This is a genomic window from Pseudoalteromonas sp. MTN2-4, assembly GCF_042848605.1.
GTDB lineage: Bacteria > Pseudomonadota > Gammaproteobacteria > Enterobacterales > Alteromonadaceae > Pseudoalteromonas.
In genome coordinates, this window is sequence record NZ_BTGK01000004.1 from 230687 (window position 1) to 288357 (window position 57671).

General features: G+C 41.0%; 56 protein-coding genes, 1 other RNA gene and 1 pseudogene (2 of these 58 running past the window's edge). 44 read left to right on the forward strand and 14 right to left on the reverse strand.

Going from position 1 to position 57671, the window contains the following annotated elements; translation table 11 throughout:
* The 3 genes from ACGHEH_RS12110 to ACGHEH_RS12120 form a co-directional block, all read right to left on the reverse strand.
* Window positions 1–2513, reverse strand: the 5' portion of a protein-coding gene (locus ACGHEH_RS12110) for a TonB-dependent receptor domain-containing protein (protein WP_390445670.1). It extends 445 nt beyond the left edge of the window; the window shows 2513 of its 2958 coding nt (coding positions 1–2513); it begins with the start codon at window positions 2511–2513; its stop codon lies beyond the left edge, outside the window.
* 263 nt (window positions 2514–2776) lie between these two features.
* Window positions 2777–3976, reverse strand: a complete 1200-nt coding sequence (locus tag ACGHEH_RS12115) for a hypothetical protein (RefSeq protein ID WP_390445673.1) — start codon at window positions 3974–3976, stop codon at window positions 2777–2779.
* 76 nt (window positions 3977–4052) lie between these two features.
* Complete coding sequence (locus ACGHEH_RS12120; RefSeq protein ID WP_390445675.1) at window positions 4053–5678, reverse strand: trypsin-like serine protease; 1626 nt, start codon at window positions 5676–5678, stop codon at window positions 4053–4055.
* 627 nt (window positions 5679–6305) lie between these two features.
* Between ACGHEH_RS12120 and ACGHEH_RS12125 the strand changes: the two genes are divergently transcribed.
* Window positions 6306–7163 carry a hypothetical protein gene (locus ACGHEH_RS12125; protein ID WP_390445678.1) on the forward strand — a complete coding sequence of 286 codons (858 nt, stop codon included), beginning with the start codon at window positions 6306–6308 and terminating at the stop codon, window positions 7161–7163.
* Here the strand turns inward: ACGHEH_RS12125 and ACGHEH_RS12130 are convergent.
* On the reverse strand, window positions 7160–8326 hold the full coding sequence (locus ACGHEH_RS12130; RefSeq protein ID WP_390445681.1) for a tyrosine-type recombinase/integrase: 1167 nt from the start codon (window positions 8324–8326) through the stop codon (window positions 7160–7162). The two genes, ACGHEH_RS12125 and ACGHEH_RS12130, sit on opposite strands and share 4 nt — an antisense overlap.
* Window positions 8327–8636: 310 nt before the next feature.
* On the opposite strand from ACGHEH_RS12130, the gene ACGHEH_RS12135 reads away from it, so the two are divergent.
* The 4 genes from ACGHEH_RS12135 to ACGHEH_RS12150 are packed head-to-tail and all read left to right on the forward strand — an operon-like array spanning window position 8637 to window position 9965.
* On the forward strand, window positions 8637–8885 hold the full coding sequence (locus ACGHEH_RS12135) for a hypothetical protein (RefSeq protein ID WP_390445684.1): 249 nt from the start codon (window positions 8637–8639) through the stop codon (window positions 8883–8885).
* 27 nt (window positions 8886–8912) lie between these two features.
* Complete coding sequence (locus ACGHEH_RS12140) at window positions 8913–9482, forward strand: hypothetical protein (RefSeq protein ID WP_390445687.1); 570 nt, start codon at window positions 8913–8915, stop codon at window positions 9480–9482.
* Complete coding sequence (locus tag ACGHEH_RS12145) at window positions 9482–9793, forward strand: hypothetical protein (RefSeq protein WP_390445689.1); 312 nt, start codon at window positions 9482–9484, stop codon at window positions 9791–9793. Before ACGHEH_RS12140 ends, ACGHEH_RS12145 begins: the two co-directional genes overlap by 1 nt.
* A 25-nt stretch (window positions 9794–9818) precedes the next feature.
* Window positions 9819–9965, forward strand: a complete 147-nt coding sequence (locus ACGHEH_RS12150) for a hypothetical protein (protein ID WP_390445692.1) — start codon at window positions 9819–9821, stop codon at window positions 9963–9965.
* A gap of 24 nt (window positions 9966–9989) precedes the next feature.
* On the opposite strand, the gene ACGHEH_RS12155 is transcribed toward ACGHEH_RS12150, so the two are convergent.
* Window positions 9990–10361 (reverse strand): helix-turn-helix domain-containing protein, encoded by a 372-nt coding sequence (locus ACGHEH_RS12155; protein WP_390445694.1) that lies wholly within the window; start codon window positions 10359–10361, stop codon window positions 9990–9992.
* Between the two features lie 150 nt (window positions 10362–10511).
* Between ACGHEH_RS12155 and ACGHEH_RS12160 the strand changes: the two genes are divergently transcribed.
* Genes ACGHEH_RS12160 through ACGHEH_RS12195 form a run of 8 tightly spaced genes read left to right on the forward strand, consistent with a single transcriptional unit; the run spans window position 10512 to window position 15099 of the window.
* Complete coding sequence (locus ACGHEH_RS12160; protein ID WP_390445697.1) at window positions 10512–10730, forward strand: hypothetical protein; 219 nt, start codon at window positions 10512–10514, stop codon at window positions 10728–10730.
* Window position 10731: 1 nt separating this feature from the next.
* Window positions 10732–10962 (forward strand): hypothetical protein, encoded by a 231-nt coding sequence (locus ACGHEH_RS12165; protein WP_390445699.1) that lies wholly within the window; start codon window positions 10732–10734, stop codon window positions 10960–10962.
* Complete coding sequence (locus ACGHEH_RS12170) at window positions 10959–11156, forward strand: hypothetical protein (RefSeq protein WP_390445702.1); 198 nt, start codon at window positions 10959–10961, stop codon at window positions 11154–11156. The genes ACGHEH_RS12165 and ACGHEH_RS12170 overlap by 4 nt, the downstream gene beginning before the upstream one ends.
* Complete coding sequence (locus ACGHEH_RS12175) at window positions 11149–13101, forward strand: replication endonuclease (protein ID WP_390445704.1); 1953 nt, start codon at window positions 11149–11151, stop codon at window positions 13099–13101. Before ACGHEH_RS12170 ends, ACGHEH_RS12175 begins: the two co-directional genes overlap by 8 nt.
* A 3-nt stretch (window positions 13102–13104) precedes the next feature.
* Window positions 13105–13335, forward strand: coding sequence for a hypothetical protein (locus ACGHEH_RS12180; protein WP_390445707.1), 231 nt, complete (start codon window positions 13105–13107; stop codon window positions 13333–13335).
* 4 nt (window positions 13336–13339) lie between these two features.
* Window positions 13340–13888, forward strand: coding sequence for a hypothetical protein (locus ACGHEH_RS12185; protein WP_390445710.1), 549 nt, complete (start codon window positions 13340–13342; stop codon window positions 13886–13888).
* Between the two features lie 22 nt (window positions 13889–13910).
* On the forward strand, window positions 13911–14450 hold the full coding sequence (locus ACGHEH_RS12190) for a hypothetical protein (RefSeq protein ID WP_390445713.1): 540 nt from the start codon (window positions 13911–13913) through the stop codon (window positions 14448–14450).
* Window positions 14431–15099 (forward strand): hypothetical protein, encoded by a 669-nt coding sequence (locus ACGHEH_RS12195; protein ID WP_390445715.1) that lies wholly within the window; start codon window positions 14431–14433, stop codon window positions 15097–15099. Before ACGHEH_RS12190 ends, ACGHEH_RS12195 begins: the two co-directional genes overlap by 20 nt.
* A gap of 24 nt (window positions 15100–15123) precedes the next feature.
* On the opposite strand, the gene ACGHEH_RS12200 is transcribed toward ACGHEH_RS12195, so the two are convergent.
* Both ACGHEH_RS12200 and ACGHEH_RS12205 read right to left on the reverse strand, forming a co-directional pair.
* A complete protein-coding gene (locus tag ACGHEH_RS12200; RefSeq protein ID WP_390445718.1) occupies window positions 15124–15918 on the reverse strand; it encodes a DUF2971 domain-containing protein in 795 nt (264 codons plus the stop codon).
* Between the two features lie 96 nt (window positions 15919–16014).
* Window positions 16015–16992 (reverse strand): DUF2971 domain-containing protein, encoded by a 978-nt coding sequence (locus ACGHEH_RS12205; RefSeq protein ID WP_390445721.1) that lies wholly within the window; start codon window positions 16990–16992, stop codon window positions 16015–16017.
* Window positions 16993–17565: 573 nt separating this feature from the next.
* Here ACGHEH_RS12205 and ACGHEH_RS12210 point away from each other — a divergent pair.
* The 14 genes from ACGHEH_RS12210 to ACGHEH_RS12275 all read left to right on the forward strand — a co-directional run bounded on the left by ACGHEH_RS12210 (window position 17566) and on the right by ACGHEH_RS12275 (window position 24828).
* Window positions 17566–18402, forward strand: a complete 837-nt coding sequence (locus tag ACGHEH_RS12210; RefSeq protein WP_390445723.1) for a major capsid protein P2 — start codon at window positions 17566–17568, stop codon at window positions 18400–18402.
* A 10-nt stretch (window positions 18403–18412) separates the two neighbouring features.
* Window positions 18413–18682 carry a hypothetical protein gene (locus ACGHEH_RS12215; protein WP_390445726.1) on the forward strand — a complete coding sequence of 90 codons (270 nt, stop codon included), beginning with the start codon at window positions 18413–18415 and terminating at the stop codon, window positions 18680–18682.
* Between the two features lie 2 nt (window positions 18683–18684).
* Window positions 18685–18837, forward strand: a complete 153-nt coding sequence (locus ACGHEH_RS12220) for a hypothetical protein (RefSeq protein ID WP_165385472.1) — start codon at window positions 18685–18687, stop codon at window positions 18835–18837.
* Window positions 18834–19031, forward strand: a complete 198-nt coding sequence (locus ACGHEH_RS12225) for a hypothetical protein (RefSeq protein ID WP_390445729.1) — start codon at window positions 18834–18836, stop codon at window positions 19029–19031. The genes ACGHEH_RS12220 and ACGHEH_RS12225 overlap by 4 nt, the downstream gene beginning before the upstream one ends.
* Window positions 19018–19395: a hypothetical protein gene (locus tag ACGHEH_RS12230; RefSeq protein WP_390445731.1), complete on the forward strand. Its 378-nt coding sequence runs from the start codon at window positions 19018–19020 to the stop codon at window positions 19393–19395. The genes ACGHEH_RS12225 and ACGHEH_RS12230 overlap by 14 nt, the downstream gene beginning before the upstream one ends.
* Entirely contained in the window at window positions 19385–20935 is a 1551-nt protein-coding gene (locus tag ACGHEH_RS12235) for a hypothetical protein (RefSeq protein ID WP_390445734.1), read from the forward strand. Before ACGHEH_RS12230 ends, ACGHEH_RS12235 begins: the two co-directional genes overlap by 11 nt.
* On the forward strand, window positions 20935–21552 hold the full coding sequence (locus ACGHEH_RS12240; RefSeq protein ID WP_390445736.1) for a hypothetical protein: 618 nt from the start codon (window positions 20935–20937) through the stop codon (window positions 21550–21552). The genes ACGHEH_RS12235 and ACGHEH_RS12240 overlap by 1 nt, the downstream gene beginning before the upstream one ends.
* Window positions 21549–21938 (forward strand): hypothetical protein, encoded by a 390-nt coding sequence (locus ACGHEH_RS12245; protein WP_390445739.1) that lies wholly within the window; start codon window positions 21549–21551, stop codon window positions 21936–21938. The genes ACGHEH_RS12240 and ACGHEH_RS12245 overlap by 4 nt, the downstream gene beginning before the upstream one ends.
* A complete protein-coding gene (locus tag ACGHEH_RS12250; RefSeq protein WP_390445742.1) occupies window positions 21935–22849 on the forward strand; it encodes a hypothetical protein in 915 nt (304 codons plus the stop codon). Before ACGHEH_RS12245 ends, ACGHEH_RS12250 begins: the two co-directional genes overlap by 4 nt.
* A 2-nt stretch (window positions 22850–22851) precedes the next feature.
* Window positions 22852–23121, forward strand: a complete 270-nt coding sequence (locus ACGHEH_RS12255) for a hypothetical protein (RefSeq protein WP_390445745.1) — start codon at window positions 22852–22854, stop codon at window positions 23119–23121.
* A gap of 57 nt (window positions 23122–23178) precedes the next feature.
* Window positions 23179–23586 carry a hypothetical protein gene (locus ACGHEH_RS12260; RefSeq protein WP_390445748.1) on the forward strand — a complete coding sequence of 136 codons (408 nt, stop codon included), beginning with the start codon at window positions 23179–23181 and terminating at the stop codon, window positions 23584–23586.
* 109 nt (window positions 23587–23695) lie between these two features.
* Entirely contained in the window at window positions 23696–23860 is a 165-nt protein-coding gene (locus ACGHEH_RS12265) for a hypothetical protein (RefSeq protein WP_390445750.1), read from the forward strand.
* Window positions 23841–23999, forward strand: coding sequence for a hypothetical protein (locus ACGHEH_RS12270; protein WP_390445753.1), 159 nt, complete (start codon window positions 23841–23843; stop codon window positions 23997–23999). Before ACGHEH_RS12265 ends, ACGHEH_RS12270 begins: the two co-directional genes overlap by 20 nt.
* A 109-nt stretch (window positions 24000–24108) precedes the next feature.
* Window positions 24109–24828, forward strand: coding sequence for an abortive infection system antitoxin AbiGi family protein (locus ACGHEH_RS12275; protein WP_390445755.1), 720 nt, complete (start codon window positions 24109–24111; stop codon window positions 24826–24828).
* 131 nt (window positions 24829–24959) lie between these two features.
* On the opposite strand, the gene ssrA is transcribed toward ACGHEH_RS12275, so the two are convergent.
* Window positions 24960–25316: a transfer-messenger RNA gene (gene ssrA / locus ACGHEH_RS12280) on the reverse strand.
* 277 nt (window positions 25317–25593) lie between these two features.
* On the opposite strand from ssrA, the pseudogene ACGHEH_RS12285 reads away from it, so the two are divergent.
* The 5 genes and pseudogenes from ACGHEH_RS12285 to gap all read left to right on the forward strand — a co-directional run bounded on the left by ACGHEH_RS12285 (window position 25594) and on the right by gap (window position 33037).
* A pseudogene (locus ACGHEH_RS12285) lies at window positions 25594–27083 on the forward strand (DUF3360 family protein).
* Between the two features lie 407 nt (window positions 27084–27490).
* Window positions 27491–29122: a DUF342 domain-containing protein gene (locus tag ACGHEH_RS12290; RefSeq protein ID WP_390445758.1), complete on the forward strand. Its 1632-nt coding sequence runs from the start codon at window positions 27491–27493 to the stop codon at window positions 29120–29122.
* Between the two features lie 395 nt (window positions 29123–29517).
* Complete coding sequence (gene edd, locus ACGHEH_RS12295) at window positions 29518–31371, forward strand: phosphogluconate dehydratase (protein ID WP_390445761.1); 1854 nt, start codon at window positions 29518–29520, stop codon at window positions 31369–31371.
* A 23-nt stretch (window positions 31372–31394) separates the two neighbouring features.
* Window positions 31395–32015: a bifunctional 4-hydroxy-2-oxoglutarate aldolase/2-dehydro-3-deoxy-phosphogluconate aldolase gene (locus ACGHEH_RS12300; RefSeq protein WP_138565960.1), complete on the forward strand. Its 621-nt coding sequence runs from the start codon at window positions 31395–31397 to the stop codon at window positions 32013–32015.
* Window positions 32016–32029: 14 nt separating this feature from the next.
* The gene (gap, locus tag ACGHEH_RS12305; RefSeq protein WP_390445764.1) at window positions 32030–33037 is read left to right on the forward strand and encodes a type I glyceraldehyde-3-phosphate dehydrogenase; all 1008 of its coding nucleotides are present in this window, start codon (window positions 32030–32032) and stop codon (window positions 33035–33037) included.
* Between the two features lie 173 nt (window positions 33038–33210).
* Here gap and rnt read toward each other — a convergent pair whose 3' ends face one another.
* Window positions 33211–33870, reverse strand: coding sequence for a ribonuclease T (gene rnt, locus ACGHEH_RS12310; RefSeq protein WP_390445767.1), 660 nt, complete (start codon window positions 33868–33870; stop codon window positions 33211–33213).
* 209 nt (window positions 33871–34079) lie between these two features.
* Between rnt and ACGHEH_RS12315 the strand changes: the two genes are divergently transcribed.
* On the forward strand, window positions 34080–34922 hold the full coding sequence (locus ACGHEH_RS12315) for an OmpA family protein (RefSeq protein ID WP_390446024.1): 843 nt from the start codon (window positions 34080–34082) through the stop codon (window positions 34920–34922).
* Between the two features lie 56 nt (window positions 34923–34978).
* Here the strand turns inward: ACGHEH_RS12315 and mnmC are convergent, their stop codons facing one another.
* Window positions 34979–36958: a bifunctional tRNA (5-methylaminomethyl-2-thiouridine)(34)-methyltransferase MnmD/FAD-dependent 5-carboxymethylaminomethyl-2-thiouridine(34) oxidoreductase MnmC gene (gene mnmC / locus ACGHEH_RS12320; RefSeq protein ID WP_390445769.1), complete on the reverse strand. Its 1980-nt coding sequence runs from the start codon at window positions 36956–36958 to the stop codon at window positions 34979–34981.
* 178 nt (window positions 36959–37136) lie between these two features.
* Between mnmC and fabB the strand changes: the two genes are divergently transcribed.
* A complete protein-coding gene (fabB, locus tag ACGHEH_RS12325; protein WP_390445771.1) occupies window positions 37137–38351 on the forward strand; it encodes a beta-ketoacyl-ACP synthase I in 1215 nt (404 codons plus the stop codon).
* A gap of 132 nt (window positions 38352–38483) precedes the next feature.
* Here fabB and metG read toward each other — a convergent pair whose 3' ends face one another.
* Window positions 38484–40511, reverse strand: a complete 2028-nt coding sequence (gene metG, locus ACGHEH_RS12330; RefSeq protein ID WP_390445773.1) for a methionine--tRNA ligase — start codon at window positions 40509–40511, stop codon at window positions 38484–38486.
* Window positions 40512–40681: 170 nt separating this feature from the next.
* Between metG and apbC the strand changes: the two genes are divergently transcribed.
* The 3 genes from apbC (at window position 40682) to ACGHEH_RS12345 (ending at window position 44925) form a co-directional block, all read left to right on the forward strand.
* Window positions 40682–41755 (forward strand): iron-sulfur cluster carrier protein ApbC, encoded by a 1074-nt coding sequence (gene apbC / locus ACGHEH_RS12335; RefSeq protein ID WP_390446026.1) that lies wholly within the window; start codon window positions 40682–40684, stop codon window positions 41753–41755.
* Between the two features lie 3 nt (window positions 41756–41758).
* On the forward strand, window positions 41759–42352 hold the full coding sequence (gene dcd / locus ACGHEH_RS12340; protein WP_390445775.1) for a dCTP deaminase: 594 nt from the start codon (window positions 41759–41761) through the stop codon (window positions 42350–42352).
* 104 nt (window positions 42353–42456) lie between these two features.
* The gene (locus tag ACGHEH_RS12345) at window positions 42457–44925 is read left to right on the forward strand and encodes a putative bifunctional diguanylate cyclase/phosphodiesterase (protein WP_390445777.1); all 2469 of its coding nucleotides are present in this window, start codon (window positions 42457–42459) and stop codon (window positions 44923–44925) included.
* Here the strand turns inward: ACGHEH_RS12345 and ACGHEH_RS12350 are convergent.
* A complete protein-coding gene (locus tag ACGHEH_RS12350; protein WP_390445780.1) occupies window positions 44894–45670 on the reverse strand; it encodes a CLCA_X family protein in 777 nt (258 codons plus the stop codon). The two genes, ACGHEH_RS12345 and ACGHEH_RS12350, sit on opposite strands and share 32 nt — an antisense overlap.
* 2 nt (window positions 45671–45672) lie before the next feature.
* Window positions 45673–46272, reverse strand: coding sequence for a tRNA-uridine aminocarboxypropyltransferase (locus tag ACGHEH_RS12355; RefSeq protein WP_390445782.1), 600 nt, complete (start codon window positions 46270–46272; stop codon window positions 45673–45675).
* A 113-nt stretch (window positions 46273–46385) separates the two neighbouring features.
* Between ACGHEH_RS12355 and ACGHEH_RS12360 the strand changes: the two genes are divergently transcribed.
* Both ACGHEH_RS12360 and ACGHEH_RS12365 read left to right on the forward strand, forming a co-directional pair.
* Window positions 46386–46733, forward strand: a complete 348-nt coding sequence (locus ACGHEH_RS12360; RefSeq protein ID WP_390445784.1) for an Hpt domain-containing protein — start codon at window positions 46386–46388, stop codon at window positions 46731–46733.
* An 82-nt stretch (window positions 46734–46815) separates the two neighbouring features.
* Window positions 46816–48030, forward strand: a complete 1215-nt coding sequence (locus ACGHEH_RS12365; RefSeq protein ID WP_390445787.1) for a pyridoxal phosphate-dependent aminotransferase — start codon at window positions 46816–46818, stop codon at window positions 48028–48030.
* Window positions 48031–48084: 54 nt separating this feature from the next.
* On the opposite strand, the gene ACGHEH_RS12370 is transcribed toward ACGHEH_RS12365, so the two are convergent.
* Window positions 48085–49119, reverse strand: coding sequence for a LacI family DNA-binding transcriptional regulator (locus ACGHEH_RS12370; protein WP_390445789.1), 1035 nt, complete (start codon window positions 49117–49119; stop codon window positions 48085–48087).
* Window positions 49120–49411: 292 nt separating this feature from the next.
* Here ACGHEH_RS12370 and pgi point away from each other — a divergent pair, with 292 nt between their 5' ends.
* From pgi to ACGHEH_RS12395, 5 genes are all read left to right on the forward strand, one after another.
* On the forward strand, window positions 49412–51052 hold the full coding sequence (gene pgi / locus ACGHEH_RS12375) for a glucose-6-phosphate isomerase (RefSeq protein WP_390445792.1): 1641 nt from the start codon (window positions 49412–49414) through the stop codon (window positions 51050–51052).
* Between the two features lie 271 nt (window positions 51053–51323).
* Complete coding sequence (gene zwf, locus ACGHEH_RS12380) at window positions 51324–52796, forward strand: glucose-6-phosphate dehydrogenase (RefSeq protein WP_390445795.1); 1473 nt, start codon at window positions 51324–51326, stop codon at window positions 52794–52796.
* Window positions 52796–53503, forward strand: a complete 708-nt coding sequence (pgl, locus tag ACGHEH_RS12385; RefSeq protein ID WP_390445798.1) for a 6-phosphogluconolactonase — start codon at window positions 52796–52798, stop codon at window positions 53501–53503. The genes zwf and pgl overlap by 1 nt, the downstream gene beginning before the upstream one ends.
* A 651-nt stretch (window positions 53504–54154) precedes the next feature.
* Window positions 54155–56800 carry a TonB-dependent receptor gene (locus tag ACGHEH_RS12390; RefSeq protein WP_390445801.1) on the forward strand — a complete coding sequence of 882 codons (2646 nt, stop codon included), beginning with the start codon at window positions 54155–54157 and terminating at the stop codon, window positions 56798–56800.
* Between the two features lie 130 nt (window positions 56801–56930).
* Window positions 56931–57671 carry the 5' portion of a tryptophan halogenase family protein gene (locus tag ACGHEH_RS12395; RefSeq protein WP_390445804.1) on the forward strand. The gene runs 783 nt beyond the window's last position, so 741 of the gene's 1524 nt are visible here — the first part of the coding sequence; its start codon is at window positions 56931–56933; its stop codon lies off the right edge, out of view.

Consider the following 57671-nt stretch of genomic DNA (forward strand, 5'->3'; position numbering starts at 1 on the left):
AAACGTAGTGCGGTTTCTAAATCAACGCCTTTTGCTGAGAAACGAGCTGCGTTTACGGCATTAACGCCAACAAATAAAATGTTGCCGTTTTCAGCGCGTTTCACCTTGCTACAAAATGCGTCATCAAGCTGGCTGCCATCAACACAGTTTGACAATATATCGCTGCCATCGATTTGCGTGATGGCATCTGTGATTTCAATATCCCAGTAATCAACAGCAATATTTAGGTTAGCATTTGGCGAATAAGTTAAACCTAGCGTGAAAGTATCAGCCGTTTCTGGTTTGAGTTCTGTATTACCGGTAGTGTGTGTTAGCACAGTACCGAATGACGCGTTTGAGGTAAATTCAGCATCTAAGCCTAACAACTCACAGTTTGCTTTACGATTTGCAGCAACAGCGGGCTCTGCATCTAAATTATCTTTGTGACATGGGTCGACTAAACGGGCTGCACCTGAAGAAGCCGGCGCAAACAGTTCTTGAATGTTCGGAGCACGTACTGCGCGAGAATAACTAGCACGAGAGCCTATATCATAACCAAACTGCCAGTTTAGAGACGCTTTATAGGTGCTATCACCACCAGTGATACTGTGATCGGCATAGCGTGCAGCCACTTCTAGATCAAGCGATTCAATTAAGGGTAAGTCTGCCAATAAAGGCACGCTGACTTCACCAAAAATTTCTTTTACGTTATAGCTACCTTCTACAGTACTAAAAAAGCTATTAGTAGCAGGGGTTTGACCTGTTGTTGTACCTACTAGACCAAGACCTACGCCATTTTCATCACGTCCTTGAGTGAGTGGATCAGGATCAGAAAGCGAGCGCTCGTTTCGGTATTCAAGACCTGCTGCAAATGCAATAGGCCCCAAATCGGTATCGACTAAGTCACCGTGAAACACAAAACTGGCAATGGTTTGCTCCATCTCTTGTTTGTTATGCAGTTTCACACCAGCGTAGTCTAATGCCGCCTGACTGGCTTGTTTGAAGATAGGGTTATACGGTACACAGGTAGGATCGCTGGTATCACGACATATGGCATTTCCACTAGCATCTGTGGTTGCATCTAGTGAGCGGTAGTAGCGCTCATTGAATGTTGTGAGCTCATAAATATCAGCGGTGACTCTGCCGTGTTGCACATAAGTATCAAAATCGTAATCAGCAAATGTTCCTTCAGCACCTAAAGTGATCTGCATGGTTTCACGAATGTTTTCAGAGCTTGATGGTAAACCGACCACTGCTAATGCGGCATCTTGCACATTACGCTCTTGCATTAATCTTTTTAATTCACTTGGTATAAATGGGTTATCTTGCTTTAAGCTGATCAATGGGCCGAAGTTATCATCGTGGAAGATACTTGCCTGGCCAATCGCATAAGACTCAACCTTACCGTATTTGCTATCAAGATATAGGCTGACATCGTCACTCAGATCGTATCTAGAGCCTAAATTCATTAATAGTCTTTCACTAGGCGCAACGGCGTAGTTAGTTTCAGAGATCCTAAATCCATCACCGTTAGAACAAGTAACCGGACCATCACAAAAATCACCATTTTGGAAAGGTCTAAAGTGGCCATCTTCTCGGTCGATGGTAAACGTGTCGTAACCTACATGGCCAAACGGAAATGCAATAGGGTCATTTGCGAATGTGGGTACAGGGATCTGGCTTATAGGGGCATCGCCAAAGAAGTAGTTACTATTAGGTAAGTATATTAAGCCCTCGGCGCTGAGCGCTTGGAAACGTAAATCTTCTACAAATACAGTATCTGAAATACCGTCATCAGGCCCAGTATTTTCAGGGTTTGGTAAAAAAGAGTGGTTTTTATTGGCATAGTCACGCGCCGTAACTGAAAGCGCATCACGGTCTGAATAACTGACGTGAAAAGTAACATTACCCGCGCTATCTGCAAAGTCAGTACCCCAAGTCAGAGAAATATCATTGCTCTTTGCATCATTTTCAGCACTTTGTGCATAAGATGCATCAAGTTCGAATCCAGTGAAGTCCTTCTTCATAATAAAGTTAACAACACCAGTTACCGCGTCAGCACCATAAATAGCAGATGCACCGCCGGTAATAATTTCGACACGCTCAATAAGTGAAGTCGGGATCATAGAAATGTCGACAGCAGAATTACCGGCATCACCCGATACATGACGACGACCATTTACAAGCACCAAGCTTCGTTCAGTACCTAAACCACGTAAGTTTATGAGTTCTTGACCTGCAGACTGAAGGCCTGTGCCATTGCCTGTCGCCGTAGTTGAACCTACACCACTGATCATAGCGGGCAGTTTATGCATTAAGTCGCCAATATTCTTTACACCCGATTGCGCGATTTCTTTTGCATCAATCATGGTTGTTGGTGTTGTCATTTGCGCACTAGTACGCGCAATACGAGAACCTGTAACCTGAATCTTTTCAACTTCGTCTTCATTCACCTGATTGGCAAAAGTGTTACCTGAGAGTAAAAGAGAACTCGCAACGAGTCCTTGCATAATTGCTGATAATCTTAAGTTCATAAGAGAACACCCTGTTGTTGTATTTTATTATTTTATATCTCAAAGTGTATCTGAGATACGATCTAGGCTATCAGCACTTAAAGCATATGTACAATTTTTATTCTCATGTGAGACTAAAGATATGTGAAAGTTTGTGAAATAAGTAAATTGAAATTGTAAATTATATTGTTTTACAATGGGTTACAGGTGTTTTTGGTGCGGGAGAGTAAGCACATTGTGTGCTTACTTAGTGATTTAAAGTGAAAAGTCGCGTTAGAAAAGGTTTACTGGTGTTCGAAATATATACGGTAGGTGCTCGACCAAATAGGAAAATTCACATGGGTTGAGTAACAAATATAGTCTTCAATATCGACTTGCGCGATATCTAATAAATAGCGCAGTTTGTCTTTGTGATCTTGCTGTAATTGAAAGTGCGCTAAATTATCTGTGGTTTGAGAAATTTTGAGTTCAGGAAATTCTGGAAATCGTTCAGTCCACATATCACTTGCTTTTAACTTGCCATCTTCTACCTTTTGATTGTTGTGATAGCAGCCAATATTCACCGTACTACATTTATCAATTTGTTTTTCAATCATCACTATCATGGTCATGGCTTTGGTTGGATTTTTAATTGATAAGCTGGTGGAGCTGCACGGACTATTTTGATTGAGCGGGTTCATCACTTCATCAGGGTTATTAACCACAAAGGTTGCATCGCAGGTGTCGCTTGGGAGTGGGTCAAACACTAAACCGGAATTACTCGGCGAAAATGTACTAAACGCATTTAAAAACCCAGATGTCGAGTACTCTTCAGATACACCAATGGTAAAAAGATTGGTTTCTAATCTACTTTGCTTAGAAATATTTAGTGGTTGAGTAAAATTATCAGGATTAGGGTGAGTATAAAACTGCACAAAAGGCACAGCACCAGCTTCACGTTTAATGCCAGATTTACTAATCAACGCAACCTCTTGTAAAAAAGCAGGGTTTGCTTTGTTCTCTCTGAGAATATAAATACAGAAAACTTCTTCGACGCTGAATCGCAGTAGAGACTTAGCGGCATAATAAAGCTGCGCTTTGTGGTCATCACCGTGGGTGGTATTTTGTGTTTTCTGTTTCGCTGTCGATAGCATGCGTTTGAGTTGGGCATGACTTGAAGCATGTTGGTTGAGGCACTGTTCAAATAAGTCGGTAACTTGTTTTAGCTGCTTCAACAAAGGGGCAGGGATAAGCGGTGTCAACTTTTGCTGCATGAGTACCAAAGCTTGAACACCGGGCAGCTCTACTAATACTTGTAAACCATCACTTGCTTTACAGGCAGTAAAAAAGCGTTGGCTATTAGAGCGGTTATAATCTAAATACCGAGCAAATCCACCAATGGTTTTGGCTTTTTCTGGTAGTTCAGCTTTGATTGCTAAAAAAGTTTTTTGTATACGCTCGCCAAGGCGTGTTAAATCGGCTTTTACTTGTTGACTAAGTCCCATGTCGCAGAAAATATGGTTATATATTTCCTTTAGGTTACACGGGACTTAAAATGATTAAAAGATTTCTTTAATCAGCTTAGCTACATAGACCAATCGTTTTCCAAGGTCCCCAAGGTCCAGAAGAAGCAGGGTTTTCACCTTGTACCCACCATTTAGCCTCGTAAATTACCCCGTTTAAGCTCACTCTTTGACCCTGTAAATACACGGTACTTTCTGACCAAGCCGGTGTGCCTTTACAGGTATCGACATTTTCAGAAACTGAGATAGTTTTGGTTTTTTGAGCGGTTTGGCCTTTGTCATCAGTAACACTTAAAGTTACTGAATAGCTGCCTGCTTGTGCAAAAGTGTGCGACACAACACTACCTTGGTAGCTTTCACCGTTGACAATCCAGCGAGTGCTAACGATTTGACCGTTATCTGTGCTCGTACTGGTGAGTGTTGCTGTTAATTGATCTGTCGCCACTGAGAAGTCAGCAACAGGTGCTGGGTCTTCAACGTTACCATCACATTTTGCACCCCGACGCCACACATTGCTGTATAAGTCTGGCTGAGCACCCTGAGACCACCAAGTAGATTCATATTCATATCCTTTGTAGCTGACCTTGTCGCCTAGTGCATAGCTTTGTGTTGCATTCCAAGGTGCTGCATTACATTCACCATCAACGATAAAGTTAACGACTTTAGATACGCTGCTTGTTTGGCCAATGGTATCTGTTACTGTAAGCGTGACGTTGTAGCTACCTGCAGAAGCGTAGGTAAAGCTTGGGTTTGTTTGAGTTGAACCCGCATTGCCTTGTCCAAACGACCACTGATAACCTGTAATACCTTTATCGTCAGTAGATTTGTTGGTGAAACTTGCAGTTAAAGACGCCGCATCCGTTTGGACCTCAAAATTGGCGACGGGTTTTTTATCTTCACCGTCGATAATTCCTGTTTTTTGTTTGATCCAATTTAAGAAGCTTGTTGTTCTTGTGAAAGCAGTTGCACCTTGACAACCTTGCCCCCAACTTACAGTACCTATGCTGTAAAAGTCATTGCCAACTCTAACAGCATAAGGACCGCCACTGTCTCCATTACATGCAGAACGACCACCTTCACCACCGCCACAAATTACTGAGCTCGGCAAATTGAAACTAAGTTGTGAACTACAGCTTGAATTAGTGATAACGGGTAAATCAGCTTCGCGAAGTACATCACTTGGGCGACCACGATTAGAGGTTAAACCCCAACCCGATACCGTAACGTAATCGCCTGGGCTTGCATATTGTGACTCGATAGCCGCAGTAGGAAGTTTAGCTGGTGTATATTGACTTGGCGCAGGTGAAGCCAGTTTTAAAACTGCGATGTCATAACCAGAGCGGATCCCATTTGCGCCATTCCAGCGTTCATGGTTGATAATCTGAGATACACGTAATGTGACACCATCATTTCGGCTGATTGAGTGCGCACCAACACGCACAGTTAAACTTGATGTTGAAGCATTGTCTAAACAGTGAGCCGCCGTTAAAACCCAATTTGGATCGATTAATGTACCACCACAACCTTGGCGACCATTCATAAGCAGCGCAACTTGATAAGGGCGAGAGTAGGCTGGTGTTTCAACACCACCAACAACAGATGGGTTTATATCTAACTCAGCTGCAGCGTATGCATTCATGCCATACAAACACATGGCAGAGAGTAAAATATTTCTTTTATTCATGATTACATTTCCTTTAATTGCTCAAAATTAAGCCTATCTAGAAATAATCTGAGATATACCTTTGTGCAAATCTAGAATAAAAATAAAACAAGGTTAGACCAGTTGGTTTTGTGTATTCGAAATGGGTATGGGCATGATTTGGTTAAATAATTTGCGTAACAATTTATTTACATTTATTTTGGGGTTATTGATGACCTGTAGAAAACTTTGATGAAAAAATAGGGGTTATTTATGAAATAAAAAAGAGTTGGTTCAGTAAAATGTGGGCATAAAAAAAGACATCCTGAGATGTCTTGATTTATACGTTTGGTGGAGCTGGGGGGATTTGAACCGCCGTACGAGTTTTCATAACTCACTGTTCTAAAACTAAATCAATTTATATGATCATTATGGGGGACTTTTCTGGTGCCATTACGGTATGCTAACTAGCAAATAAATGAGGAAAATATCAAAGAAGAGGTAAGTTGAGTGTAAGAGTTATATTAAATGCGATAAACGAAGAAAAATGGTTAATAACCAAGTTCGTATTCTATGATGAAATACATAAGAATATTAAAGTATAAACTTACCGTTAAAAATATATTTTTTAGCTGAGAGATCAAAAAAACTATTGAGAAAAAATATTTTATGGAAAATAAAAAGTCATCTAAATATAACCAAGGCTTTCTAGGGGAAGAAAAATCCAACTGGCAAATAATAAAAACATTTGCCAGTATTTGTGCAATTTCAGTTTTGACTTATAAAATTGCTGTCACACCTGTAGATTTTAAATTAGATTTTCCGACATTACTTTCACTATTGCTAGCTTTCTTTTCTGTTGGTTTGTCTGCACTTTTTTATTTTAAAGCAACAGAGACTAGCAACAGTTTTTACGATAATACCCATAAATTTACGAGAGAGATTTCAATATTATTATCTAAAATTGAAAGTGGGTTTGGTGAAAGGTTGAAGCACCTTGACGAGAACTACTCGAGTGTAAGAGATTACATACATAATGGTAGTTCAGATTTTGAAGCTACAAATAAAAAGATTTTAGAAGAAATGGAGCTAGTAAAGAGGATTTCTAGAGAAAAAGATCAAATTCTTAAAGAGTTTTTGGATCAAACTCCAATGAAAGAAGAGGAGAAAGAATCTGTAATAAGTTCTTTAACAGAGAAGGATGAGAAAATACGCTCATTGGAGCTTGACATTAAAAACCTCAAAGCAAATGCACTAAAATCATCTATGCAAAATAGCCGACTTTTTTTTAATAGGGGTTTCAAAAAATATGTGTATGAAAATATTATTGTTAATTTAGAATATGAATCTGTGATAAATGAATCGATAGATGATGTAAATGAGCAGTTTGCTGGGTTTGAGCAAAATCTAGCAAGCATGTTCATAGAGGATTTAAAAAGTGCTGGCATCATTACAGATGAGAAAACCGTAACTAGGTTGGGTATACAATTCTTCAGAGAAGTTTTAAGAAATAAAGAGCCGCATTAGCGGCTTTTTTGGTCATGCTCTTTAATGTAATTCCCGTAATGCCTAAATAGCATTTCTGGGCTGTCATGCCCCATTTGTCGGGCAATCCACCATAAGTTTTTGCCTTGGCTGATTAGCATAGTGGCGAATGTGTGGCGGGCTTGGTAAGGGTGGCGGTATCTTACGCCGCTGGCGGTTAATACTGGCAACCATATATTTTTACGAATTTGCGCCGAGCCTGTCAGCTGGCGTTTTTGTTTTGGTTCAATGAAAACAAACTCATTGTTACCAGTTAATTCTTTTTGTGCTTCAAGTGCTGCAATAGCTTCGGGTTGTAGTTCAATCACACGATTACCAGCACGGGTTTTGGTGCCTTTGGTCACAGCCTTTTGTGAGCTTGAATCCCAAATAACGGCTTCACACACTTTTAGTTCTTCATTGATTAAATCTACGTCTACCCATTGCAGTGCGGCGGATTCTGATGGGCGAATGCCTGTATAAAACAGCACAGTAAGTAAATTGAGCTCTAATTCATTTCTGGCGCTCTTGAGTATTGCGCTGATCTCTTTAGGGCGGAATGGGTCAACGTCTTCATGTTTTCCGCGTGTTGTTACTTTATTAATTTTATCCATGTATTGATGGGGCTTTACCGAAGCGCATGGGTTTAACTTCAATGCACCATCGACAACGGCTTCATTCAATGCGGAGTTTAAAACGCTTAGCCTGTTTCGCATTGTTTTAAGCGTAACGCTTGAACCTTTAATGTATTGCTTAATATTTGCGGGTGTAAGCTTAGACGCTTTAATGTCATGCAATGGGGCTAAAGCTCTCTTAGCTTTTAAATAGCCTTCAATGGTAGACACACTTAAACCGCGCTTTTTAGCGTGTTCAATGTATTCATTTAAATAGTCTAAAACGGTAGCGTTTGCAGACGAATTGAGTTTTTTAGCTTTGGGTGAGTCGGGGAAGTATTCAGAATAAACAAAGCGTCCAAGCAATATCATTCGCTCAACTTCCTTTTTAAGGCCAAAAGCATAGTCCCAATCTGTTTTCAGTTCGGGGTTTAATCCTTTGAGTGGTTCGCGGCATCGTTCACCTTGGTAGGTGAACGATATATATAACCGTTCACCACCTTTTAGTTCGCGTGTAAATACGCCTTTGTATTTGTCTGACCTGATGCCCATTTGTTCACTTCTTCTAGATTGATCCAACGTCCTTTGCTGCCTTTTGGTACATTGTAGTGCACCCCTTTAATCCAATGTTTTCGTTTTATCCTCTCGTCGATTGTTGTTTTTTCTTCCCCAAATCTTTCTAAGTAAAGGTGCTGGGGTATCCAGGTCACAGAAAAAGATATGTGATTAAGCATTTTTAATCCCTCAAGTCTAATAAGTTGTTAATTAAGCGCTTCTAACTAAATTAAAAGCTTGTTTACTGTGATATATTAAATTCACCAAAATGATACTGGTTGTATCATTTTGTGCAAGGTGGTACTCTTTGTCAAGTCTGAGTATCTTTTTTGTTTTTGTGATAACTGAGGTATTTATGAAAGGAAATAGTAAAAATCTAGTAGTATTGGGAACAAGCAGCCTTAGGTTGGTTATTGGCGGTATTGGAACAGACCCATTTGACCCAAAGCCACCTAAGAAAACAGAAAAAGAGAAACAGCCAGTGTTTATCGGTAATGAGCCTATCATGATTGGAACAGACCCATTCGACCCAGAAAAACCAAAAGGCGATGGCTAAATTCTTTTAACAATAAGGAGATAAAGAGTGTTTGATAATCCGCAACAGCTCAAAAGTATTTACACAATAGGCTATTACTCAGGGCTGATATCTACAGTTGTGGGCTGCTTAGCGATATACATTAAGACCCAGTGCACTCCAAAAGAGTTACTCGGTAGGCGATATAATCACTACTATCAAGAAGAGATCAGTAGCTTTATTTCATATTTGATGGTGGTTTTGGTCTACTTAGCAAATAATGCCGTGATGTATTTTTCTGAGGGTTTGCATACAGCAATTGACCATTGGGCTACATCAGCATTTATTGTTTATATGTTTAAAGTGTTGTTTGAGTTGCTTCTGGTTGTCGGCATTGTTATTTCTCATAAGAAATCATCAATACAACACTCTTTGCTAACTAGAATTATCTGTTTGGGTTCTATTTTCTTGGCTTTCTGGCACTTCTTAAGAGCCTTTGACTATATTGTTTTTGAGACACGTTTGTTAGATAATTGTTACTCAATGGTTGTGGTTGCGGTAACTGTGGTTGTTTCAGGATTTATGGTTGCTTACGCATTTCTATACGCAAAAACAAAAGCAAAGGAGAAGTATGCTTAATGACATGGGTTGCGTTCATAACGTTTGCTGCAGTGACAATTTGTTGCGGTATAGCGATATCTTTCTATTTTAAATTTTCTAAAAAAGCTTATGTAAATCAACCAAACGAAGCGCGTTTTGTTAGGTTGAGTTATCAATATCGTGATGCGATGCGGGAGAAAAACATCGATACGCGATTAGCGAAGTTAGAAGCATTTGAGTCTGACTTACTTGATGCGATTGAAGAGCATGAAGAAATGGAGTCATTGAACAAAGACAGTAACGTGAGTTACATCAATACTTCTAAGTCTGTTTTTAAAAAGGTTGTTTAATTAAGCCTGATGTATAAGGAATATTATGTTTGTAATTGAAAAGAATGATTTAAAGAAAATAAGTGGCGGGACAAATGGTAGTGGGTTAGACCCTAAAGTAAAGCCATCGGGGTTTTCTAAAGTTTTTACGGGTGGTAATGGCGTGATTCCTCCAAGTAAAAAGAAAGATTAAAAAAAGGAGCATTTGCTCCTTTTTTTATGCTTCTTTTTGTTCATCTAAGCCGTTGGCTTCATCTTCAAAGGAGGACATTAAAAGCTTTTTGATTGATGATACTTCGGCTTTGTACTCAACAAGTCCAACTTGGGCTAACCTTGGTAGCCAAATATCTAACACTTTCTCTAAGTCATCAACACTTACTGAGCCGCTACTATCAGGGAAGTAGTTAATGCGCATTTCTAGTTTTTGTGACAACGCTTCTAACTGGTCAACATTAATTGCTGATCTTCCTGAGAAATAATGACCAACAGCACCTCTGGTGGTAACTCCAAATACATCTAATAAGTCACTTTGAGTAATCCCTAACTCTTTCATTCGCTTTTTAGCAATCGACGCCCAATACGGTTCCATTTCTTTGAAATCTCTCAATAAGAAAACTATCTCTAGGATACTGTGCGTATCTAAAACTATCAAATTTTTATTATCACTGCTTGACGAAAAATAAAACTAAAGATACTCTCAGTATCTAATGTATACACGAGGTATCTTTGAGGTGTTTTTATGGATCTTAAGCAGTGGTATTCAAGTTTGAATAAAACAGAAAAAGGAAAAGCCAAAACTGCTCTTTCCCAAGTTATCGAGGGAAGCGTACACACAGCGCGTTCTTATTTGGTTGGTGCAAGGCCAATTCCTTTTAAGCATGCAATCGACATTTGCAGAATGACAGACGGTAAAGTCACATTGACTGAACTGGCTCAAAGTGAAAAGGAGCGAGTTTAGTATGAGCAATCAAGTGATCACTTCTCTCATAACTGACCCAGCGCATTGGGACTATCAACTTTCTAAATTGCGTGAGTTCAAAAGCAATATGCGCATTCACATTCAGAAAGCAAAGCAAGCGGAGCAAGTAAAGCCGCAACCTTCACAAAACAATTCAATGTTTCATGGACCTAACTTAAGACGGCAAGCTTTGCGCATGGCGGCTAGAGCTAACCAAAGGGTAGTGCTATGAGTCGCGAAGCATTTATCCAAAAATTAGCTCAACAACAAGCAGATAACGACAACCGTATTATTCCCGATTCTAGCGATTACCTAACAGCGGAATTAATTGCCCAGCAGCATGAGTCTGCACATATCGGGTTCGGTCACGATTCGTTTTACTTGGTTTCGCCTGTAGGCATGGTCGAGGTTGAGTGTCGTGATTAACGAACGTTCTTTACCCATTGCATGGGAATTAGTCGGCGAAGCAAGCGAGCGCAAAATGCAGCCTATCTGCATTACTGCAAAGGCGCCGTTTTGCTTCTCTCAGTTTGGTTTTGACGAAACAGCCGAATACGTAAAAGCGCAATTAGCCAAAATCCCAACTTCTCGATTGCGCCGACTTGCGGCCAAGCAGTATGCAAAGCGTTTTCATTCGACTACAGCCAAGAACCCAGAACGGTCGGCAAATATCTTTTTACGAGAAACGGTTAAGCGGGTAACAGAAGTAATAGCCCGTTCACCGTTAACCGTAACAGAGTTAAATAACAAGAAACGCAGACAAGAAAAGGCCAAGCAATTGGCGTCTATTTGCGACCTAATGAGCATCGTGAATTTTGATATGAGCATGAAACTAGAACAGGCTGAACAGCTTGTTTTTGGTGTTTATATCAAACTGCATGATTTTGCATTAAGCCAAGGTATTAACCCGCCAGCACAAGCCACATTCAACGCGGCTAAATCTGTTTATTCGAGTAAGCAATGGCAGCCTTGCAATACTGATTTACTTGCAACTCGACTAGAGCGAGCGATTAGACGAATGACCAACGATAAATGGTGGTTAGGGCGCTTAAATCGTTTACGCGATATGACTTTAGAGCATTTGAATATAACCATGGGCTTGGTGAATAAGCGTGTTTCACCTTATGCCAGCCGTGATGCAGTAATGGAGTTTAAAAACTCAAAGCGTAAACAGAATGAATGGTTAAAAGCCATGATTATCGAAGCTGAAGACGGCACAGAGTTAAGCCTTGCTGAAGTGTTTAAGTCGTCAGTTGCTAACCCAGAATTAAGACGAATTGAATTAATGGTGCGCGTTCGAGGGTATCAAGAATGGGCAGAGAAACACGGGCTTATTGCCATGTTTTACACGGTAACTGCTCCCTCAAAATATCATGCAAATAGCGCTAAATATGGCAACTACACGCCACGCGATACCCAAGCTTATTTGGTAAACCAATGGGCAAAAGTACGCGCCACATTAGCAAAAGACGATGTTGAATTTTTTGGTTTAAGAGTGGCCGAGCCACATGCCGATGCAACCCCGCATTGGCACATGCTTTTATTCATGCGTAAAAACGACGAACCGCAAATCACAAAAGTGATCAAAAGCTTTGCTTTGCAAGATGACCCGAACGAAAAGGGCGCTGCTAAAAACCGTTTTGATAAAGAGTTTATCGACCCAAGCAAAGGCTCAGCCGTTGGCTATATCGCTAAGTACATTTCAAAGAACATCAACGCCAATCACATTGAGGGCGAAATAGACGAAGAAACAGGCATGCCATTTGAGAGCGAAGATGGTTTAGCCGTTAACGTGCTTACTTGGGCGAGTCGTTGGCGTATTCGCCAGTTTCAGTTTATCGGTGGTGCGCCTGTTGGCTTATGGCGTGAGTTTAGACGCGTGAAAGTTGAATCGGTCGATAAGCTAACCGAACTCACTAAAGAGATATTTGAAAGCGCGGATAATTCCCGCTTTGCTAAATTCATCGAATTACTTGGCGGCGCCTTTACTCGCCGTTCAGAGTTACCCGTTCAACTCGAAAAAGAGCTAAGCGGCATAAACGAGTACGGCGAAGACAAAATTCGTGTAGTGGGCTTTAGAGAGCGCACCAAGTCTTTCATTACTCGCGCCATGCAATGGCGCCTTAAAAAAGCCGAGACATCGGCGTCTCGGAGCACTGGAAATAACTGTAACCAGCCCGCCCATGATTGGCAAATTGGGCATGGTGAAAAGCTAAATCCTATCTGTTTTATACCCATTGAGTTGCGCGACATGGTAATGCGCGGCGCAACTTACCTAGAAACCGACGAAGACAACCAGCGAATAACCCAATTTAAGGTTAAAAACGGTTTTCTCGTTGAAGAAACCTATCAACTCGACCCTGCAGGATGACCCATGGAAACCATTCTTAGTAATTTTAAAAAGTGTATTGAGCTTAAACAGCAATCAGAAAAGCTCGGCAAGCTGCAAATCACCAAAAAGGCCGAACTGGCAGAGCAAGCCGTAGGCGTATCGCTTTCTGTAATTGGCGGCCTGATTGACCAGCAAACCCAAACCAAGCGCGATTTAAACAGTGCCTTAAAACGCTTAAAAGTCGCAGAAGATAAATTGGCAAATTTGGAGTAAATACATGAACACTTACACCGGTAAAACCGAGCCTAAAAACGGCGGCACTGTGCCACTACGCGATAGTAAAAACCCTGTTTTGGGCGTTTTTGTTCACCATTGCGGTAATATTGCGACCGTTCATCAACCTAAAGGTCAAAAATCGCATTTACGATATTTGCATTGTGATACATGCGGGTGCGACCAAGCCAGTGGCGCCGAGTACCAGCAAAGAATACGCGAAAACACCTTTGCAAACCTTGAAGAATTAGCCGCATTTGAAAAACAAGAAATAACGGTTATAGAAACCCCTAAAACCGTTATTGAAGAAACGCCAGAAACCGCGCCAGCCGTGACCGAAACGGTTATTGAACCCTTGCCAGAAATAGCGCCAATCACGGAGCAAACGCCAGAACCCGAAAAAACGGTTTCAGAACCATCAAAAACGGTAGAAAACACCGTTTTTCAACCTAAACCTGATGTGCCAGCACCTAAGCCAAGTAATTCTAAAACTATCGCGTTATTCGCGGGTTTTGGGGCGTTGTTTGGTGGCCTATTAGCACTTGTACGATAAATAAAAACCTTAAGGATAAACGATGACCGATAACACAAACCCAGAAACCCAAGTCGAAGAACTGCAAACAGAACAACTCGACGAAATAGACGAGCAAATGGCCGCAGCCATGCTTAAAGATTTAGCCGAAGCTGATAACGAGCAAGAACTAGATTTTGACCCGACTCAATATGAGGGTTTAGACCCAGAACAAGCCGCCATTCAACAAACAGCCGATATTCTTATGACAGAAGAGGGCTCGGCAGCCATGGCGGCCGATGGTCTAGATATGATTGAAGACATGATCCGAGAACATGTTCACCCCGATTTTGTTATCAAAGACACGTCTAAAAAAATGGGCGCCGCCCGAATGAAACCGCTAATTCAAAAGTACGCGCCAGCCGCAGCGGGGTTACTTGGTAATTACAAAGATGAGATATTAGGCGCCGTTTGGCTAGGTTCGTTTATGTTTAGTTCTGTAAAACAGATTAAGCAGTTAAAAGCGCGCGATGCGCAAGCCAAAAAAGAAACGGAGCAAGTTGAGCAAAACGAGGTGGCAAGCGATGTTGATGCAACCCATTAATTCTAATAATGCGCTGAGTGCTTTGCACTGTTTGTATGTTGGTGGCACTGGCAGCGGTAAGACAACTGCAGTTAAGTTGTTGCCAACAACCAAAGCTACAGACCAAATTTTATTTTGGGACCCACATGAAGACTACAGCGGCAAGTTTAAAGGCCGTATTGTAAGACGTTATAAATCGTTTACTAAATTCTTCAAGGCCGCAATAGCAGGGCGCAAAACTCAAAGCGGTTTTAAGATTGCGTTAACGGTACCAGAAACCCGCGAAAACTTTTTGCGCTTTTGTGAAATCGTCAAAGCGTTGGGTGATGGTAAACACAAAAAACAACTGCATGCGGTGTGTGAAGAAGTCCCCCAAGTCACCGAGTCACTAGGCAAAGAAAAGGGCGCCTATGGCTGGCTGTTAGCCGTAGGCCGTAAATTTGGTATTGTGGTACACTCAGTTGGTCAGCGTGTGGTTGAAATGAGTAAAACCACGCTATCGCAAAGCATCTACAAATGGGTAGGCATGCAAGCGTCTATTAAAGACGCCATGCGAATGGCCGAGGAATGCGATATTCCTTTGAAAGATATTAAAGCACTTAAGAAGCTCGAGTATTTTTACAAGTCCCCAGGTATTGGGAATGTGGAGTTTGGAAAGTTGAGAGTTTAGGAAAAGCCGCGTTATGCGGCTTAGTTAGTTAAGATTGGCTAGTTCTATCTTGTAATCAGAAGTATGAATTTTAGCTAATAGTATCTCTGTGTCTGGATAGTGCTCATCTCTTAGTTTTATAAGCTTAACCCGTTCATCCTTAGGCATCCTTTCACCAATAATAATTTTTTTAAGAGCTTTTTTAGAGTACCTGAAGTTACCAATGCCATTTATTGAAACCATTCTAAACTCTTTCTCATGACTAAATGTTGTATGTTTAGTTGTGAAAATTTCGACTAGTTTTGCATTCACGTATTCGTGCGAAATCTTCGCCATTTGAATATCGATAACGTTTTCTTTATAACGTACAAAGTCTCCAGCAGTTTTAGTATTATTCAGATTGTTAATTGAATCTTTTAATTCAAAATAATCGAACTCAAGGCAAAAACCTCTTCCTCCATCGGCGTACATAGACCAAAAAAATAGCCCCTTAAAAGCATCCTGCTCGTGAGTTAAGGATAAAATGCCAATATTATTTTTATGGTTATCTAGGGAGTTATTAAATGCCTTTCCAGCATGATCTTCAATATACCTCAAGGCCCCGTCGAACTTTTCAGTAATAATATTGACCTGTGTAGTTGCCCTATCGATATCATTATCATTATTTTTTAAAGCAACGTTGATAGCATAGCTTTTTAACTCTTCATCAGTACTTCTTATGAGCTTATATTTACACTCAAATGGATCATTGAATGATTCATAATGAGCGAAGTAGAGTTGGCCATCAGCTAAATTATTTAAACTGAAATCATTAACTTGTCTGAATTTGTATACGTACAATCTATGTCCTTATGCACTTTGATGCTTATGAGTTATGTAGGGTTATCTCTAAATTTTATTGATTTATTGTAAAGGTTGAACTTAATTTCATTAAAACTATCGGTATGTAGATTTTGAAAAGCTGATATGTTCAAACTTTGAAAACTTTGTGTTTATAGGCCTGCTTTCCTCAGTTAAATCTCTTACTTCCTCCAATAAGTGGTCATATTCTTTGGAAAGAAAGTTTTTGAAGTCTTTTGAGTCAATCTTAAGCCGACATTTAGGGCCTATAATCAGTTCCTCAACAGCATCTGGAGAAAATGAGTGCTCAAAATAAGAAATTATGTTGCCATTTACACATCTATACTTTGCTGAGTCAAAGTTCTTAGCTTGGTAAATTAGACGAACTTCTTCTTCCTCAATAAAACTTTCATTTTTAAATATCAGAGGTAAGTTTGATAAGTTCTCAAGTACATACTTTGAGATTTGATTATTTTGCTCTTTTTTAAGAGGTATAGAGTTATTTATTGATAATAAGTTATAGGTATTATCGAGTACTTTATTCTGAAAATCCTTGATAAAATCTTTGCATCTTAGAACTTGCTCGTCGTATTTATATATAACTTCTTCGACGCTTTTTCGTACATCTTGACCAAGATGAAAATCCTGTTTAGGTTGAAGTTTGTTCCTATTGAAACCAATCGCTATACCTTTCCCGTCATCGCCATAACCTCGCCATTGGCTAAGCTTATCTTTGCAATGTGAAAAACAGCAGATATGAGGTGATACATGACTAGAGCTCAACGCTAGTACTAAATTAATCTGGGAGATAATATGTTTATGTATGTCATCAAGTCCCTCTTGAATTTCAATAGAACACTCATTTATTGACTCTGGGTATTTTTCGTATATGTCACTTACTTTTAATGGGATATATTGTTGAGCTTCTTTAAGTGCAGGTAAATGCAAGACGCCCTCATGGGAGTCATTCATTTCAGTAAGGCTACTCACCCATAATGTTTTAGACCGTAATATATTTAAGAAACCTTCAACAGACGTGTAGTGATAAATAATTTCGGAGTTTTCCTTGCTCATAATCAGCTCTTTTTACTTCATTTTTCAGCTAATTTAACCTATTAGGTCCCCCAGACTCAAACACCATTGACCAAAACCGTTTTTTCTCCCTACCTTAAAACCCACATTTGCAGCAACACGAGTCAGCTAAAGACTGAAACACACATTATGAAAATTTACTCACTTGTAGCCTTAGGCTCCGCTATTACTGCTTTTGTCATTGTAAAAATCGCTAAAGGAACAAAGCATGTTCAGGAAGTGGAATCCTAAATTCCTTTTTGGTGGTTACGACCCTGTTATTCGAGACGGTGATTTAGTCGACTTGGAAAAAAAGCGTAAAGAGCGGTTACACACCAAAAGGCAAAAAAAAGCCAAGCGTAGGCTTACAAATAAACGCAGACGCGCTCGCGGTTCGGTCAGTATCGGGGGCAATCTAGGACGATTTAGCAAATACCAAAGGGAACTTTATTAATGACTGCTAAAAACAAAACTTACTTAATCACAGCGGGTATCGCGACAGTAATCGCGGCGGTGGTTGTTTGGGCATCTAATAACGTAGATGCAGTTGAAGATGTAATCGGCTAAGGAGCTGGCATGAGTCTTATTAAATCAGTTCGACCGTCTATGATTCAGCTACCTAGCCCAACGGGTACGGGGTTCGGTGAAGAATGGTCGATTAAATTGCAATCGGGTTTGACCTATCACATGGTCGAGCTTGAAACCAATTTAGTAAACGTCGAAACAATCAAAAAAATCACCATTGATATTGGTGGCGTACCGGTTGTTTCAGTGACTAACAAAATGCTCGATGTGCTTGATAAAGCCTATAAGCGTTATCGCAAAACAGGCCGTTTTGTACTTGACCTATCTAAGTTCGATTATCGTACCCCGCAGGGTATTTACCAAACGCAATTGGTGACAACGTTAAAAGACGATGTGACGTTAAAAATTGAGTTCGGTGAAAAGGGCACAAATGATCCGAATGTACCAACGTTAAGCGCAAAAGCGTACGTGTCGAATACTGACCGTGTAGGTCGTGTTTTCAAACCAACACGCTATGAGCTAGTGCAACACGCAGCCGCAGCGGGCGACCATGAATGGACGATGCCAAACACTGGCTTAAATCGTTTCATTCAGCGTATGGTGTTTGAAGAATCAGAAGTCAAAATCAACAAGATTAAGGTTAAGCGCGGTTCGCGTGTAATCGAAACCTTGACGCGTGAAGACATTGAATATGGCCTTAAGCGCTATGCCGATGTTGACCCGCAAGACGGTTATTTGCTGCTTGATTTTACTTTGTTTGGTTTTGGTTCAAACGGTGCACTACCAAGCGCGGGTATTAGCTTCGAGTTTGAAGTAGACAAAAACGGCGCGATTAAAACGTACGTTGAAGGCTTCGACCAGCTAGTCAACACGCAGCCAGCAATGTAAGGGGGTTGTTATGTGGGCGGATTTATGGGACGACGCTTTAGAAATCGCGGGTGACTTGGGTAATACCGTTGTTAACGCGGTGGTTGAAGTGGAGAAAGAAAAAGCGCGCCAGCCCGAAACCCTAAAGCAAGCAGAGCCAATTAAGGGAAAACGCGTTGACGGGTCAACGGTTGTTGCACAGCCGACTCCGCAAGCGCCAGCGTCATGGATGACACCCCAAAACATGATGATAGGCGGGGGCATTGCCCTTGCCCTCATTCTCGTTTTAACGCGGAGGTAACGATGCCAGTACCTTTATTAGTTTGGCCTGCGGTGGCGGGCGTAACGGGATTTGTTGCGGGTAGTGCTATGGGTGGTTTTGCTAAAAGCTTGGTGCGCTTGGCGGTGGTTGGTGGTATTGCCTATATGGGTTATCACACGGTAATTAAAAAATGATGTTACCGCAAAGCTTCTCAAACACTGGGCAAATGCCTATCAAGGGCGGCGATGCTAAGTCGGGCATTGGTGACAGTGCGTTTACCAATCATGGCAAGTTGGGCGGGCTCAACTACAACAAAGGCATTCCGCAATGGGTTATCTATACCGCTATTGGGTTAGCAGCGTTCTGGGTGATAAGTGGAAAGCGTTAAGCTCACTAAGCCCATTTTAAAAGTGTTGCGGCCAGCACTGCACGGCGCAAAAGGGACAATTAAGCGCGAAATATTGCAGGGAATAAGCAAGCTATACAAACACAAGGATTTGTGGATTGTGACTCGCAAGGAGCAAAGCGAGTTTGTGATAGTTGCGGTAGCTGGTCGCGGGCTTTTATATGCTGTTCCGCATTTAATCCGCTTGGCAGAGCAACATAATTGTACGTCTATCAGGTGGCACACGCGCAACCCCAATGCAATCAAGCATGGGTTTAAGCATTTGCCCGCTGAATTGATAGAAGTAAGAAAAGGACTTTTTCACAATGATGAATATGTTTACAGGTTGGTGCTAAATGGGTGGTAAAAGTAGAAGTACGCAAAAAACCTCTAGCAGCCAACAAACAACCAACATTGTAAATGATGGTCAATTTGCTGGGGCAAGTGGTGTTGACGCGTCTAGAACGGACATTGACTATGAAGTCGATAATTCCGTTCGATATGACCTCGACCAAGACATAGATAATTCGGTTCGAAATGACTATGACCTTGACCAAGATATAGATAACTCAGTTCACTACGATTTAGACCAAGACATCGACAATTCGCAGCATCTCGACCAAGACATTGACAATTCAGTCGAAATGAATGGTGAGTTTGCGGGCGTAACTGGCAATGTAAGTGTGTTAGACGGTGGCGCAATTGAAGCGGGCATGGATGTTGCCCTTGCTGGCATGGATGCCGCAACCGATGCCATGCGTATCGGTGGTGACTTAGGCGAACACGCCTTAAGTGAAATGGGTAATTCAGTCGATGCAATGGCAGGGATTGCCAGTGACTCATTCGACTTTGCACAATCGGGCATGGATAGCATGGCCGATGTATCAGGCCAAGCGCTTGGCGTGTCTGAATATGCACTCGATGAAATGGGCGATTTGTCGGCCGATGCCTTAAGTGAAATGGGCAGTACAACCAATAACGCATTGCAGTTGGCTGAATATGGCATGGGTGAAATGGCGGGTGTAACCAGTGACGCATTTAACCTTGTCGGTGATGTGTCAGAAGTGGCGCTCGAATCAAATACCCAACTATCAGAAAACGCATTGACTGAAATGGGTAATTTGTCGGTTAGCTCTATGGATTTAGCCGAACACGCCATAAGTGAAGCGTCAGACGTAAATCGTGACTTAGCAAACAGCTATCTATCAGCGGTTACCGATGCCAGTGCCAGCAATGCTGATTATATGGCAACGGTTACGAGCGATAACTTAAGCGCAATGGGTGACTTATCAAGCCATGCCATTGACTCAAACAGTGATGTTTCACTTTCAGCACTTGAGAATATGGGCGGTGTTACCAGCGATAACTTAAGTGCAATGGGTGATTTATCGAGTCATGCCATTGATGCAATGAATGGGCTTGCGGGTGAACTTGGTACAGGCAATCAAGCACTCATGAATAACATGGGTGAGCAATTAACCGAGGGCTTTGGTCAAGGTGTTAGCACCATTGCAGCACTGAGCGATAACACAAGCACCACGCTTGCAAATAGCCACCAAGCAAACCTAGAAGTAATTGCCAATCTATCGGGTGATGTTTTGTCGAATAATCAAAACCTCATTAACTCGATGACCAGCAATCTAGGTGATGCACACAGTCAGAACTTAGCGTCATTAGCTGATACACAGCAAAACATTGGTGAGTTTTTGGCTGATGCCACCAAAGACAACATAAACGCCAATAGTGCCGCATTAACCCAAGTGGCCGCGCTGGCAAAATCAACCAGCTTGCAAGGCCAAGATTTAGTGGCCGACTCAGCAAGTAAAATGATTAAGTATGTGTCGATTGCCATGGGTGTTGGTGTCTCTGTTATTGCTGTTGCAATGGTTATGAGAGGGGGCAAATAATGTCTAAATTAGTATTAGCAGCGGGCAGTGTTCGCGCTCTCCAAGTGACAAAACGATGGTTTAACTTGCTCAATGCTACGCACCCGTTTGTCATTCGTTTTGACCAAGAAGAAGTGGTCGGCATGGTTGGCCGTCAATATGATTTTGGTGACATTCAGCGCATTGAAATTCATAACAGCGGTGATGATGAATTGCACCTCGAATATGAGATTGCAAATATTCACATTACCAGCGTAGCAGACGGCAATGTCAAAGTTGTGAATTCAATCAGTGTTGATGAAATCAAACAGCCCGTTGATGCCAAAATCGACCACGAAGTAAAAGTCTTAGCTCGCTCAGAAATCGGGCAAGAAATTAACACGCTTGATGATATCGAGATTCAACCACATTCACGCATACAGGTCATTGGTGCAAGTGAAAGCAGAGCTGAATTAATGGCTAAAAACATAAGCGCGACTTCTTCTGTTGTTCGCTTTGGTGGTTCGCAAGTAAGTAATTCAAACGGTTTGCCTGTTGTGCAAAACGGCACGTTTGTTTTGTCTAACGGTGCGGCCGTTTACGCCTATAACACCAGTGACAGGGTGGCAAAGGTGTCATTGCTTGAGGTGATGCAATGAGTTATCTAGTTGAACCCCAAACAAACGCCAGTATGCTGGCTGAAATCTTAATGCAGATAGACCCAGCGCAACATGATGCGGTCTATCTCATGAATCAAGTATTTGAGAGTCAGGTTGTTAACTCAAAAGCCATTCTAGGCCTGCAAAAACACAGCTTAGATAGTGCCCGAACAGATAACGACTTTAAGGAAGCAATCGCCAAGCTTGCCGAAAAATCTCTACTTCACAAGGTAGAGCTGGGCAACTTATCAGATGCGGTTGTATCACTCGCAAAACTTGGGCTTACAAATGGTTTGTATGCCAAGCAACTACATGGAGCCGTAGAGCAAAACGCGACTACAGGCTTAAAACAGTTACACGCAATTATTAAGGATGATATTAAATGAATGATATCCCACAAATTTCAGAGTTAGTCGAAGTTGGTCATGAGCTAATCGACGACTATCGCGGTGGTGCCGTGGCTCGAATGAAAGCCGAGCATGAGCAAACACTTCAAACGCTAGAAACAGAAAAGCAAACTGCTTTAAGTAAATTCAATGAAGATACTAGTCAGGCAGTGCAAGAAGTTGAATCGCTCAAAACTCAAGTTATGACCGACAACAACCAGCAGCTTGCAGAGTTCAAAGCCAAGTATCAAGGCTCTACGGCTTTGGATTTGCTTACTATGCCAATCAATAAAAATGCTTTCTTGATTGCAGATGAAAGCGGCGACCCTTTGCATGGCTATGGATCTGCAGGTGATATAAATATCTCAGCGGTTCACCCTTACACAAAAGGGTTTGAGGGGCCGTATTTAGAGAACCCGCCAGCGAATGTTGCTACTTCTTTGGAAGCTGCTACAGAGTCGACACCATTTTATTTTGGTCGTCACTTTAAAGGGCCGCGCGTATTCCGTGGTGGCTTATTTGGTGGTTGGGGCGGCTTACCGACTAATAACCACGGCCATTTATTGAAAGTGCATAAACCTGCTGGTGAACAGCACAGCTATTTACACCGTCTATTGATTCCAGTTGATAATCTGAAACGTTCTAAAGTGCGTTTGAGAGGTTATGTTTATATCTCTAAAGGGCCGCTTTCTTTCAATGCTGGTGTGGTTGACTCAAACACTAAAGTTAACGTTCCAAGTGCGGGAGAATGGCACTTTATTGATGAAATTATCAATTCCAGCACTGTCACATTTGGTTATTGCACAATCGTTTTAGGTCATGCGGAGGAATGTGAAATGTATTTTGCAATGCTAAACATTCATGCCGTTCAAGGTGATAGCAACGCAACACTAATTAACAGGGAGTTTTAAACATGGAAGTTAGATATCAAGGTGAGAGCATCAAGTTGCGCTCTGCTCATTCAATTCAGGAAGTTGCTGTGTTGCTAGGTGCGCCCAGCATTGAAAGCATTGAAGTGATTTACACACTCAATGAAATTCATCAACTTAGAGCAAAAGCCTATAAAGCGGAATCAGACTCGCTCTATATGGCTTGGCAATTCGACCAAACGCCAGAAGCTGAGCAAGCTTGGCGCGCTAAGGTTGAAGAAATCAAAGCGCGCTATCCAAAACCAGCGGCTTAAGCCATGTCTAAACCACTCATAGCAGCCGTAGGGCTGCTAATTTTAGGAGTTGTATTCATGGCAACAAATAAACCGCGCAATGTGCGCAACAACAACCCGCTCAACATTCGCGCCAATGGCATCGAGTGGAATGGGGCAGTGGGTGACGATGGCGAGTTTGTGAAGTTTGAATCGCCCGAAATGGGTTTTCGTGCGGCATACAGAACACTGATGACGTACCGCAACAAACACGGCTTAACCACAGTCGAGGGTATCATTAATCGCTGGGCACCAAGTTCAGAGAACCACACAGAAAGCTATATTGATTTTATTCATTCACGCTTAGGTACGAGTCGAGCATGGTTTTTTGATGATGAAATCCCACTCGATAAATACCCGCAGCTAATTTTAGCTATGGCTGATTTTGAGGGCGCAAAGGGCGCATTCAACCTCACTCAAGTTCAGCGAGGTATCGCACTTGCTTAATACAAAATGGATGATCACCACAGTCGCGGGTGCAGTGCTTGGCGCATTTGTGGTGTATCAAATTAAAAAACGTACCAAAGGGATTTTGGACGATGACTAAGGGGGCAGGATGCCAGACACAGCAACAATCGCTATTCTTATCCAAATTGGGGTAGGGGTGGCAACAGTCGCAGCCGTTCGCACGGATGTTGGGTGGCTTAAGCAAGGAATGAAAGAGCTTAAGGAACGAGTAACCAAACTGGAGAACAAAAAACATGTTAAGCACTCTGGGTAAATACCTATTAACCAAACTCGCAACCGAAGTATTCATCAAGCGCGTTTGTCTCGCCACAGCCAAGCACTTGGCAAGCAAGACAACTAACAAGCTAGATGATGAATTGGTCGGCGCATTGGATGATGCGTTAAACAGATAAAAGAAAGCCGCTTATTAGCGGTTTTTTTAATTTTCTAAATCAGATTGCTTGTATATAAAATTAAAATTTATATATGATTGATTTTTATTGCAAATTGAAGGGATTATTAATGCGTTCAAAATCTAGAAATCTATTTCATTTTACGCCTAAGTTAGAATTTTTAGAGAGTATTTTAGAAAATGGCTTTTATCCAAGGTTCTGTTTGGAAGACGCAAGTACTCTAGATTATTACAAACAAGACTTTATCGCTTACCCGATGGTTTGTTTCTGCGACATTCCGCTTTCTAAAATAAATGAACATACGTTATTTTACGGATCATATGGAATAGGTTTGAAACGCTCATGGGGTAACAAAAACAGACTTGCACCTGTTATTTACTCGTCTGTGGATAGCCCTATAAATGATTTGGCAAGATCATTAGTAAAAAAAATGCTTATAGACAATCCTGATGGATTACAAGAAGAAGTTGACGCAAAAAACCTTCTTTCTTTAATCAAGCCCATAGAAGGTAAAATGATTATTGACAACAAGGAAGTTCTTAAAGAATTTTACTTGGAAAATGAATGGAGGTTTGTTCCAAATAACCTAAGTGCTATACCTAAAAATAGTTTTTCGGCTCTTAGAGATCAGGGTAACAAGGAACTTGAAAGCACCGAACCTTTAAAGTTTACAATAGATGATATTCAGTATGTATTTTTAAAGGAAGAAAAAGAGATTCCACACATGGTAGATAAATTATCTACCATATTTTCTAGTGAACCTCCTTCTGCATTGAAGTTGTTGTTCACTAAAATTATATGTCTCGAAACTTTGCTATCAGATATTTAATCTAAATTCCGAGGGACAAAAACGTGACAAATCATGCCACATTTACGTCCCCATTCACACACCATTCAAATCCCAGAAAAACAAAAACCCTATCAAAAACAGTGTTTTGATAGGGTTTTGATATTGCTATTTGGTGGAGCTGGGGGGATTTGAACCCCCGTCCAGAAAGCGTCGACCTTCGGTCCTACATGTTTAGTATCGTCTATTGGTTAACCTTTAAGTCTCGGACGAACACGATAAATAAAGGCGAGGCCGCTTAGTTTTAGCCCTTCAACCCCGGCCAGGGTTTCCGTAGCGATCTTGTGTAGGGTGACACTCCAGAACCAGAACCACAAGCATTTCTTGGAGGAGTGCTAGCGGGCTATTATGCCGCTAGAGCGTAGTTATCGTCGTTTGCGATTACTTTAAATGCGGCTTTTTTACGAGGCCAACCGCCCCTCGACATGCACCTCAGGCTTCATGAATCCTGTCGAATCCTAATCAGCCCCTGAATTTGTATTCAGAGTCACAACGTGACTTAGTAAATGCATTCTAACGTCTATAAATTTGCTTCGCAATCATTAATCACTTTAAAAGTTGTCATTAATTAATGAGTTGGCTGATATTTATGCGGGTTGTTGGTTAGTTGAGCTATTTGTAGCAGTTAATAGTCGAACTCATTAAATTATAAGACGAAATACTCGACTTATTGCAAAGCTCTTTTCAAATTTGGTTGTTTTATTCTTGTTATATCAAATTACACCAACATCTGAAGTAGGAGATGTGATGACAACTCCCAATTTAGATAACAGTAGCAAGTTAGCACCTCAAGACAGTTATCAAAATTTACACCGTGCAAGTTAAGAATTTAAAACACGCGACGAATATCTAGAGCATGAATTGCAAATCATGCAGCCAAAACGATGGCGTCCAAACCTGCCTTTTAAAGATTACCGATTTGAATTAGAAGACACTATTCCAGCTATGGCGGGGACCATAGGTAAAATTGTGATGGTAGGCGCAATGCCGCAACATTGGCCGCACCTTTAGGGCTAGGCGAAGGCTTTATTCTTGAAAATGTGCGCTATGAGTTATTGATAGTCGCTTTATTTATTTTGCTGTTTTCTGGTTTTCTATTACCAACCGCAAACTTAGCAGGTACCTATGGGCCTTTAATTCCTCTTATTCCTATTGTGGTTGCGGCGGGTGGTCACCCGATGGCGTTTGGTTTGCTCATAAGGGCATTTGGTTTATTAGTGGCAATCAGTAAAGGCGGGAGTGTTTTGGCTGGGCTTACCAGTCGGGGGGTATGTGGTGGTTTGCTCTTATACCTCGGCTTTATCGGCACAACCTCACAAGTTAAGAAATTGTTTGCGTGGGTTGAAGGCATTGAAATGTCACGTATCGCTTTCATAATTATTCTCAGTACAATCGTTTTATATGCATTATTAGAGCACTTTAAAAAGCGTTGGCTGGCGGTGCCATTAAGCTGTTTACTTGGCGGTGGTGTTGCTTTTGCTCTTGGCGCGCCATTTGAGTTTAAAACTGGACCTGGCTTACCAAACATGAACCCTATGTATTGGTGGGGTGAAAACACGGGTTGGATGCTAGGTTTACCTACGCTTGAAAGCTTTATTGTAGTACTGCCTTTTGCCATTTTAGCTGTCGCTATGTGGTCACCAGACTTCTTAGGTCATCAAGTTTTTCAAAAAATCAGTTATCCGGCCCGTACTGAAAAAGTACAAATGAACATTGACGATACGATGACGAGTGCGTCTATACGCCAGACGTTCGGCTCTATTTTAGGTGGTGCTAACTTCACCTCATCTTGGGGGACTTACATTGTGCCAGCAGCTATAGCGAAACGTCCAATTCCTGCTGGTGCGATTTTAACGGCATTGTTTTGTGTCATTGCTAGTATCTGGGGTTACCCAATGGATTTAGCCATTTGGCAGCCAGTATTATGTGTAGCCTTAATCGTTGGAGTGTTTATTCCTTTGCTTGAGGCGGGTATGGAAATGACGCGACAAGGTAAAACAACTCAGTCAGCAGCCATTGTTGTTTTCTCGTCCGCATTGGTTAATCCTGCGTTTGGTTGGTCTTTGACTATGCTGTTAGATAATTTAGGTTTAATTGGCTGTAAGGAGCGAAGTAAAGAGCTGAGCTCAATGAACCGCTGGATCATTCCACTTATTATGTTTGTGGTGTTAACCGGCGTGATGGCACTTGTTGGCTTGTTACCGGGCTTACCTGCAATTATGCCGAGTTTTAGATAGGCTCTTAAATAGCGGAGGGCTAGTCCCTTCGCTTGCTCTTCATATTCTTATCACATGTATTTGTCATATTCTTTTGTTACTTTGTCTCGTTAATTTAATCTTTAGTCGATTTTTCATCTTATTTGTGGTTTTCTTGTTTCTACATTAGTTACATTTGTAAATTAATCCTTTATTCGTAAATTGCATTTCAGCTATAAAGAGTTCTTTTTTATAGTCGATAAACTAATGTAACTTATACAAATATTTTCTGGTTTTTATTTTAGGTAAAATGCGCAATTAATGCTGTTTACAAATCTTTAAGTTTTGTAACGTACTTTAGATGATTTCGACTTAACAATAGAACCAAGTTGTGATGAAATGACTTGGTCATGTTTTAGTCAATTTTAAACCGTAGTGTGGAAAGACTTATGTCATTGTTTCGTTTTGATGAGGGTGATGGATATGTGTACTTGTTGTCACACCCAGTCGAGTCAGGGTTTCCTGCTAGTGCTTCGCAGCTAATGGAGTTGTTAGAGCAGTCAAGTTATGCAGACTTCGAGGTAGTTCATGCCAATATTGGTAAGTTATTTTCTGCCGGTGATGACTTTAGCAATGATTCTTTAATTGTAGCGAAGGCGATTGATGCATCAATTATGATCAAAGTTGATGAATCAAATATGATGGCCAATGCTCAAATTACGACCGCATGTGGCGGTAAAATTATTTCTCTTGATGATGCTAAAGTCGCTTTAAAAAAAGCGGGTGTTATAAAAGGTGTAAGCCGTGAAGCATTAGAACAATGTCTTGGCCAGCAGTTTGAGCAATCTCCAGGCTCAGTTTACAGTGCAATTGTCGCGCATGGGCAAAGAGCTAAAGATGGTACAGACGCAAGGTTTGTTCGTCTATGTATGACAGCGCAAGATAGAATTCTGAGCCCTCAAGAAAAAGATGGTGGCAAGGTTGACATGCGTGACTTGGGCGCAATTATTACTGTCAGACCTGGCAGCCCATTAATGAAACGTATTCCTGCGACTGAAGGCTCCTCCGGCTACTCCGTGTTCGGGGATGTGTTAGAGGCTAAACCAGGTAAGAACTTCGAGATTGAAGTGCTTGAAGGGACAAAAATTGATGAAAAAGACCCTAATTTACTTATAGCAGATGCTAAAGGGGTGCCTGTTGCATTGCCTCGGGGCATGCGTGTCGACGATGTTTTATGCTACAACGACGTGGACGTTACTACAGGACATATAGAATTTGATGGATCAGTTATTATCAGTGGTGATGTTAAAGATGGCATGAAGGTAAAAGCTACTGGAGATATAACAATTTTAGGCTTTGTAGAATCATCAGAAATACAGAGTGATAATGTAATTACGATAGTGCAAGGTGCAATAGGGCGTAAAGTAATCGAAGAGGATGATTTTTCTTGCTTTATTCGTGCAAGAAGAAATATTACGATTGGTTATGCTCAATATGCTTGCATTGAAACTCAGCAAGATTTGTTAATTGAAAAGCAGGCCTTACATTGTAATTTGTCTTCAAGTCGTCTTATTCGTATAGGTAAAGGTGATACACCAAGAGGTAAACTGATTGGTGGCAAAGTTCTTAATGCGCTTCGTATTGAAACGGGTGAATTGGGTGCTCCTTCAGGGACCAAAACGCATATATCTATTGCGCAATCATTCCATGAATTAAAAGAAAAGCAGTCAGAATTCAAGCAGTTTGAAAAGCGTTTAGCTGAAAAAGCTGTTGCGCTAAATAAGGCTAAAGCGAAAGCGAACAAAGCGCCAGAATCACCACAAAGGGCAGCGTACTTAGATAAACTACTGACAAATGAAAAACAGTTAAATGCGCATTATCAGCGTAACCAACGTAATCTAAAGTTAGTGCATATAAAATTACAACGCTTACTTGTTGGCAGTAGAGTTAAAGTCAATGACTTGATGCACCCAGGCATTGAGGTAACAATTGCACGAGACTCGAAGCAATTTACACGAATTTATCCTCCTCATTTAGTTAAATTAGATGAAGGTAAGATCACTCAACAGTTCTTGTCTTAAAAATTTAATCATTTTTTATTTTTAATAATAAAGGCTCCGCTGTGTCGGAGCCTATACGTTTTTAATCACTATTAGTTTTTCTCACCAAGAAATCTTCAATATTTTCAAGCTTGTACCTATTTAACTTTTTGTTTGGCTATTAATTGCAATCAAAAATTAATTGGAAACTGAAGTTTGTTCATTTATGAATCTTTGACTAAATTGAATGTTAGGTGTTGACACCGGTGTCAGCTTTATGGCTCAATAATATGACACCGGTGTCAGGTTGGGGTGAGAGACAACCTGATAGCGTACCTTTGAACGGGTAAATCTAAAGATGCTCGGTACATTTAGAGTGGAGTCTTTAATTGTACTGAGCCTTTTATCCTCTTAAATTTTGAGTAGAGTAGAATTTTATGTTACATCCTCGTATCCAAGCCGTCACAGAGCGTGTTACTGAACGCAGCAAAGCAACACGACAAGCCTACTTAGCACGCATCGAAGAAGCAAAAAAACAAACACGTGTGCGCGCTGGTTTAGGATGTGGCAACCTAGCTCACGTTATGGCTGCATGTTCAAGTTCAGATAAAGATCGCCTTAAAGCTGACGAGCAACCTAACTTAGCAATTATCAATTCATACAATGACATGCTTTCAGCGCATGTGCCTTACATCGAGTATCCAGCTTTAATTAAAAAGATTGCAGAAAAATATGATGCGACCGCGCAAGTTGCTGGTGGCGTACCTGCTATGTGTGACGGTGTGACTCAAGGCCGTGATGGCATGGAATTATCTTTGTTTTCACGTGATGTGATTGCGATGTCAACAGCCGTTGCACTTTCACATGATGTTTTCGATGGTGTTTTTTGTTTAGGTGTGTGTGACAAAATCGTACCGGGACTATTAATTGGTTCGCTTTCATTCGGTCATTTACCTATTTACTTCTTACCAGCTGGCCCGATGCAGTCTGGTATTCCAAATAAAGAAAAAGCACGTGTTCGTCAAAAGTTCGCTCAAGGCTTAGTTTCTCGTGAAGAGTTACTAGAGGCAGAGAGTGCGTCATACCACAGTGCGGGTACTTGTACTTTCTACGGTACTGCAAACTCAAACCAGATGCTGATGGAGATCATGGGTCTTCACCTTCCTGGTAGCTCTTTCATCAACCCATACACTGAACTACGCGATGGCCTTACGGGCAGTGCGGTTGAGCTAATGCTTAAGCAACTTATCGAAAGCAAAGATGCAAACCCAATCGGTGAAGTTGTTAGCGAAAAAACAGTGATCAATGGCTTAGTTGGTCTACTAGCTACAGGTGGCTCAACAAACCACGCTATTCATTTAGTTGCCATGGCGAAAGCGGCGGGTGTTCAAATCACCTGGAAAGATATGGCTGAGCTTTCTGAAGTTGTGCCTCTACTAACACGTATTTATCCAAATGGTTCTGCGGATGTGAACCACTTTCAAGCTGCGGGTGGCATGGGCTTCTTAATGCGTGAACTGCGTGACGGTGGTTTCTTACATAATGATGTGAAAACCATTGTTGGTGAAGGCCTAGATGCTTATACCCAGGAGCCAGTGTTAGATGTTGATGACAACTTGATCATGTCTAGCAACACAGGTCCAAGCAAAGTGAAGTGGGTACCTTGTCCTGAAAATTCACTAGATGAAGAAGTACTTCGCCCTGTTAGCAACCCATTCAATAAGCAAGGTGGCCTTCAGCTACTTACAGGCAATATTGGTAAAGCGGTTATCAAGGTATCTGCGGTTCAAGAGCAACACCAAACAGTGTCAGCACCTGCAAAAGTCTTTAGCTCGCAAGCTGCATTACAGGATGCATTCGCTTCAGGTGAATTAAACACAGACTTTATTGCTGTTATTAAAGAGCAGGGCCCTAAAGCTAAGGGCATGCCAGAACTTCACAAATTAACGCCTGTGATGGCAACGCTTCAGGATCAAGGTTACAAAGTGGCTATTGTGACTGACGGCCGTATGTCTGGTGCGTCAGGTAAAGTACCTGCAGCAATCCACTTAGCACCAGAAGCAGTTGAAGGCGGGATCATCGCTAAAATTCATGATGGTGACTTGATCACACTAGACGCACCAAATGGAGACTTAATTCTCCATGTATCATATGAAGAGTTAGCAAAGCGTGAGCATGTGATCAGCCATACAGAGCCAACTTATGGCACAGGTCGTGAGCTATTCGCAGGATTCAGAAATATCGTAAGCAGTGCAGACCTAGGCGCGAGTGCCTTTGGACTAGAAGAATAAAAGCATTGGGAATGAGGAACAAGATGAGTATTGAAAATATTTTAACATCAGCACCAGTTGTACCAGTGGTGGTGATTGAAAACTTAGAAGACGCTGTACCGCTCGCAAAAGCGTTATATAACGGTGGTTTAAAAGCACTAGAAATTACCCTTCGCACACCTGTTGCGGCTGAAGCGGTAAAGCTAATGAAAGAAGCTGTACCAGAAGCCTACGTTGGCACAGGTACCGTGATTGATAAAGCCACATTCGAAGCATCAGTTGCTGCAGGTGCTGACTTCATGGTGAGCCCAGGTGTAAATGATGAGCTTTTAGCACTAGCAAAAGAAACTGACATCCCGTTTTTACCTGGCGCAGCAACACCAAGTGAAGTGATGAAGCTAGCGTCGCATGGTTTTAAATTTTTAAAATTCTTCCCAGCGGAAGCAGCAGGTGGCGCACCAATGCTTAAGTCAATTGGTGGTCCATTACCACAAGTTAAATTCTGCCCAACGGGTGGTATTAGCTTAGCAACAGCGCCTAAGTACCTAGCTTTAAATAACGTCGTGTGCGTTGGTGGTACTTGGATGTTAGATAAAGAACTTATCGCAAACAAAGATTGGCAGGCGATCGAAGCGCTTGCGAAACAAGCAAGTGAAGTAAAATAGTCGAGGAACTGAAAATGATTAATATCGCAATTAATGGTTATGGCCGTATCGGTCGCAATGTTTTACGAGCGCTTTACGAGTCTGGTCAAAACGAAGAAATTAAAATTGTCGCTATCAACGATCTAGCACCTGCTAACGTGAATGCACATCTAACTCAGTTTGATTCAGTACATGGTCGTTTCAACCAAGAAGTTGTGTTAGCTGAAAACACGTTAGTGATTGGTAATGACGAAATCACGCTTACGCAAGAACGTGATCCTGCGAACTTACCTTGGAAAGCGCTTAACGTTGATATCGTATTAGAATGTACAGGTATCTTCACGTCACGTGATGCTGCAGCTAAGCACATTGAAGCGGGCGCGAAAAAAGTAATCGTTTCAGCACCAGGTACTGATCTAGATGCAACGGTTGTTCACGGTGTGAACTCTGAAGTGATCAATGCAACAAGTAATATCATTTCAAATGCATCTTGTACAACTAACTGTCTTGCACCAGTTGCTAAAGCACTAAATGACGCAATTGGTATCGAACAAGGTAGCATGACAACCATTCACGCTTACACAAACGATCAAGTTCTAACTGATGTTTATCACCCAGATCTTTACCGTGCGCGTAGTGCAACTCAGTCTATGATCCCAACTAAAACAGGTGCTGCAAAAGCAGTTGGTTTAGTGTTACCTGAGCTTGCTGGCAAATTAGACGGTATGGCGGTTCGTGTTCCTACAGTGAATGTGTCTTTAGTTGACTTAACATTCATTGCTTCTCGCGAAACAACTGCTGAAGAAGTAAACGCAGCGGTTAAAGCGGCTGCAACTGAAGGTGCAATGTCTGAAGTACTTGAGTACAACGAGCTTCCACTAGTTTCTATTGACTTCAACCACAACCCAGCGTCATCAGTATTTGATTCAACGCAGACTAAAGTTGATGGTAAATTAGTTAAAGTAATGGCTTGGTACGATAACGAGTGGGGTTTCTCTAACCGTATGATCGACCAGGTTAAAGCATTAGGCCAATACCTATAAAGTATTCCAAGCTTTAATAATACTTCAAATAGACCACTTTATTATTGAGCTTGGTATTAAAGTTAAAGTTAGCAATAAAAAAACCGCTTCAATAAGCGGTTTTTTTATGTCTGGTGAAAGTTGTTTATCTAAAGAGAGAAGTTTAGATATTTCTATTCTTTATTAATAAAAATCTACGCTTCTGTTTCTTCTTCTGCTTCTAATTCAGGTAGTGGCCAACCCCCTAATGCTTGCCATTTATTTACGATAAAGCAAAATAACTCGGCTGTACGTTCGGTGTCGTAAAGGGCTGAGTGAGCTTGGCTGTTATCAAACTCAATACCAGCTGTGCGACACGCTTTAGCAAGCACAGTTTGGCCTAGTGCAAGACCTGCCAAAGAGGTAGTATCAAAGCTTACAAATGGGTGGAAAGGGGTGCGCTTTATTTTGTTACGCTCTATTGCTGCATTTAAAAAACCATGGTCAAACGCAGCATTATGTGCAACAACCACTGAGCGAGAGCAACCCGCAGCTTTTTGAGCTTTTCTCACCATTTTACAGATTTCTTTGATAACAATATCTTCATCTTCAGCACCACGTAATTCTGAAAACGGATCAATGCCGTTAAATTCAATGGCAGCTTGTTCGATGTTTGCACCTTCGAAAGGCTTTACATGAAAGTGTAGAGTTTGATCTAAACTTAGAATACCTTCATCATCCATTTTTAAAGTTGTGGCAGCGATTTCTAATAGCGCATCTGTGTCTTTGTTAAAGCCAGCTGTTTCTACGTCGATAACAACAGGAAAGAACCCACGAAAGCGTTGGGAAAATAAAGTTTGATCTTGATCTGCCATAATGCACTTATGTTATGAATGTAAGGGGCGTATTATACTGTTTAGATAGATTTTTGCGACCCGAAATATGTTTCAATCACTAAGCTTTATTGAGTGATAAGGCTTACGGCATATTTCTTGCTTTTGAGTTGTTGAGATCATCAAAGCGGCATTATTTTGTCAGTACGGAGAAAGTTGTGAAGTACAAAGCATATTTATTCGGTTTAGGGCTGTTATTCGCAGACATTGGATTTGCTGATGCGGCTATGCGCCAGTATAGCGCAAATACTGACAGTTCAAATTGGGATTTAAATAAGACCAAACGCCTTTCTTGTGCTTTGCAGCATGAGATCCCATATTATGGCGAAGCTATTTTTAATGTCGTAGCCAGTAAAAATAAAGATCTGACTTTTAACCTCGACATGATTGTACGCCCAGAGACTTATGACTTTGCTGGCTTGCAATCTGTACCACCACAATGGCGAGCAGGGGTGCCAGTTCGCGATATCAGTAAAATGCAGCTGTTAAAAAAGTTTGATGGTGAATTAAATAATGATGTCTCATGGGAGATTCTCACAGAGCTTGAAAAAGGCTTTCATCCAACATTCTATTATAAAGATTGGCAAAATAGTGCTGACCGCATTTCTGTCGCGCTCTCCTCTGTAAACTTTCGACAAGCTTATTGGGCGTTTTTACAATGTCGCGATAACTTGCTGCCATACAGTTTCGAAGATATTGCTTTTACGGTAATGAATTATAAAAAGAACTCTAGCGATCTAACCAAGTCATCCCGTAAACGCCTGGAGATGATAGGTGAGTATCTTAAAAACGATGACAATATTGAATCTATCTTTATTTCGGCCTACACCGACAGCTACGGCGGTCGATGGATAAATATGGAGCTTTCAAAAAAACGTGCTAAAGCGATAAAAGACTATATGGCGAGTATGGGCGTGCCAGCAGATAAAATTCAAATAGAAGGCTTTGGTGAGAAGCGCCACGTGCAACCAAATGACAATGCCATAGGACGAGGCAAAAACCGTCGAGTGGTTATTCAAATAGCAAAACCTTAGTTTTCAGTATAAACATAGAACAAAGGCGACTTAGGTCGCCTTTTCTATTTTAGTGGCTAAATCTTATTACGAATAAGATCTCTAACAATAAAGCGGTTAGGGTGTATGGCCTCATTGACCCTTAAACTATAAGGGCTTGGTTCATTACATAGTTTGGCAATCAAGTGCTCGGTTGCCAGAGGTGCACTGCAGAGGCCCCTTGCCCCAAAACCAGTAACGATATGAAGTCCTGCATAAGGCATTTGTTCTTCAGAGAAATCATACTGCTTACCTTTACTTAAGTTTGCATAGGCTTGACATAAATCTGCTTTCTCAGGGACTTGACCGAGCATAGGTAAGTGGTCATTGAAACAGCATCTCACAGCGGCTTTCGCTGAAGTAATGTCACCAAGGCTTTGCGTAAAGTCACTCTGCTCATAAAACTTCATTAACTGTGCTTTGTTGGTGACATTATCTTCGTCTTTAACTTCACGGCTTTTGGTTTGTTTATCAAAGGTTGCTCCCATACAATGATGGCCATCGATGCTTGGCGTAAAATAACCTTTATGACACAGTACGGTTTTTAATTTATCAGATACTTCACCAGATTTAATATGCGAGACTTGGCCTCTGACACCGTGTAAGCCAATGTCTTTTGTTTGCTCGAACCTGTCACTGTGTTCACCGGCGCAAACAAATACATCCGAGAATGGACCAACTCGGTTGTCTTCAGTAACTAAATACCACCCATCTTCGCTTTGCTCTAAAGTTTGAACATCTGTATTAAAATATGTTTGAACGCCTTGCAATGTATTGGCAGCATCAAATACAGCATGGGTTAACTGTGCTGGGTCTACCCAGCCAGCTTCAGGAAAGAACAAACCGGAATAGGGTAATTCAGCACCTGCCAGTTCACTGGCTTGTGATTCATTCACAGAATAAATCAGTGACTCAGGCCATACCGCTTTTTCTACTAACTTTTTGTGTTGCAGTGTTTTGCTCTCATTTACCGCTTGGAGTAAAACGCCACACCAATCATGGTCATATTCAAAACCTTGCGCGGCAATATCTTTGTATAGCCTTAATGCATATAAATAGCTGTGGGCATAGAACTCGCTTGATGGGCTATTTTCAGATTGTAGATTAGGGTAAACCGCGCCTTGTCGATTATGTGAGGCGCCTTTTGCAAGTGCATCATCTTGGCAAAATAAAGTAGCGCTAATCCCACGCTTAGCTAAATGATATAGTAAACAGCTAGAGCCAACGCCCCCACCAATGATGGCAACGTGATTGAGTGGCCTTTTATTTAAGTTGTAAAACTCGGGTGTATTGTGTGTGCTGTTAGCGATATTTAACTGACCAACAACCATCTCACGTTTGCGGCCAAAGCCTTTTACTTTTTTGCATTCGAACCCAGCTTCTTGTAAGCCGCGACGTACAAAACCTGCAGCAGTAAATGTCGCGAATGTTGCATTGTCTCGGCTTAGATTCGCCATGGCATTGAACAACGGTTGTGTCCACATATCTGGGTTTTTGCTTGGTGCAAAGCCATCTAGGTACCAAGCGTCCACAATACCTTCTTGGGTGAAATTCATTTTAGGTAAAGTGTCGTGCACATCACCAAACCATAAATCAAGGACTACACGACCATTGTCGAACTCAAGGCGGTGGCAACCCTCAAGTGCGATCGGGTAGTGCTTACAAAGCTGCTCTGATAAAGATGTGAGGCTTGGCCAAGCTGCTAACGCTTTTGCAAGTTCCGACTGTTTTATTGGAAACTTTTCAAAAGAAATAAAATGTAATTTCGCTTTGTTACCTTCGATTTGACGCCATTGCTGCCAAGTATTTAAAAAGTTAAGGCCAGTACCAAAGCCAGTTTCTGCGATCACAAAGTGTTTTTGGTCGTGTGAGGTTAAACGTGCTGAAATGTTGTTATTCTCGTAGAAAACATAGTGAGATTCAGCAAGACCATCATCGTTCGAGAAATAAACATCATCGAAGTCGTCGGCAACCGGTGTGCCTGATTCATTAAAGTGAATTTGTGCGTTTTTGATCATGATTAATGCAATTAGGATCGAATTAATGCAGTATTCTACGTGTTTTAATTGTTTTCGTCCGTTGAAATTTAGTAAAAAACAATTCAGAGTACGTGTGTAAGCTGGAAAGCTGACCACTTGAGGTCACAATTCAAAGTAGAATACACAGAATTTAGAAATAAAATTAAGGGAATCACCCATGAGAAGAGCCGTTATTACAGGTATCGGTATTGTATCGAGCATCGGCAACGACAAGAACGAAGTATTAGAGTCTTTAAAAGCGGGTAAAAGTGGCATCGTTTTCAATCAAGAATTCGCTGATTATAATCTTCGTAGTAATGTTTCAGGTAACATCGACATCGATGTTAAAGCACACGTAGACCGTAAAGCACACCGCTTCATGGGCGATGCTGCTGCATTCTCTTATATCTCAATGGCACAAGCGATTGAAGATTCAGGTCTATCTGAAGAGCAGGTGTCTAACGAGCGCACTGGCTTAATCGTTGGTTCAGGTGGTGGTTCTTCTAAATACCAAGTAGAAGCGGCTGACATTCTTCGTGAAAAAGGTGTTAAGCGCGTAGGTCCTTACATGGTTCCTCGTACTATGGCATCAACAGCGTCAGCATGTCTTGCAACGCCTTTCAAAATTAAAGGTGTTAACTACTCAATCAGCTCTGCATGTGCAACATCAGCACACTGTATCGGTAATGCGGTAGAGCAAATTCAACTTGGTAAGCAAGACGTTATCTTTGCAGGTGGTGGTGAAGAACTTCACTGGACACTGGCAATGGAATTCGACGCGATGGGCGCGCTTTCAACAAAATACAATGAAACACCTGAAAAAGCTTCTCGTACGTATGATGCAAACCGAGACGGTTTTGTAATCTCTGGTGGTGGCGGTATCGTTGTTGTTGAAGAACTAGAGCACGCACTTGCTCGTGGTGCTCACATCTACGCTGAAATCGTAGGTTACGGTGCAACTTCTGATGGTTACGACATGGTTGCACCATCTGGTGAAGGCGCGGTTCGTTGTATGAAACAAGCAATGGCTGACGTTGAAGGTGGCATCGATTACTTAAACACACACGGTACTTCTACACCAGTAGGTGACGTGAAAGAGCTAGGTGCAATTCAAGAGCTATTCGGTGAGAAATCTCCTGCTATTAGTGCAACTAAAGCAATGACTGGTCACGCCCTTGGTGCTGCTGGTGTTCACGAAGCTATCTTCTCTCTACTTATGCTTGAAAATAATTTCGTAGCTCCTTCAATCAACGTTGAAGAGCTAGACGAGCAAGCGAAAGGCTTAGACATTGTAACTGAGCGTCGTGACGTTGAGCTAAATACGGTAATGTCTAACAGCTTTGGCTTCGGCGGTACAAACGCAACATTAGTAATGCAAAAGTACAAAGGCTAATACTTAACAAAATTAAGTGTTACCAAGGATACAGCCCAGTCAATTGACTGGGCTTTTTTATGGGTGATGTTTTGTGAGTTTTAGATACAAAAAAGCCCGCAAGATAGCGGGCTTTTCACGTGTAATTGTTAATTACATGACACGCATACCCGGCTCTGAGCCTTCATCTGGGTTCAGAATATAAATTTCTTTACCACCTGGGCCGGCTGCCAGTACCATGCCTTCTGACATACCGAAACGCATCTTACGCGGCTTAAGGTTAGCAACCATAACCGTTAACTTGCCTTCGATATCTTCCGGTGCGTAGGCTGATTTAATACCTGCAAATACTTGGCGCGTTTCACCACCTAAATCTAACGTGAGTTTAAGTAGCTTTTCAGCGCCTTCAACGTGTTCAGCTTTAGCGATTTTCGCAACACGCAAATCAACTTTAGCGAAGTCGTTAAACTCGATTTCATCTGCGATAGGCTCTTTAGCAAGCGGACTATTTGGGTCAATCTTTGGTTTGTTAGCCGCTTCTAAGCTTTCTTTTGATTCTTCAACCATTTTGTTTACTTTGTCCATTTCAACACGTTGCATTAGCGCTTTGAATTTGCTGATCTCATGACCAACTAATGGCGTTTGCGCACTTTCCCAAGTTAATTCTGTATTTAGGAAAGACTCAACGTTTGCAGCCATTACAGGAAGTACTGGCTTCAAGTAAGTCAGTAGCACTTTAAATAAGTTCAAACCAAGAGAGCATACTTGGTGTGCTTGTTCTTGTGTGTCTTCGTTCTTGATCAGTACCCAAGGTGCTTGTGCATCGATGAACTGGTTTGCTTTGTCAGCAAGAGTCATGATCTCACGGATAGCTCGGCTATATTCACGGTTTTCATAATGCTCAGCAATGGTGTCTGACGCATTTTGGAACTCAGCTAATAGCTCCGGCTCCATGATCACATCACTTAACTTGCCGTCAAATTTCTTAGTGATGAAACCCGCACAACGAGACGCGATGTTTACAACTTTACCAACTAAGTCAGAGTTCACACGTTGTGCAAAGTCTTCTAAGTTTAAATCTAAGTCAGTAATGCCACTGTTTAGTTTAGCAGCGAAGTAATAACGTAAATATTCAGGGTTTAAGTGGTCTAAATAAGTACGCGCCTTAATGAAGGTGCCTTTAGATTTAGACATTTTTGCACCGTTTACGGTTACAAAGCCATGTGCAAATACATTAGTTGGCTTGCGGAAGTTCGCACCATCTAGCATTGCAGGCCAGAACAGACTGTGGAAATAAATGATGTCTTTACCGATGAAGTGATAAAGCTCTGCATCAGAACCTTCGCCCCAGAATGCATCAAAATCTAAGCCTGATTTGTCACATAGGTTTTTGAAGCTAGCCATATAACCAATTGGTGCATCTAGCCATACGTAGAAGTATTTACCCGGTGCACCTGGAATTTCAAAACCAAAGTAAGGGGCATCACGGCTGATATCCCATTGCTGTAGACCTTCAGCAAACCACTCTTCTAGTTTGTTTGCCATTTCAGCTTGAAGGCTACCTGAGTGTAGCCACTCTTTCAGCATGTCTTCGAAAGCTGGTAGGTCAAAGAAGTAGTGTTCAGAATCTTTTAATACTGGAATTGCACCAGACATCGCAGAACGCGGATCTTTAAGCTCAGTTGGGCTATATGTTGCGCCACAAGCATCACAGCTGTCACCGTTTTGATCTTCTGCACCGCACGTTGGGCAAGTACCCGTAACAAAACGATCTGGTAAGAAGATTTCTTTTTCTGGGTCAAAGAGCTGAGAAATAGTACGCTTCTTGATATGACCTTTATCGTTCAAACGATTGTAGATCAATGCGCTTAATTCTTTGTTCTCTTCACTGTGTGTACTGTGATAGTTATCAAATTCAACACTGAAATCTGCGAAATCACGTTGACGCTCAACACTCACGTTTTTCACCATTTCTTCAGGTGTAATGCCTTGCTTTTGTGCATTCAGCATAATTGGCGTGCCGTGCGCATCATCAGCACAGACGTAATAAGTTTCATGACCACGTAATTTTTGAAAACGTGACCAAATATCAGTTTGAATGTATTCAAGCATATGACCAAGGTGAGTTGGACCATTGGCATACGGTAAAGCACTAGTGATGAGAATTTTTCTCTTGCTCATAAACGGTTCCATGAAATTTAAGTGATGTTGCTTAACTATTAAACAAACCACTAATTTGAGCCAAAATAAGGAACATTAAAGCCTTAGCTTAGCTGAATTGACTGGTGTTAATGGGTTGAATGTTACATAATTCCGAGGTCTTTTTCATCATTCGAGCACGTTTTATTTTTATGTTTGGACTCAATAAACTGTTTGGCAAACTTAACCCCGAAAAAACGGCGATTTTGACCGCATTATCTCAGTATAAAAGTGCGGTATTTCCTTTTGGTATTGCCAATGACTGGGTCGAAAAAGTAGATAAAACGAATGGCGGTTTTGAGGTGCACCTTAATTTACCCTTTGCAGCAAAAAATGCGCTATTAGATATTGAAGCTGAACTGCTTGAGAAAACACAGACAAAAATTAGTCTATGTGCTGAAATTGCATTAACTGCAAAAGATAAATTCAAACAAATAAAACACATTGTCTTAGTGGCATCGGGTAAAGGTGGGGTAGGTAAGTCGACCTCTGCGGTGAACCTGGCTTATGCGATGGCTGCACAAGGTGCCAAGGTCGGTATTTTAGATGCTGATATTTATGGACCTTCGATTCCATCTTTGTTCGCTTTAGAACACGAAAAGCCAACAACAAAAGACAATAAAACCCTGCAACCCATTGTTAAAGATGGCATTAAAATGCAGTCTATTGGTTTTTTAGTACCAGCAGAAGATGCCACAGTATGGCGAGGCCCTATGGCTTCTCAAGCGCTCAACCAATTACTGAATGAAACAGATTGGGGCGAGTTAGATTACTTATTTGTTGATATGCCGCCAGGCACAGGCGATATTCAGCTCACTATGACGCAAAAAGTGCCAGCCAGTGGTGCGGTAATTATTACTACACCTCAAGATTTAGCCCTTGCCGATGCACAAAAGGGCATCGCGATGTTCAATCAAGTAAACTTGCCTATACTGGGCCTGATTGAAAACATGAGTCACTACATTTGTGGCCATTGTGGTGGCAAAAACCATGTATTTGGTCAGCAAGGGGGCGAGCGTTTGGCGAGCCGCCATGGTGTACCATTATTGGCTGAAATCCCTTTAGATATTGAGATCAGGACGTATTCTGAGCAAGGTCTTAATATTGCAAAACAACCTATAAAAGCAACAGAACATTACACAGCATGTAGTCAACTTATCGCGAGCATGCTGCACTACCAATCAAGCACAGACTCACAAGTTGAGATTGTGATGACGGACGATTAAGAAATGAGATTATCTGATACCCATATTAAACAAGCCATTGCTGATCAAAAAATTATTATTGAGCCTTCACCAAGTGATGACATGATCTCAGGGATCACCCTTGATTTACGTTTAGGTAATAAGTTTCGTGTATTTCAAGACCATGGCGCGCCATATATTGATTTAAGTGGCCCAAAAGACAAACTAAACGATGCCATGGAATCAATCATGAGTGATGAAATTGAACTGGGCGAAAATGAACAGTTCTTTTTACACCCAGGTCAACTAGCTCTGGCAATGACCTATGAGTCAGTAACTTTACCTGCGGATTTAGTGGGGTGGTTAGATGGCCGTTCATCATTAGCACGTTTAGGGCTAATGGTGCATGTTACAGCACACCGAATTGATCCGGGTTGGTCAGGTAACATTGTTTTAGAGTTTTACAACTCAGGCAAGTTACCGTTAGCACTTCGTCCAAAAATGAAAATTGGTGCGCTCAGTTTTGAAACTATGACAAGCCCAGCTGAGCAGCCTTATAACGCCCGTAAAGATGCGAAATATAAAGGCCAGAATAGTGCGGTAGCTAGCCGTATTAGCGACGATAATTGTACTAATTAAATCAGTATAAAAGATTAAATTTATTTACACTTTTAATCTGGCAGATCCCAAAAAAACCGACATACTTAAATCTTAGGCGGCAAGCTTGTATTCAAGGAGATGATATGTCGGTTTGGGCTTTGAGAGTTTTAGCAATCATTTTGTTACTTGTTTTTTCAAAAGCAAGTGCAAAGGAATTTGATGTCTTCTACCTTGAAGATGTGCCTAACTCTCAGGTTTCTATATTAGATGTCATTCAAGACGATGCTCGTTTTACAGCTCAAAGTACTAACAGTTTATCTATCCTTTCAGGATACAAACACTGGTTCAAGATAGAGCCTAATTTAATGTCATATACTGACAGTTTTCATTGGGTGCTTCACACCGACCAACTGCCAAAAGGTCAACTTTCTTTCTACTGGGTTCAATCTGGAAAATTAATCAGTAAATCGGTTTTCTCTAGTCTTAGTAATAGTGCACCAGAAAATAAGATTTTTCCGCATATAAGGCTAACTTCTCAAAATAGCGATGTAGCTATTTATATCGAGGCGGATAATCCAGATAACAAACAACTGAGTTTAAAGCTTTCCACTGCAGAAGAGTTTGATAATTTAAAACAAACACGCCAGTTCTGGTACGGTACTGAACTTGGCTTACTCTATTTTGTTGGTTTATTTATGTTCTTAATGGCTGCAACGAGCAAATATAAGTACCTTGCATATTTAGGCGGCTATTTCATCTTTATTGCCTTACAATATAGTGTGATCACTGGGGTCATTTACTTCTATCTTCCTGACTTAGCTGCTGATTATTTGTCATCTCTGACCGCCGCTTGGTTATTTTTTAGTGCCGCTGCTTGTATCATGTTTAATGCTAAGTTTTTTGCATTAAAGCAGCATTACAAAAGAGCCTATAGAGTGGTTCAGACCACAGCGCGATTTCTGTTGGCAGCAGCCTGTTTTGTTTTAATTTTTCAATCATCAATATCAACAGCTGCACAAGTCGTAAGCTTTACAGCTTTAATAACTTGTATGCTGACAATTTATTATTTTGCATTTGTAAGTCAGCGGCCTCTGATAAAACTGATGTTTATCGCTTGGTTGCCCGCATTACTTATTGAAATAGGCAGATTAGGTCTTGAATCTGGCACTATTGCTCAAAGTGATTTGGTTTGGCCTGTCAGAGTGTTGGTTTTTGTTCATGTTATTCTTATTTGCGTAGCCATTTATTTACTTGATAAGAAAAAGCAGGATTCATTTTTATTTTATAGCTTACATGATAAAGACACAGGCTTGGCAAATCGTCAAGCGCTTCAGCAATTTTTGGATACTTTAGTTGCGAATAAGAAAAACCACACAGTTTTAGCGTTTCGCCCCATGATGTCGGATCAAATTAAGCTAAGCTTCGGTGTTGAGTATGCAAGTAAGCGCCTAAGGGTTTTGTTTAAAGAGCTTAAATCACAAATCAACCCTTATCTTGAAAATGAAAGTGCTCAGCAATCACATCAAATTTATAAACTTTCAGATGGCACTTTTGCTTTAGTTTTGATCGGTGACCTATCACTTAATCAAATTGAACAGTATGTGTGTGTTATTGCAGGTGTGTTTGAAGAAGGGGTTGAGCAAAAAGGGTTTCAACTTTCAGATCAAATCAAAGTCGGGGTTGCACATTACCCCACCCATGCAATTAATGCGGAACTATTAGTGCAAAGAAGTTTATTGGCTTTGGCTGATAACCATTCTTTTGGGGTCAATTGGCATATTTACGATCCGAGTATAGCGGCTATGGCTGAAAGGCGATTAAAGCTATCGGCATCGCTTCAGCATGCGATACAAAACAATGAGTTGTCACTGTTCTTACAGCCTCAAGTATTGCTTTGCACCGGCCAAGTATATGGTGCTGAGGGCTTGTTACGCTGGCATCATCCTGATCTAGGGTTTGTTGCGCCCGATGAGTTCATTCCTATCGCTGAGGCTTCAGGGCAAATTAATGCGTTGACAGAGTGGGTTATTACACAGGGGTTAAATTATCAGAAAGAAATCGTTGAGCTATACCCAAACCATATGCTGTCTTTGAATATTTCTGGAAAAGATTTATCAAGAAAAGAGTTGATAGTGCAACTTATTACACAGTTAAACGAGCTTTCATTAGACCCCTCGCAAATCATTTTGGAAATCACAGAATCTGTTGCGATTGCTGGTAAAGGTAAACTAAAAGAAACCATCGAAGATTATAGGCATTTAGGGGTCAAAATTGCGATTGATGATTACGGTACGGGTTACTCTTCACTTGCATATTTAAGCGAACTTGGTTTTGATGAACTAAAAGTAGATAAACAATTTGTTATGGATATTGAAACTTCGAGCAAAAATCAAACAATCTGCAAGACGACTTGTGATATGGCAAGAAGTTTAGGGTCAATGGTGGTTGCAGAAGGTGTTGAGAACTTAGCAAGTTACAATAAGTTGATGCATTATGGCTGTGACATAGCACAAGGTTACTTTATTTCGAAACCCATTAAGTTTGAAGATTATATGCAGTGGTTGACCCAAGCTAATTTAGCTATCGATGTAAAGCAGCTCCTAGTGCGTTGAAATAACGATAAATACTAGTTTCTAAGTGTCCTCGAAGTGTTTTATCAGGGAACCCCCCTTGTTGTGCGAGCCTACTTTTTTTGACGCCAGACACTAAGTAGTGGTTTTTGATTTCAGTATGGTGGCCGATACAGGACTCAAACGCACGGGCTGTCATTTCTTGCGGACGACTGAAATAATTTTGTTGATAAGTTTTATCGAGCATAATCGAATTTTTAAAGAAGGTGCTTTCTTGCTGACCCGTTGCATCTAAAAAGCAGTATTTATAAAAGTTCGAAAGTTCATCATTCAGAGGGTGTGGGTGATAAGACGCTTCAGTAAGCCATTTCGCTGAAGCAAAATCAAAATATTGACTGCTCGGGTATAAGAATTTACATATGTAATGATCAAAGGCATGCCACCATTCATGGGCCAGTGCCCCTGCGCCAGCATTTTTAGCTAAAGCGAGTATTTTGCCATTACTGTCATAATGAGCTTGCACACCTTTTTGTCCGCCAGAGCCAAAACTTAAACTGAGTGTTTTTCTTAAACCAATGACTTCAGGAGGTATATTCAGTATTTGTGTTAAATCAGCGAGGCTGTCGTAAATTAAATTAGCAGCGATAAAACGCTCTTCTTTCGTCACCCAAGCGCCGACCGTGATGGTTTTAAAGCCAAAGGTACGTTTAATATCTTCAAATAAAATTTGATCACCAAATCTATAATCTGGGCCTTGTCTATAAAAGTCACTTGTGAGCCTTGCCATAGTTATTCTTCAAAGTACCTTGCTTTAACATGCTCAGGCATAAACTTGGTTTGTTGTTCAATCATGCCATTAAGAAGGTGCAACAAAGGTTGATTATCACAGCCGTCAACAATATTGATGAAGTGCCCGACGGCTTCTAAGGTCGAGAGACTATAGTTTTGTTCGGCTTTACGGATACGATATTGGTTCTCAGGTATAACTGAAAAACTGATTTTCTGTAACGCATGCAGGGAAGGGTTTAAAGCAAAAATTTTATTGGTTTTCTTCCAAGTACCATCAATAACCACCAAATGCGTGAGCTTCGGAGAAAGTGCTGAGCAGTTATGTACATCAATTGTATCTTTGCCTGGATATAAAAGTGCAGTGCTTTCTTTAGGAAGATCATTGAGTACTGATACGAAGTCACGCTCTGATTCACCGACAACAATTTGTATATCGCTTAATTGTAGTTGTAAAAGGCGAACGGTATTTTTAGCCAAGTTCACTTCGTCAGGGTGCTGCAGGATAATAATTTTGGTGCGGTTCTTTACTTTTTTAGTGACATATTCGCAGACACACGTTGTTACAGGATAATGACATTTTGTACAATTTGATCGTTTCATTTTCGTTTTCAAGCTCGTAACCTAAGCTGATTTTATCATATTTGATGATTATCTTTTGCCATCATCCAGGTATTTTACTACATTATTGAAAGATATAACGAAAGAGAGCAGTTATGAATGTAACAATCAATGAAGATGCGCTGGCCGGGATGCAGGCTCTGCTAGGAGAGCAATTTGCTGATACGGTGGTGTTTTGCTGTAGCGAGTTTGAGAGACTCGAAAATGAACTGAGAATGGCATTGAACAATGATAAACAAGAAGCCATTCGCCATGCTCATAGCTTAAAGTCAAATGCGGCCCAATTTGGTGCGACTAGCCTTAGTAATCTTGCGCGTGCGATTGAACAGGGTCTTATTCAAGATGACTTAGCTAATATGGACGATAATATGGCGCGATTGTCGGCTCAAGTCTCTGGTTCAAAATCGCAACTATTACAATGGCTAGAAGCAAATTGCAGCTAGAATAAAATTCATTTCATTTATCTTATTTCCCTCTGGTTTTTGCCGTGTGCTTTAGGCTATGCTGGCTCTATTGGGGGGAAGTATGTCAAAAATTACTAAAAGCAATAAATTACATGGCGTTTGCTATGACATTCGTGGTCCAGTTTTGCAACAAGCAAAGCAGATGGAAGATGATGGTTTAAAAGTTTTAAAGCTAAATGTAGGTAATCCTGCCTCTTTTGGTTTTGATATGCCAGAAGATATGCACAGAGATATCATTCGCAACTTGTATTCAGCTCAAGGTTACTGTGATTCAAAAGGGCTTTATTCTGCTCGAGTCGCTGTTTATCAACATTATCAGCAAAAGCAATTACCACATATTAGTGTAGATAACATTTACATTGGTAATGGGGTGAGCGAGCTTATTCAGATAACTACTCAAGCGCTGTTAAATTCGGGTGACGAAGTACTTATTCCAGCTCCTGATTATCCGCTTTGGACTGCATCAGTGAAGCTATCGGGTGGTAAGCCAGTGCATTACATGTGCGATGAAGAGCAAGACTGGTTCCCAGACATTGCTGATATTCGCGCTAAAATCACAGATAAAACTAAAGCGCTGGTGTTAATCAACCCAAATAACCCGACAGGGGCAGTTTACGACAAAACACTATTAGAAGAGTTGGTTAAGGTTGCACGTGAGCACAATCTGCTTATTTTAAGCGATGAGATTTACGAAAAGATACTTTACGATGGGGTAGAGCACTTTTCTATTGCTGCTTTATGTGACGATCTGCCTGTTATTACTTTCAATGGGTTGGCGAAAACTTACCGCGCAGCAGGTTTAAGAATGGGCTGGATGATCTTAAGCGGTAATATAGAGGCGATGAGCGACCTTATTACCGGTTTAGATATACTGGCCTCAATGCGTTTATGTGCCAACGTGCCAGCGCAGTTTGCCATTCAACAAGCCCTTGGTGGGGTGCAATCTATCGATAATTTAATCGAGCCTGGCGGCCGTCTATATGAGCAAAGAAACATAGCCTACGAAGGACTTAATGCCATTGATGGGATCAGTTGCGTGAAACCTAAAGGGGCACTTTACGCTTTTGCGAAAATTGATGTAGAAAAGTTTAATGTCAGCAATGATGAGAAAATGATGCTGGACTTATTAAAGCAAGAAAAAATATTACTTGTGCATGGTAGAGCTTTTAATTGGTACAAACCAGATCATTTCAGATTGGTTTTCTTACCTCATAAAGATGAATTGGTTCCAGCGATGGACAAAATGCAGCGATTTTTTGCAGGTTACAAGCAGTAAAAAATTCAACACATAAAAAAGCGCCAACGGGCGCTTTTTTTCAGATTTGTAACTTTATACAGGCGCGGGACCTGTGCTTTCCCGTACCACGATAGACGGTGTAAAGTTTGTAATGATGTCTTTTTCTTGCTTACGGCTGCTGCGAGCTTTACTAAAAAGTAAACGTGCCGCATGTTCTGAAATTACGTTATTGGCCTGGTGAGCGGTGGTCAGTTTTGGCCAGGTTTGACGAGAGAATGGTGAATCTTCGAATCCAGAAATAGACAGTTGCGATGGAATTTCAATGTTCATTAAGCGAGCTGCGAATAATGCCCCCGCGGCAACCTCATCATTACCGCCTAAAATAGCAGTTACACCAAGTTTGTTATTATCAGCCAAAAGGTGTTTTGCACCGTTGACTCCCGACTCGAAAGAGTAGTGACCTTCAAAAATCAATGACTGATTAAAACTGATATTGTTATCGGCTAGTGCTTGTTGGTAACCCGCTAATCGCTCAGTTGTTGATTTGTGCTCTTTGTCACCCAATACAAACGCTATATTTTTGTGGCCGTGCTTAATGAGGTGCTCTGTAATTTCGTATGCTGCCGCGAAGTCATTCACTAGGATGCAGTTGTTCTTTCCTTCATTCTGTTCTTCACGACCAGATAGTAAGCGTACATAAGGCATATTCATTTCATCAAGCATTTCGATGATATTTTGTTGTTCTGAAAGTGGGGGGGTTAGCACAAGGCCAGCAAGGCGAGAGCGTAGGATCATAGTTTTGAACTCATCCTGCATTTGGTCGTCAGTACTACTACAAGGATGAATAACCAACTCGAAACCTTCATCTCTACAGCGAGAAAGTACACCATTTTGCATATCAATCACGTAATAAGCATTCGGGTTATCATAAACAAGCGCAACCGCGAATGAAGAAGTACCTGCCAGATTTCGCGCTGCGATATTAGGTTGATAGTTCAATTCCTTGACAGCTTCCATAACAATATCATAGGTCTTTTTTCGTACAGAAGGTTCTTTGTTGATAACGCGAGATACGGTCTTCATAGACACACCAGCTAATTTGGCAACGTCATTAATAGTCACTTTCATAATTTATTATTCTTCAGCGTGAGAGAGCGAAACGGGCTCTTATTTCATTAAATGGTAATGATGATTAACTATTTTAACCAAGAAAGGAAATAAATAGCATCCTATCGGGAAATAAAAATTTGACTGATACCGGTGTCATTTTAAAAATATTCAGGTATTATCCACATTCTAAAATTGGAAATTAGTCAATTGACAGCGTTGTCATTTTAACTTATGGTTAACTCTGTCGAGTAATTTTAGTGCCGTTTTCAATTTTTAAGTATGTGCACAATCGTGTTTAGAGGAATGAATTATGAACTGCCGAAGTGAACTAAGTAGCTGGCAAGCACTTGAGAAATCTGCAGAAAGCTTGAAGCAACAACATTTAAAGTCGTTATTTGCAAACGATGACCAGCGCTTCGATAAGTTTTCTACTCAGATCCCAGGTCTTCTTTTCGATTACTCTAAACAGTTAATTGACGATTCAACATTTGCTCAACTTATTAACCTTGCCGAGCAATGCGATATTGCAGCTTGGCGCGAAAAAATGTTTTCAGGTGAGAAAATTAACATCACTGAAGACAGAGCTGTGTTACATACTGCACTAAGAAATCGTTCAAATTCAGTGGTTGAAGTCGATGGCGAAGATGTCATGCCATTAGTAAACGCCGAACTTGAAAAAATTAAAGCATTCACTGAAAAAGTGCGTTCAGGTGAGTGGTTAGGCTTTACAGGCGAGTCAGTAAAAGATGTTGTTGCAATTGGTGTTGGTGGTTCTAACCTAGGCCCTCAAATGGCAACTGAAGCGTTAAAAGCTTACGCTGATGACACGTTAAATGTACATTATGTTTCGAACGTTGATGGTGTTCAGTTATACCAAGCACTTGCAGGCTTAAACCCTGAGACGACGTTATTTGTGATTTCTTCAAAAACGTTTACAACGTCTGAAACAATGACCAATGCACGTTCATCTGTTACGTGGTTCTTAGAGTCTGATGCATCAAAAGCTGACATTGCAAAGCACTTCGTTGCCGTAAGTACCAACCTAGAGAAAACACGTGCGTTTGGTATAGCAGACGAAAATGTATTTACCATGTGGGATTGGGTTGGTGGTCGCTTCTCTCTTTGGAGCGCTATCGGCTTACCAATCGCACTTTATTTAGGTTACGAGCAGTTTGAAGCTGTGTTGGAAGGCGCTTTCGAAATCGACGAGCACTTCAAAACGGCTAAATTTGAAGACAATATTCCTCTAGTCATGGCACTTTTAAGCGTTTGGAATACCAGCTTTTTAGGTCACGCAGCGCAAGCAATTTTACCTTATGATCAAGCGCTACATATGCTTCCAGCTTACTTACAACAGGGTGAGATGGAAAGTAATGGTAAGCACGTGTCATTTGATGGTCGACAAGTGCCATATACAACTGTCCCGCTTATTTGGGGTATGACAGGTATTAATGGTCAGCACGCATTTTATCAGTACTTACACCAAGGTAATACGATTGTACCTGCTGATTTTATTGCGTCGTTGAAACCACAGCATAATATTGGTCAGCATCACGATATTTTATTATCGAACTTCTTCGCACAAACTGAAGCCATGATGGCGGGTGTTGATGCTGAGCAGGTTCGTGCAGATTTAACTGCAAAAGGCAAATCTGAAGCAGAAATTGGGCAATTAATTGCACACAAAATTCATCAGGGCAATCGCCCAACAACGTCTATGATTTTGGATGTAGTCGATGCCAAAGCGGTAGGTCGCTTAATCGCCTTATATGAGCACAAAATTTTCTGCCAAGGCGTTATTTTAGAGATTTGCTCTTTTGATCAATGGGGTGTTGAACTAGGGAAAGGTTTAGCATCAGCTATTGAAGCAGAACTAACACAAGAAAACGTTGAACACCAACATGATAGTTCAACTTCTGGATTAATTGCTTATTACAAGCAATATCGTTAATGGATTTCGTCTCATCCGAGACACACCGGTTTCACGCAAAGTGAAAACAATACCTTTGAACGGGTAGCGCTGGAGTTCTTAGGGCCTGTATTTTTGTGAGAGGAATTACAGAGCCCCTAAGACTCATTTTATCTTTTTCATTCGTTCCAGCTCCCGTAAAATGCAAACGAATTCAATACCGCAAACCAAGCTTGCTTGGTAAACTACCCAGTAAGCAAGTATGTAGCGCGTTATAGTAAAACGTCGCGCCTAACCATGTAGAGAGTAAATTATGCTTAACCCTTTTGATATTGTAATTTTTGGCGGTGGTGGTGATTTAGCACTTCGTAAATTATTGCCCGCGATGTATAGAGCTTATCAAGAAGGCAACTTACCTGAAGGCTCTCGTATTTTGCCAACCGTTCGTGGTCAAGAACAACAACAAGAATACATTGAAACGGCGCACAAAGCTCTTAAGTCATTTTTATCTGACGGTGAGTTTAACGATAAAGATTGGCAAGCGTTTTCAACTTATCTGATACCTGTTGTGATCAACGTGACTGAAGCGGATGATAACTGGGATGAATTACACAAGATTTTAAATTCAGATGCTGAAGATAAGTCTCGCGTTTTCTACCTATCTCTTCCTCCAGCTGTATACGGTCAGTGTTGTGAAATTTTATCCACCAAAGGCCTTATCACTAAAACATCACGTGTTGTGGTAGAAAAGCCAATTGGCTATTGCGGTAAGTCTGCAGAAGAAATTAATGCACGCATTGCTGAGTTTTTCAAAGAAGAGCAGATCTTCCGTATTGATCATTACTTAGGCAAAGAAACAGTACAAAACTTAATGGCACTTCGCTTCTCGAATGCTTTGTTCGAAAACTTATGGGATGCTAAAACTATTGATAATATTCAGATCAGTATTTCTGAAACAGTTGGTTTAGAATCTCGCGCAGGTTTTTATGATAAAGCAGGTGCACTTCGTGATATGGTTCAAAACCACCTGTTACAGCTGCTTTGCTTGGTTGCGATGGAATCGCCGCATAAGCTAAATGCACAAAGTATCCGTACTGAGAAGCTAAAAGTACTTGAGGCGCTGCGTCCATTACTTGATGAAGACGTTGATAATAACGTAGTACGCGGCCAGTATGTTCCAGGTGAGTTAGGTGGAAAAATTGTCCCTGGTTACTTAGAAGAGCTTGCAGAAGGCGCAAGTACAACAGAAACATTTGTAGCTATTCGGGCACATATCGATAACTGGCGCTGGTCAGGTGTACCTTTTTATCTAAGAACAGGTAAACGTATGAAGCAGCGCTGTGCCGAAATCGTGGTTGAATACAAGCCAGTTTCACACAATGTATATGACAACAATGTTGGCCCTGTAAAGCCAAACCGTCTTGTTATTCGTCTTCAGCCTGAAGAAAGTATTCAACTGACTCTGATGTCTAAAAAGTTAGACAAGCACGAGATGCAACTTCAACCAGTAACATTAAACATCGAGTTAAGCGAACAGTACGAAAATGGTTTCCACTCAGATGCTTATAAACGTCTAATGTTAGATGCTGCGGCAAATAACCCTTCATTGTTTATTCACAGACAAGAAGTACGCCGTGCATGGAAGTGGATAGATCCTATCATCGCTCGTTGGCAAGAGAAGGGGACTCCTTCACTTTACCGTGCAGGTTCATGGGGTCCAGAAGCGGCAGATGAGCTGTTAGATGAGTGTAACCATAAATGGTTTAATGTAGGAGAGGGCGCATAATGGCTAAATTAACAGAGCGTTTTTTTGATTCAAAAGAGCAAATGACAGAAGCCTTGTCTACTTTATTAAAAGAGCAATTGTCTTCAGGTATTGAACAAGATGGTAAAGCTGTGCTTATGGTTTCAGGCGGTTCATCACCTGCACCAGCTTATAAATATCTGGCAAACTTAGCGTTCCCTTGGGAAAAAGTCTCTGTAGCTATGGTTGATGAACGTTGGGTAGATGCCACTCATGAAAAGTCTAACGAGGCATTTATTAATTCGACGCTTATACAAAATCATGCTGCAAAAGCACACTTTGTAACAATGAAAAACTCGGCAGGTACTGCAGTTACAGGGCAAACTGAATGTGAAAAAGCCTATGCTGAATTAAAAACAGCAGATGTGACTATTCTTGGTATGGGACCTGACGGTCACACAGCATCTTTATTCCCTCATGCTGAAGGTTTAAAGAATGGCCTAGAAAGTACTGATAAAGTATGTGCAATTAATGCTATAGAAAGTGAAGTGACAGGGAGCATCACTGAGCGTATGAGCTTAACGCTTAGCGGTATTGCAGACTCTCGCAAAGTGGTGTTGTTGATTTCTGGTGATGAGAAAAAAGCGGTGTATGAAAATGCTAAAGCTGAAGGTTCAGAATTTGATGTACCTTTACGAGCAGTATTGAACCACTCTGATATCGATTTGACGGTATTTTGGACGCCTTAGTTCATCAATTGTGATATGACCTTAAAGCGCGCCTAATGGCGCGTTTTTCTTTTTAAGACTCACTTAAGTTATGAACTTTACTGATTCAGATCCAGAAACTCTGTATTAGTGGACTTTAGTAACTAAAGAGCCTTTGTGAAAAAAGAGACTGCATCTTCAAAGTGTTATTATCTAACTTCATAGCGAGAGCTAGCTTAACTTTTTAGTAGATTACAGAGAATTAAAAACAAATAGAGATAGACAGAAATGTAATTTAATATGTATAATGACAGCGCTGTCATTGAGAGTAATTATCACCCTTGAATGCTTCTGCCAAAGCAAATAACTCTTCATGTAGACCTAGAATTGAGATCCACAAGGACATTATGTGGCTCAGTTTAATGGTCCGACTTATCCCTTTTATCTATCCACAAACAAAGATTTTGTGCTATATTCTGCTTGTTTTATGTAACAAATTGTCTTTCAAATACGTAAAATTACTTATCTTTCAAAGCATTACGGTTCTTGTTGAATATTTTTTGAGTAGTACAACAAAAAAAATGTAGCGAAATTGTAATTTACGGTGTATGGTTTGTTATTAGATGACAACGCTGTCATCTTCACTGGGCAGAAGTGAATAAAAAACCAACAAAATGATTCAAGGGGAATCCTGTGTTAGCTAATAATTTTAAGAAAAGCTTAATCGCTGCCAACATCGGTCTAGTACTGACTGCTGGCGTATCGGGCGTTGCGTATGCAAATGAAGGCAGCAAGGCTCAAGAAGATGTTGAAGTAATTGAAGTACGTGGTATTCGCCGCTCTCTAGAAGCTGCAATGAATACAAAGCGCTTTGCAAATGCAGTTGTTGATGCTGTTTCTGCAGAGGATATTGGTAAATTTCCAGATAACAACGTGGCTGAAGCTTTAGGTCGTGTTCCTGGTGTTACAGTTTCACGTCAGTTCGGTGAGGGCTCTGCAGTTTCTATTCGTGGTGCATCAAACTCACTAACTCTTACTACTTTAAACGGCCAAAATGTTGCTTCAACTGGTTGGTACTCTCAGCAAGCAATTGACCGTACATTTAACTATTCAATGCTTCCACCAGAGCTTATTTCTGGTATGGAAGTTTACAAATCATCACAAGCTGACCTTCTAGAAGGTGGTGTTGGTGGTACTGTAGTAGTAAATACTCGTAAACCACTTGAGCTTGATGCTATGACAGTGTTTGGTTCTGTTAAAGCGACAAAGTCTTCAATCAGTGATGAAACTGATCCGGCTGCATCTGCATTAGTAAGCTGGAAAAATGATGATGAAAACTTTGGTATCTTAGCCGCAATCGCAAAATCTGACTACACGCTTGAACGTCGTGGTACAGAGTCTCTTCCTAACTGGGGTGGCCGTATCGCTCCTACTGCTTTCATTCAAAATCGTGAAAGAACAGCGACCGATTTCGTTGTTGAATATGCACCTACTGATAGCTTTAACATGAATGTTCATTATATGGATTTAGAGCTTGGTGCAGACAGTGTGAATATGCAGGTTTGGATCCCTCAAGATCTTTCTTCTTGTTACACAAATGCACAAGGTGTGGAAGTTAAGTGTACTACATCTGCAGAGTGGGCTGCACAAGATGACCTAGGTGTAAACAGCTACTGGGATGTACGTCCTCGTAACGCAACAATGGAAACATCTTCATTATCTACAGAATTTAATTATCTTGGCGACGGCTTCAAAATCAAAGGTCAGCTAGGCTCATCAGAAGCAACTGGTGGTACTAACTTTGAGACTAACGTTGCTTATTTATCTGGTGTTGGTGGTGCAGTTGGTACTATTGATGCTACGGGTGAAGTAATCCAACTAGACCTTGCAGATACAAGCTTTCCACTACCTTCAGCTGGTGAATACGTTGGTTGGGAAGGTTTACAGACAAGTTCAATTGTTAATGAGCCTCGTACAGACGAAGAGACTTATGCTCAGTTAGACGTAGAATTCGATACAGATTTTGATGTTATCACATCAATTAAAACAGGTATCCGTTGGTCAGAACATGATGTAGAACGTGATACTAACCGTCCTGTTCTAAAAGACTTTGACGGTGCTGCTCAGGCTGCGCTAGTTGACTCTTCTCGTTTCCAGAACGGTAAAATCGAAGCTGGCATGGATAACATGCTAATTCCTCGCGCTAACGGCGGTGCGATGATCGATTATACAAATGAATTCGTTGATGGTTGGATCCGTGAGCGTTCAGGTTATGCATCACTAAATGAAGAATCGTTTGCAGTTTACGCGATGGCGAACTTCGAAGGTGAAAACTATCGTGGTAACTTTGGTTTGCGATATGTTTCTACTGATGCGACTTCAAATGCTTATGGTTTAGCGCCAGGTTTCGAAGATCCAACGTTTGCTAGAAATAATGGATACAGCACAACGATTGTTTCTGAAAAGCATGATTATTCAGAGTTCTTACCGAGCTTCAACATTGCGTATGATTATTCAGAAGATATCATTATCCGTGCTTCTGCTGCGACAGTAATCTCTCGTCCAAACTATAACGACATGTTCTCTAACGCTGCACTTATCGGTTATGATGACAATGACCCTCAAAACCAAAGCGTTACAAAAGGTACGCCTAAACTTAGTCCGTTTAAGGCTAACCAAGCAGACCTAGGTGTTGAGTATTATTTCTCGCCTTCAAGTTTAGTGTCAGTAGGCTTGTTCTGGAAAGATGTTGATACATTTACTACATTTGCTGAAACACCAAATCAATCTATCGGCATTACAGACCCAGGTACTGATACAGATAGCTGGTTACTACAATCTTATGTAGATGGTGACGGTGGTGATGTTCTAGGCCTTGAGTTCCAAGTACAGCATTCATTCGAAAATGGTTTTGGTGTGGTTTACAACTATACATATGCTGACGCTAATGCTGAAGCATCAAACTTTGTTGACCATAACCCAATTTTCTCTGATTCATCAGAGCATACAGTAAATACAGTTGTATTCTACGAGGCTGATAACTTCTCAGCGCGTGCTGCATACTCATGGCGTTCAGAATATATGATCCGTGAAACGGGTTTCTACGGTGCACGTGAACACCAAGATTTCGGTACTCTTGATTTAAGTTTCACTTATGACATTAATGAGAACTTCACTGTAGTTGCGGATATCACTAACCTACTAGAAGAAGACAGCATTCAATTAGGTAAGCACCAGAAGTGGACAGATGCTGATGCTAAACGCTTCAGCATGAACTATCCTAATGTTGCATACCAAGGTGAAGCACGTTATTCACTAGGTTTACAATTCCGCTTCTAATCGAAGCTTTGAAAAAAACCCGAGCACTGGCTCGGGTTTTTTGTTATTGATTAAGCATCTGACTTTTATCGCTTTAAAGAAGTAATTCAGAAACTTCTTTTGTTAATCGAATATTTGGGCATGATTACTCATGAAGATTAAAAAAATTGCTATTGTAGGCGCAGGCACTGCTGGTTGGTTGGCTGCAAATCATTTAGGTAAATCATTAAAAAATAGAGGCATATCTATTACTCTGATTGAGTCTCCAGATATTCCAACTATAGGAGTAGGTGAGGGAACCGTGCCAATGATGAGGGAAACACTAAAAAGCTTCGGTATTTCTGAAACTGAGTTTTTTAGACGCTGTGACGCTTCCTTCAAACAGTCTATAAAATTTGTTAATTGGTTAGATAAGTATACGCATGGTGAACAAAATTATTATCACCATTTATTTGATTACCCATTTCCTAATAACTACGACTTGACTCCATTTTGGTTATCAAAACAAAATATTCCCTATTCAGAAGCCGTGTCATTTCAATCAAAAGTATGTGATAGCCTCCTAGCTCCAAAATTTAAAACAACTGCTGAATATCATGGTGAAACCACTTATGCATATCATTTAAATGCAAAATCTTTTGCGAGTCTATTAAAAGAAAATGCAATCTCTAAATTCAATGTAAACCATAAAATTGCTAACGTTACCGATGTTGAATTTGATGATGAGGGATTCATTAAGGCTTTAGAGCTCGATAATGAGGCAACAGATAGCTATGACTTTTATATTGATTGTACGGGTTTTAACTGCTTTTTATTGGGAGAAAAGTTAGGTGTTGAATTTACTTGCTTAGGAAATAAATTACCTATTGATACTGCAATCACAGCCCAAGTC

Coding starts and splice junctions, on each gene's coding strand:
- ACGHEH_RS12115 (WP_390445673.1), bottom strand. CDS start 3,976: ATGGGACTTAGTCAACAAGTAAAAGCCGATTTAACACGCCTTGGCGAG.
- ACGHEH_RS12120 (WP_390445675.1), bottom strand. CDS start 5,678: ATGAATAAAAGAAATATTTTACTCTCTGCCATGTGTTTGTATGGCATG.
- ACGHEH_RS12125 (WP_390445678.1), top strand. CDS start 6,306: ATGGAAAATAAAAAGTCATCTAAATATAACCAAGGCTTTCTAGGGGAA.
- ACGHEH_RS12130 (WP_390445681.1), bottom strand. CDS start 8,326: ATGGGCATCAGGTCAGACAAATACAAAGGCGTATTTACACGCGAACTA.
- ACGHEH_RS12145 (WP_390445689.1), top strand. CDS start 9,482: ATGACATGGGTTGCGTTCATAACGTTTGCTGCAGTGACAATTTGTTGC.
- ACGHEH_RS12150 (WP_390445692.1), top strand. CDS start 9,819: ATGTTTGTAATTGAAAAGAATGATTTAAAGAAAATAAGTGGCGGGACA.
- ACGHEH_RS12155 (WP_390445694.1), bottom strand. CDS start 10,361: ATGGAACCGTATTGGGCGTCGATTGCTAAAAAGCGAATGAAAGAGTTA.
- ACGHEH_RS12160 (WP_390445697.1), top strand. CDS start 10,512: ATGGATCTTAAGCAGTGGTATTCAAGTTTGAATAAAACAGAAAAAGGA.
- ACGHEH_RS12165 (WP_390445699.1), top strand. CDS start 10,732: ATGAGCAATCAAGTGATCACTTCTCTCATAACTGACCCAGCGCATTGG.
- ACGHEH_RS12170 (WP_390445702.1), top strand. CDS start 10,959: ATGAGTCGCGAAGCATTTATCCAAAAATTAGCTCAACAACAAGCAGAT.
- ACGHEH_RS12180 (WP_390445707.1), top strand. CDS start 13,105: ATGGAAACCATTCTTAGTAATTTTAAAAAGTGTATTGAGCTTAAACAG.
- ACGHEH_RS12185 (WP_390445710.1), top strand. CDS start 13,340: ATGAACACTTACACCGGTAAAACCGAGCCTAAAAACGGCGGCACTGTG.
- ACGHEH_RS12190 (WP_390445713.1), top strand. CDS start 13,911: ATGACCGATAACACAAACCCAGAAACCCAAGTCGAAGAACTGCAAACA.
- ACGHEH_RS12195 (WP_390445715.1), top strand. CDS start 14,431: ATGTTGATGCAACCCATTAATTCTAATAATGCGCTGAGTGCTTTGCAC.
- ACGHEH_RS12205 (WP_390445721.1), bottom strand. CDS start 16,992: ATGAGCAAGGAAAACTCCGAAATTATTTATCACTACACGTCTGTTGAA.
- ACGHEH_RS12210 (WP_390445723.1), top strand. CDS start 17,566: ATGAGTCTTATTAAATCAGTTCGACCGTCTATGATTCAGCTACCTAGC.
- ACGHEH_RS12215 (WP_390445726.1), top strand. CDS start 18,413: ATGTGGGCGGATTTATGGGACGACGCTTTAGAAATCGCGGGTGACTTG.
- ACGHEH_RS12220 (WP_165385472.1), top strand. CDS start 18,685: ATGCCAGTACCTTTATTAGTTTGGCCTGCGGTGGCGGGCGTAACGGGA.
- ACGHEH_RS12225 (WP_390445729.1), top strand. CDS start 18,834: ATGATGTTACCGCAAAGCTTCTCAAACACTGGGCAAATGCCTATCAAG.
- ACGHEH_RS12235 (WP_390445734.1), top strand. CDS start 19,385: ATGGGTGGTAAAAGTAGAAGTACGCAAAAAACCTCTAGCAGCCAACAA.
- ACGHEH_RS12240 (WP_390445736.1), top strand. CDS start 20,935: ATGTCTAAATTAGTATTAGCAGCGGGCAGTGTTCGCGCTCTCCAAGTG.
- ACGHEH_RS12245 (WP_390445739.1), top strand. CDS start 21,549: ATGAGTTATCTAGTTGAACCCCAAACAAACGCCAGTATGCTGGCTGAA.
- ACGHEH_RS12250 (WP_390445742.1), top strand. CDS start 21,935: ATGAATGATATCCCACAAATTTCAGAGTTAGTCGAAGTTGGTCATGAG.
- ACGHEH_RS12255 (WP_390445745.1), top strand. CDS start 22,852: ATGGAAGTTAGATATCAAGGTGAGAGCATCAAGTTGCGCTCTGCTCAT.
- ACGHEH_RS12260 (WP_390445748.1), top strand. CDS start 23,179: ATGGCAACAAATAAACCGCGCAATGTGCGCAACAACAACCCGCTCAAC.
- ACGHEH_RS12265 (WP_390445750.1), top strand. CDS start 23,696: ATGCCAGACACAGCAACAATCGCTATTCTTATCCAAATTGGGGTAGGG.
- ACGHEH_RS12270 (WP_390445753.1), top strand. CDS start 23,841: ATGTTAAGCACTCTGGGTAAATACCTATTAACCAAACTCGCAACCGAA.
- ACGHEH_RS12275 (WP_390445755.1), top strand. CDS start 24,109: ATGCGTTCAAAATCTAGAAATCTATTTCATTTTACGCCTAAGTTAGAA.
- ACGHEH_RS12290 (WP_390445758.1), top strand. CDS start 27,491: ATGTCATTGTTTCGTTTTGATGAGGGTGATGGATATGTGTACTTGTTG.
- edd (WP_390445761.1), top strand. CDS start 29,518: ATGTTACATCCTCGTATCCAAGCCGTCACAGAGCGTGTTACTGAACGC.
- ACGHEH_RS12300 (WP_138565960.1), top strand. CDS start 31,395: ATGAGTATTGAAAATATTTTAACATCAGCACCAGTTGTACCAGTGGTG.
- gap (WP_390445764.1), top strand. CDS start 32,030: ATGATTAATATCGCAATTAATGGTTATGGCCGTATCGGTCGCAATGTT.
- rnt (WP_390445767.1), bottom strand. CDS start 33,870: ATGGCAGATCAAGATCAAACTTTATTTTCCCAACGCTTTCGTGGGTTC.
- mnmC (WP_390445769.1), bottom strand. CDS start 36,958: ATGATCAAAAACGCACAAATTCACTTTAATGAATCAGGCACACCGGTT.
- fabB (WP_390445771.1), top strand. CDS start 37,137: ATGAGAAGAGCCGTTATTACAGGTATCGGTATTGTATCGAGCATCGGC.
- metG (WP_390445773.1), bottom strand. CDS start 40,511: ATGAGCAAGAGAAAAATTCTCATCACTAGTGCTTTACCGTATGCCAAT.
- apbC (WP_390446026.1), top strand. CDS start 40,682: ATGTTTGGACTCAATAAACTGTTTGGCAAACTTAACCCCGAAAAAACG.
- dcd (WP_390445775.1), top strand. CDS start 41,759: ATGAGATTATCTGATACCCATATTAAACAAGCCATTGCTGATCAAAAA.
- ACGHEH_RS12345 (WP_390445777.1), top strand. CDS start 42,457: ATGTCGGTTTGGGCTTTGAGAGTTTTAGCAATCATTTTGTTACTTGTT.
- ACGHEH_RS12350 (WP_390445780.1), bottom strand. CDS start 45,670: ATGGCAAGGCTCACAAGTGACTTTTATAGACAAGGCCCAGATTATAGA.
- ACGHEH_RS12355 (WP_390445782.1), bottom strand. CDS start 46,272: ATGAAACGATCAAATTGTACAAAATGTCATTATCCTGTAACAACGTGT.
- ACGHEH_RS12360 (WP_390445784.1), top strand. CDS start 46,386: ATGAATGTAACAATCAATGAAGATGCGCTGGCCGGGATGCAGGCTCTG.
- ACGHEH_RS12365 (WP_390445787.1), top strand. CDS start 46,816: ATGTCAAAAATTACTAAAAGCAATAAATTACATGGCGTTTGCTATGAC.
- ACGHEH_RS12370 (WP_390445789.1), bottom strand. CDS start 49,119: ATGAAAGTGACTATTAATGACGTTGCCAAATTAGCTGGTGTGTCTATG.
- pgi (WP_390445792.1), top strand. CDS start 49,412: ATGAACTGCCGAAGTGAACTAAGTAGCTGGCAAGCACTTGAGAAATCT.
- zwf (WP_390445795.1), top strand. CDS start 51,324: ATGCTTAACCCTTTTGATATTGTAATTTTTGGCGGTGGTGGTGATTTA.
- pgl (WP_390445798.1), top strand. CDS start 52,796: ATGGCTAAATTAACAGAGCGTTTTTTTGATTCAAAAGAGCAAATGACA.